The sequence below is a fragment of the Exiguobacterium sp. J17977 genome (assembly GCF_018616375.1).
Classification (GTDB): domain Bacteria; phylum Bacillota; class Bacilli; order Exiguobacteriales; family Exiguobacteriaceae; genus Exiguobacterium; species Exiguobacterium mexicanum.
Genome location: NZ_JAEQBB010000004.1, coordinates 1 through 56835, shown reverse-complemented (window position 1 = coordinate 56835; position 56835 = coordinate 1). Strand labels below are relative to the sequence as shown.

The 56835-nt window shown below is 53.5% G+C and carries 58 protein-coding genes, 1 tRNA gene and 2 riboswitches (1 of these 61 only partly in view); of the genes, 39 read left to right on the top strand and 20 right to left on the bottom strand.

Going from position 1 to position 56835, the window contains the following annotated elements; all coding sequences use genetic code 11:
• Both KNO58_RS08285 and KNO58_RS08280 read left to right on the top strand, forming a co-directional pair.
• Positions 1–548 carry the 3' portion of a cytochrome c biogenesis CcdA family protein gene (locus tag KNO58_RS08285; protein ID WP_021067580.1) on the top strand. 151 nt of this gene lie to the left of the window's left edge, so 548 of the gene's 699 nt are visible here — the last part of the coding sequence; the start codon falls outside the window, past its left edge; the stop codon is at positions 546–548.
• A gap of 19 nt (positions 549–567) precedes the next feature.
• Positions 568–1020, top strand: coding sequence for a CcdC family protein (locus KNO58_RS08280; RefSeq protein WP_214753482.1), 453 nt, complete (start codon positions 568–570; stop codon positions 1018–1020).
• A 35-nt stretch (positions 1021–1055) separates the two neighbouring features.
• Here KNO58_RS08280 and KNO58_RS08275 read toward each other — a convergent pair whose 3' ends face one another.
• The 3 genes from KNO58_RS08275 to KNO58_RS08265 all read right to left on the bottom strand — a co-directional run bounded on the left by KNO58_RS08275 (position 1056) and on the right by KNO58_RS08265 (position 3689).
• Entirely contained in the window at positions 1056–2618 is a 1563-nt protein-coding gene (locus KNO58_RS08275) for a solute symporter family protein (protein WP_214753009.1), read from the bottom strand.
• Complete coding sequence (locus tag KNO58_RS08270) at positions 2615–2947, bottom strand: DUF485 domain-containing protein (RefSeq protein WP_214753007.1); 333 nt, start codon at positions 2945–2947, stop codon at positions 2615–2617. The genes KNO58_RS08275 and KNO58_RS08270 overlap by 4 nt, the downstream gene beginning before the upstream one ends.
• A 310-nt stretch (positions 2948–3257) precedes the next feature.
• A complete protein-coding gene (locus KNO58_RS08265; RefSeq protein ID WP_214753005.1) occupies positions 3258–3689 on the bottom strand; it encodes a DUF2621 family protein in 432 nt (143 codons plus the stop codon).
• A gap of 193 nt (positions 3690–3882) precedes the next feature.
• Here KNO58_RS08265 and KNO58_RS08260 point away from each other — a divergent pair, with 193 nt between their 5' ends.
• The 13 genes from KNO58_RS08260 (at position 3883) to KNO58_RS08200 (ending at position 19040) form a co-directional block, all read left to right on the top strand.
• On the top strand, positions 3883–5478 hold the full coding sequence (locus KNO58_RS08260) for a peptide chain release factor 3 (protein ID WP_214753003.1): 1596 nt from the start codon (positions 3883–3885) through the stop codon (positions 5476–5478).
• Between the two features lie 197 nt (positions 5479–5675).
• Complete coding sequence (gene acnA, locus KNO58_RS08255; protein WP_214753001.1) at positions 5676–8390, top strand: aconitate hydratase AcnA; 2715 nt, start codon at positions 5676–5678, stop codon at positions 8388–8390.
• A 106-nt stretch (positions 8391–8496) separates the two neighbouring features.
• A complete protein-coding gene (locus KNO58_RS08250; RefSeq protein WP_214752999.1) occupies positions 8497–8985 on the top strand; it encodes a DUF3939 domain-containing protein in 489 nt (162 codons plus the stop codon).
• A 126-nt stretch (positions 8986–9111) separates the two neighbouring features.
• Positions 9112–10680 (top strand): BCCT family transporter, encoded by a 1569-nt coding sequence (locus KNO58_RS08245; RefSeq protein ID WP_214752997.1) that lies wholly within the window; start codon positions 9112–9114, stop codon positions 10678–10680.
• Positions 10681–10782: 102 nt separating this feature from the next.
• Positions 10783–11466, top strand: coding sequence for a hypothetical protein (locus KNO58_RS08240; protein ID WP_214752995.1), 684 nt, complete (start codon positions 10783–10785; stop codon positions 11464–11466).
• Positions 11467–11523: 57 nt separating this feature from the next.
• Positions 11524–13785, top strand: a complete 2262-nt coding sequence (locus tag KNO58_RS08235) for an AAA family ATPase (protein WP_214752993.1) — start codon at positions 11524–11526, stop codon at positions 13783–13785.
• A 30-nt stretch (positions 13786–13815) separates the two neighbouring features.
• Positions 13816–14235 (top strand): acyl-CoA thioesterase, encoded by a 420-nt coding sequence (locus KNO58_RS08230; protein WP_021067569.1) that lies wholly within the window; start codon positions 13816–13818, stop codon positions 14233–14235.
• 75 nt (positions 14236–14310) lie between these two features.
• A complete protein-coding gene (locus KNO58_RS08225; RefSeq protein WP_214752991.1) occupies positions 14311–15225 on the top strand; it encodes a M15 family metallopeptidase in 915 nt (304 codons plus the stop codon).
• An 11-nt stretch (positions 15226–15236) separates the two neighbouring features.
• On the top strand, positions 15237–15854 hold the full coding sequence (gene plsY, locus KNO58_RS08220; protein ID WP_214752989.1) for a glycerol-3-phosphate 1-O-acyltransferase PlsY: 618 nt from the start codon (positions 15237–15239) through the stop codon (positions 15852–15854).
• Positions 15855–15923: 69 nt separating this feature from the next.
• Positions 15924–16721 (top strand): leucine-rich repeat domain-containing protein, encoded by a 798-nt coding sequence (locus tag KNO58_RS08215; protein WP_214752987.1) that lies wholly within the window; start codon positions 15924–15926, stop codon positions 16719–16721.
• 161 nt (positions 16722–16882) lie between these two features.
• Positions 16883–17653 carry a DeoR/GlpR family DNA-binding transcription regulator gene (locus tag KNO58_RS08210; protein WP_214752985.1) on the top strand — a complete coding sequence of 257 codons (771 nt, stop codon included), beginning with the start codon at positions 16883–16885 and terminating at the stop codon, positions 17651–17653.
• Positions 17654–17667: 14 nt separating this feature from the next.
• Positions 17668–18330, top strand: coding sequence for a copper homeostasis protein CutC (locus KNO58_RS08205; RefSeq protein WP_214752983.1), 663 nt, complete (start codon positions 17668–17670; stop codon positions 18328–18330).
• A 59-nt stretch (positions 18331–18389) separates the two neighbouring features.
• Positions 18390–19040 (top strand): DUF975 family protein, encoded by a 651-nt coding sequence (locus KNO58_RS08200; RefSeq protein WP_214752981.1) that lies wholly within the window; start codon positions 18390–18392, stop codon positions 19038–19040.
• Positions 19041–19055: 15 nt separating this feature from the next.
• Here KNO58_RS08200 and KNO58_RS08195 read toward each other — a convergent pair whose 3' ends face one another.
• The 3 genes from KNO58_RS08195 to KNO58_RS08185 are packed head-to-tail and all read right to left on the bottom strand — an operon-like array spanning position 19056 to position 21938.
• Positions 19056–19289, bottom strand: a complete 234-nt coding sequence (locus KNO58_RS08195) for a DUF2188 domain-containing protein (RefSeq protein WP_214752979.1) — start codon at positions 19287–19289, stop codon at positions 19056–19058.
• A 46-nt stretch (positions 19290–19335) separates the two neighbouring features.
• Complete coding sequence (locus tag KNO58_RS08190; protein WP_214752977.1) at positions 19336–20208, bottom strand: NAD(P)-dependent oxidoreductase; 873 nt, start codon at positions 20206–20208, stop codon at positions 19336–19338.
• Positions 20205–21938, bottom strand: coding sequence for an ABC transporter ATP-binding protein (locus tag KNO58_RS08185; RefSeq protein WP_214752975.1), 1734 nt, complete (start codon positions 21936–21938; stop codon positions 20205–20207). Before KNO58_RS08185 ends, KNO58_RS08190 begins: the two co-directional genes overlap by 4 nt.
• A 105-nt stretch (positions 21939–22043) precedes the next feature.
• Here KNO58_RS08185 and KNO58_RS08180 point away from each other — a divergent pair, with 105 nt between their 5' ends.
• The 8 genes from KNO58_RS08180 (at position 22044) to KNO58_RS08145 (ending at position 30528) form a co-directional block, all read left to right on the top strand.
• Positions 22044–23150: an exonuclease SbcCD subunit D gene (locus tag KNO58_RS08180; protein ID WP_214752972.1), complete on the top strand. Its 1107-nt coding sequence runs from the start codon at positions 22044–22046 to the stop codon at positions 23148–23150.
• Positions 23147–26158, top strand: a complete 3012-nt coding sequence (locus tag KNO58_RS08175; protein WP_214752970.1) for an AAA family ATPase — start codon at positions 23147–23149, stop codon at positions 26156–26158. The genes KNO58_RS08180 and KNO58_RS08175 overlap by 4 nt, the downstream gene beginning before the upstream one ends.
• A gap of 5 nt (positions 26159–26163) precedes the next feature.
• Positions 26164–26946 carry an AAC(3) family N-acetyltransferase gene (locus KNO58_RS08170; protein ID WP_214752968.1) on the top strand — a complete coding sequence of 261 codons (783 nt, stop codon included), beginning with the start codon at positions 26164–26166 and terminating at the stop codon, positions 26944–26946.
• Positions 26947–26986: 40 nt separating this feature from the next.
• Positions 26987–27874: an alpha/beta hydrolase gene (locus KNO58_RS08165; protein WP_214752965.1), complete on the top strand. Its 888-nt coding sequence runs from the start codon at positions 26987–26989 to the stop codon at positions 27872–27874.
• A 91-nt stretch (positions 27875–27965) separates the two neighbouring features.
• Positions 27966–28376: a WapI family immunity protein gene (locus tag KNO58_RS08160; protein ID WP_214752963.1), complete on the top strand. Its 411-nt coding sequence runs from the start codon at positions 27966–27968 to the stop codon at positions 28374–28376.
• Positions 28377–28460: 84 nt separating this feature from the next.
• The gene (locus KNO58_RS08155; protein ID WP_214752961.1) at positions 28461–29216 is read left to right on the top strand and encodes a hypothetical protein; all 756 of its coding nucleotides are present in this window, start codon (positions 28461–28463) and stop codon (positions 29214–29216) included.
• Between the two features lie 19 nt (positions 29217–29235).
• On the top strand, positions 29236–29592 hold the full coding sequence (locus KNO58_RS08150) for a transposase (protein WP_214752959.1): 357 nt from the start codon (positions 29236–29238) through the stop codon (positions 29590–29592).
• Positions 29593–29679: 87 nt separating this feature from the next.
• Entirely contained in the window at positions 29680–30528 is an 849-nt protein-coding gene (locus KNO58_RS08145; protein ID WP_128122401.1) for a sulfite exporter TauE/SafE family protein, read from the top strand.
• A gap of 133 nt (positions 30529–30661) precedes the next feature.
• Here the strand turns inward: KNO58_RS08145 and KNO58_RS08140 are convergent, their stop codons facing one another.
• The 7 genes from KNO58_RS08140 to KNO58_RS08110 all read right to left on the bottom strand — a co-directional run bounded on the left by KNO58_RS08140 (position 30662) and on the right by KNO58_RS08110 (position 37718).
• Entirely contained in the window at positions 30662–30856 is a 195-nt protein-coding gene (locus tag KNO58_RS08140; RefSeq protein WP_214752957.1) for a hypothetical protein, read from the bottom strand.
• Between the two features lie 63 nt (positions 30857–30919).
• Complete coding sequence (locus KNO58_RS08135; RefSeq protein WP_214752955.1) at positions 30920–31450, bottom strand: biotin transporter BioY; 531 nt, start codon at positions 31448–31450, stop codon at positions 30920–30922.
• A gap of 111 nt (positions 31451–31561) precedes the next feature.
• Complete coding sequence (gene argH / locus KNO58_RS08130; protein WP_214752953.1) at positions 31562–32944, bottom strand: argininosuccinate lyase; 1383 nt, start codon at positions 32942–32944, stop codon at positions 31562–31564.
• Entirely contained in the window at positions 32937–34148 is a 1212-nt protein-coding gene (locus KNO58_RS08125; RefSeq protein WP_214752951.1) for an argininosuccinate synthase, read from the bottom strand. The genes argH and KNO58_RS08125 overlap by 8 nt, the downstream gene beginning before the upstream one ends.
• 126 nt (positions 34149–34274) lie before the next feature.
• Complete coding sequence (locus KNO58_RS08120; protein ID WP_251026157.1) at positions 34275–35423, bottom strand: CapA family protein; 1149 nt, start codon at positions 35421–35423, stop codon at positions 34275–34277.
• 126 nt (positions 35424–35549) lie between these two features.
• Entirely contained in the window at positions 35550–37037 is a 1488-nt protein-coding gene (gene putP, locus KNO58_RS08115; protein ID WP_214752949.1) for a sodium/proline symporter PutP, read from the bottom strand.
• Positions 37038–37160: 123 nt separating this feature from the next.
• Positions 37161–37718: a DNA-3-methyladenine glycosylase I gene (locus KNO58_RS08110; protein ID WP_214752947.1), complete on the bottom strand. Its 558-nt coding sequence runs from the start codon at positions 37716–37718 to the stop codon at positions 37161–37163.
• Positions 37719–37819: 101 nt separating this feature from the next.
• Between KNO58_RS08110 and KNO58_RS08105 the strand changes: the two genes are divergently transcribed.
• Positions 37820–38449: a DedA family protein gene (locus tag KNO58_RS08105; RefSeq protein ID WP_214752945.1), complete on the top strand. Its 630-nt coding sequence runs from the start codon at positions 37820–37822 to the stop codon at positions 38447–38449.
• 43 nt (positions 38450–38492) lie between these two features.
• On the opposite strand, the gene KNO58_RS08100 is transcribed toward KNO58_RS08105, so the two are convergent.
• Both KNO58_RS08100 and KNO58_RS08095 read right to left on the bottom strand, forming a co-directional pair.
• Positions 38493–39668: a cation:proton antiporter gene (locus KNO58_RS08100; RefSeq protein WP_214752943.1), complete on the bottom strand. Its 1176-nt coding sequence runs from the start codon at positions 39666–39668 to the stop codon at positions 38493–38495.
• A 40-nt stretch (positions 39669–39708) separates the two neighbouring features.
• Positions 39709–40128: a GNAT family N-acetyltransferase gene (locus KNO58_RS08095; protein WP_214752941.1), complete on the bottom strand. Its 420-nt coding sequence runs from the start codon at positions 40126–40128 to the stop codon at positions 39709–39711.
• Positions 40129–40254: 126 nt separating this feature from the next.
• Between KNO58_RS08095 and KNO58_RS08090 the strand changes: the two genes are divergently transcribed.
• The 5 genes from KNO58_RS08090 (at position 40255) to KNO58_RS08070 (ending at position 44897) form a co-directional block, all read left to right on the top strand.
• The gene (locus KNO58_RS08090; protein WP_214752939.1) at positions 40255–40803 is read left to right on the top strand and encodes a glycerol-3-phosphate responsive antiterminator; all 549 of its coding nucleotides are present in this window, start codon (positions 40255–40257) and stop codon (positions 40801–40803) included.
• A gap of 49 nt (positions 40804–40852) precedes the next feature.
• The gene (locus KNO58_RS08085) at positions 40853–41557 is read left to right on the top strand and encodes an SDR family NAD(P)-dependent oxidoreductase (protein WP_214752936.1); all 705 of its coding nucleotides are present in this window, start codon (positions 40853–40855) and stop codon (positions 41555–41557) included.
• 112 nt (positions 41558–41669) lie between these two features.
• Complete coding sequence (locus KNO58_RS08080) at positions 41670–42524, top strand: HD domain-containing protein (RefSeq protein WP_260570807.1); 855 nt, start codon at positions 41670–41672, stop codon at positions 42522–42524.
• A 207-nt stretch (positions 42525–42731) separates the two neighbouring features.
• Positions 42732–43733 (top strand): sodium:calcium antiporter, encoded by a 1002-nt coding sequence (locus KNO58_RS08075; protein ID WP_214752932.1) that lies wholly within the window; start codon positions 42732–42734, stop codon positions 43731–43733.
• 102 nt (positions 43734–43835) lie between these two features.
• Positions 43836–44897, top strand: a complete 1062-nt coding sequence (locus KNO58_RS08070; RefSeq protein WP_214752930.1) for a bifunctional glycosyltransferase family 2/GtrA family protein — start codon at positions 43836–43838, stop codon at positions 44895–44897.
• A gap of 43 nt (positions 44898–44940) precedes the next feature.
• Here the strand turns inward: KNO58_RS08070 and KNO58_RS08065 are convergent, their stop codons facing one another.
• From KNO58_RS08065 to KNO58_RS08055, 3 genes are all read right to left on the bottom strand, one after another.
• Positions 44941–45507 carry a 3'-5' exonuclease gene (locus KNO58_RS08065; RefSeq protein WP_214752928.1) on the bottom strand — a complete coding sequence of 189 codons (567 nt, stop codon included), beginning with the start codon at positions 45505–45507 and terminating at the stop codon, positions 44941–44943.
• A 65-nt stretch (positions 45508–45572) separates the two neighbouring features.
• A complete protein-coding gene (locus KNO58_RS08060; RefSeq protein WP_214752925.1) occupies positions 45573–45905 on the bottom strand; it encodes a four-helix bundle copper-binding protein in 333 nt (110 codons plus the stop codon).
• Positions 45906–46019: 114 nt separating this feature from the next.
• Positions 46020–46092, bottom strand: a tRNA-Ala gene (locus KNO58_RS08055).
• 134 nt (positions 46093–46226) lie between these two features.
• Between KNO58_RS08055 and KNO58_RS08050 the strand changes: the two genes are divergently transcribed.
• A complete protein-coding gene (locus KNO58_RS08050; protein WP_214752923.1) occupies positions 46227–47090 on the top strand; it encodes a GRP family sugar transporter in 864 nt (287 codons plus the stop codon).
• Between the two features lie 28 nt (positions 47091–47118).
• On the opposite strand, the gene msrA is transcribed toward KNO58_RS08050, so the two are convergent.
• Positions 47119–47631: a peptide-methionine (S)-S-oxide reductase MsrA gene (gene msrA, locus KNO58_RS08045; RefSeq protein WP_214752921.1), complete on the bottom strand. Its 513-nt coding sequence runs from the start codon at positions 47629–47631 to the stop codon at positions 47119–47121.
• 63 nt (positions 47632–47694) lie between these two features.
• Positions 47695–47796: riboswitch (SAM riboswitch) on the bottom strand.
• A gap of 44 nt (positions 47797–47840) precedes the next feature.
• The gene (locus tag KNO58_RS08040; RefSeq protein ID WP_214752919.1) at positions 47841–48002 is read right to left on the bottom strand and encodes a hypothetical protein; all 162 of its coding nucleotides are present in this window, start codon (positions 48000–48002) and stop codon (positions 47841–47843) included.
• 111 nt (positions 48003–48113) lie between these two features.
• Here KNO58_RS08040 and KNO58_RS08035 point away from each other — a divergent pair, with 111 nt between their 5' ends.
• The 9 genes from KNO58_RS08035 to KNO58_RS07995 all read left to right on the top strand — a co-directional run bounded on the left by KNO58_RS08035 (position 48114) and on the right by KNO58_RS07995 (position 56727).
• Complete coding sequence (locus KNO58_RS08035) at positions 48114–49517, top strand: amidase family protein (protein WP_214752916.1); 1404 nt, start codon at positions 48114–48116, stop codon at positions 49515–49517.
• A 69-nt stretch (positions 49518–49586) separates the two neighbouring features.
• On the top strand, positions 49587–50648 hold the full coding sequence (rlmN, locus tag KNO58_RS08030) for a dual-specificity RNA methyltransferase RlmN (RefSeq protein ID WP_214752914.1): 1062 nt from the start codon (positions 49587–49589) through the stop codon (positions 50646–50648).
• Positions 50649–50811: 163 nt separating this feature from the next.
• The gene (locus tag KNO58_RS08025; protein ID WP_214752912.1) at positions 50812–51693 is read left to right on the top strand and encodes an SMP-30/gluconolactonase/LRE family protein; all 882 of its coding nucleotides are present in this window, start codon (positions 50812–50814) and stop codon (positions 51691–51693) included.
• A 12-nt stretch (positions 51694–51705) separates the two neighbouring features.
• Positions 51706–51969 (top strand): hypothetical protein, encoded by a 264-nt coding sequence (locus tag KNO58_RS08020; protein ID WP_214752910.1) that lies wholly within the window; start codon positions 51706–51708, stop codon positions 51967–51969.
• Between the two features lie 104 nt (positions 51970–52073).
• Entirely contained in the window at positions 52074–53267 is a 1194-nt protein-coding gene (locus tag KNO58_RS08015; protein ID WP_214752908.1) for a GTP-binding protein, read from the top strand.
• 61 nt (positions 53268–53328) lie between these two features.
• A riboswitch (TPP riboswitch) is annotated at positions 53329–53429 on the top strand.
• A gap of 81 nt (positions 53430–53510) precedes the next feature.
• Entirely contained in the window at positions 53511–54104 is a 594-nt protein-coding gene (locus KNO58_RS08010; RefSeq protein ID WP_214752906.1) for a Ykof family thiamine-binding protein, read from the top strand.
• Positions 54097–54672 carry an ECF transporter S component gene (locus KNO58_RS08005; protein ID WP_214752905.1) on the top strand — a complete coding sequence of 192 codons (576 nt, stop codon included), beginning with the start codon at positions 54097–54099 and terminating at the stop codon, positions 54670–54672. The genes KNO58_RS08010 and KNO58_RS08005 overlap by 8 nt, the downstream gene beginning before the upstream one ends.
• Positions 54665–55993 carry an ABC transporter ATP-binding protein gene (locus tag KNO58_RS08000; RefSeq protein WP_214752904.1) on the top strand — a complete coding sequence of 443 codons (1329 nt, stop codon included), beginning with the start codon at positions 54665–54667 and terminating at the stop codon, positions 55991–55993. Before KNO58_RS08005 ends, KNO58_RS08000 begins: the two co-directional genes overlap by 8 nt.
• Positions 55993–56727: an energy-coupling factor transporter transmembrane component T family protein gene (locus KNO58_RS07995; RefSeq protein ID WP_128122424.1), complete on the top strand. Its 735-nt coding sequence runs from the start codon at positions 55993–55995 to the stop codon at positions 56725–56727. Before KNO58_RS08000 ends, KNO58_RS07995 begins: the two co-directional genes overlap by 1 nt.
• The last annotated feature ends 108 nt before the right edge of the window (positions 56728–56835 follow it).

Genomic DNA, 56835 nt, shown 5'->3' with positions numbered 1-56835 from the left:
GGTTTCATACGTTCTCATTCCTCTTCGGTTTCTCCATTGTCTTTCTCGTGCTTGGTTTGTCGACCTCGCTGATCGCCGACGTATTCATTCAATACAAAGATAGCTTGCGCATGTTCGGTGCCATCCTTATCTTCGTATTCGGTGTCTTCTTGGCAGGTCTCTGGCAACCACGCTTCATGATGCGCGAGAAAAAACTCGCATTAGGAGAACGCAAGAGCGGCTATTTTGGGACGGCCCTCATCGGAATTGGGTTCGCTGCAGGGTGGACCCCTTGCACGGGACCGATTCTTGCTGGCGTCATCGCCCTTGCTGCCTCAAACCCGAGTCAGGGCATGGGTTATATGTTGGCATACGTTATCGGTTTTGCCATCCCGTTCCTCGTCATGGCCGGATTTGTTGGCAAAATCAAGTATTTGGCACGTAACAGTGCCAAGGTAGCAAGATTCGGAGGCTATTTGATGATGGCTTTCGGCGTCGTATTATATTTTGATGGCATGAACCGCTTCGCTGCTTGGATGAGCGAATTAGTAGGATTCACCGGATTTTAAAGGGGTTGACCGAATGTCGATATTTTGGGGATCGACCCTCGTCGCACTGATGATGGGCTTGATTGCGAGCTTTGTTCGCGTCAAAGCGTCAGCACGTCCGACGAATGCGAAAAAGATTTTGATTCCGCCGCTCGCGATGTCGACGGGCATGTTACAATTTCTCGTCCCGGCGTTTCGGTTGACTTGGCTCGAGGTCGGAGAGGCGCTGCTTGTCGGATTGATTTTCAGCGTGTTTTTAATCAAGACGTCGAATTTCGAGAAACGTGACGGAGAGGTGTACTTGTCCCGTTCGAAAGCGTTCTTTATCGTCGTGTTTGTCTTATTGGCCATCCGGACGGTCATGAAGGCGTTCCTCGGGGACGAGGTCAACATATTCGCGACAGGCGGCCTGTTCTACTTGATTGCCTGGGGTATGATTGTCCCGTGGCGCATCGCCATGTATCAAAAGTACAAACAAATCGTGGCATCATAAACGGCGTCCCTCGCAAGGGACGCCGTTTTTGTCGATCAAGAAGATTTTTTGGTCAGGGCTGCCTCGGTCTCGGCATCGATTCCGGTGTTCGCCTTGACGAGAATCCGTTCGAAGTTTCCGGCGACTTCATCCGACTTCGTCAAGTACGTGCCGACGATGGCAGCGAGGAAACCGAGCGGGATTGACACGATGCCCGGGTTCGTGAGCGGGAACAGCGCCTCGCCGATAAAGATGGCAGAACCATCCGGCGCCCATACGTTCGGACTGATAGCGACGAGGAAGAGCGACGAGAACAAGCCGACGATCATGCCGAATACGGCTCCTCCGGTGTTGAACCGTCTCCAGTAAATCGTGAACAAGATGACCGGCAAGTTCGCACTGGCGGCCACGGCAAACGCGAGCGAGACGAGGAAAGCGACGTTCATCGATTGGGCGAAAAACGCGAGTCCCATCGAGACGAGGGCGACAGCAATCGAAGCGATGCGGGCCGCCGTGACTTGCTCTTTCTCTGTCGCTTCCCCTTTACGGACGATATGTCCATAGAAATCGTGGGCGAATGCCGAGGCGGCCGAAAGGACGAGTCCGGCGACGACGGCAAGGATCGTGGCAAAGGCGATCGCCGCGACAAAGGCGAACAACAAGTCGCCGCCGAGCACTTGGGCCAGAAGCGGTGCGGCCATGTTGCCGGCCGGGTTGGCTGCGATGATGGCATCCGAGCCGACGAATGCGGCCGCCCCGAATCCGAGGAAAATCGTCAATATGTAGAACGCACCGATGACCCATGTCGCATAGACGACGGATTGGCGTGCCGTCGGCGCATCCTTGACCGTGAAGAAACGGATGAGGATGTGGGGCAGACCGGCCGTCCCGAGGACGAGCGCCAAGTTTAGCGAGATCGTGTCGAGCGGAAGCTTGAACTTGTTGCCCGGGTCCAAGAAACTGTCGCCGAGCGGTGTCGCCTTGCTCACTTCCGAGAACATGGTGAAGACAGAGAAGTCAAAGCGAGCGAACACAAGAAACGAGATAATGGCGGTCCCGATCATCAATAGGACAGCTTTCGTGATCTGGACCCATGACGTCGCGGTCATTCCCCCGAAGACGACGTATACGGTCATCAAGATGCCGACGACGACGACACTCGTCGTGTACGGAATGCCGAGCAACAGCTCGATGAGCGCGCCGGCACCGACGAGCTGGGCGATCATATAGAAAATCGAGATGACGATGGCGTTCATGGCGGCGACGCCACGGACGCGTGGTTTGTTGAATCGAGCCGCAATCATATCGGCCATCGTATACTTCCCGAGGTTACGGAGCGGCTCGGCGACGAGATAGAGCACGACGAGATAAGCCACCAAGAAACCGATTGAATAGAAGAAACCGTCAAATCCGGCGAGAGCAATCATCCCGGCAATCCCGAGGAATGAAGCGGCCGACATGTAGTCCCCTGCGATGGCGAGCCCGTTTTGGAACCCGGTCAACCCTCCATCGGCCGTATAAAAGTCACTTGCAGTCTTCGTCTTCCGGGCAGCAAAGAACGTGATGACGAGCGTGAGCCCGACAATCGCGAGGAATAATAGAATCGCGGTCCAGTTCATCGGTCGTCCTCCTCTTGTTTGATGGCGGTGACGAGTTCGTCAAACCGACGGGCCCGGCGGCTATACATGACACAGAACGTCCAAGTCATGAAGAATTGGGCGAAGGCGAGCACCCAAGCCCATGTGATGTCCCCGGCGACGGGGATATTCAAAAAGCTGAAGTAACTAGTCGAAATCGGTAACGTGAAATAAAAGATGAGGGAGAAGATGATGGACGGAATAATGAACCGATTCTTTTCTCGCATCAGTTTGTGGAACGTCTGGCTCTCGACAATCGCTTCAGCGGAGCGGGTGCTGTCGGTTTGCGTGACGTGCGTGACATCATGCATATAAAACCCTCCTTCGGTATCAAGATACGTACATTATAGAAATGTAAATAAAGGAAAAGCTATCCATTTTTTATTGTGCAAAATGAATTTGTTATACTGATATTGGTCATACCACTTTAATGTAAGCGTTTTCAATATTGTCTATATCATGAACGTTATTTTTGAATAGTTATTCCACTTGAAAAAGGTACTTTTGACCTACTAGTCGTATGGCACATTTTCGAGAGCAGGACACATAATGAGTCGGCTAATTAAGTCGGCATCAAGAAATTAATAAAAAGACGCCAGGCCACTGTCCTGACGTCTCGTCTCATTGTTGGAAGTAACGTTGATACACTTTCCAGTCGATTTTCTCTTCTTCAAGCGCCTTCTTTAAAAACTTATGATCCCGCTTCGGTGTCGCGGCGATATAGCCTTTGACGACGAGCTCGGTCGTCATTTCACGGGCTCGTGTCTCAAGGGCGAACTGTCCGATCTTACCGGCAATCTTTCGTATGGCGACGTCGCGGAACAGCTCAGGCACCGGTGTGACGAGGCGGTCGAGCAGCGTTCGCGTCTCCGGCGTCCATAAGTGGCGTGTCTTGTCGATGTAGTCATCCTCAATGTCGAGAAGTGAGCGTCCATCTTCTTTTGGCATTCGTTTCAAAAATTTACGGAACATAAAGTAACCGCCGATCGACATTAACCCGATCATCACGAATCCCCAGAAGACAATGAAATACATCATCAAGTTTTCTGGCATCGTCTTTCCCCCGTTCTGTCATTTCACGATCATTCAAGCTAAGTATACAAAAAAGGGACGCGATACAAAAGCTACAGCTATCCGTTCACTACTATAAAGATGGACGAAACGGGCCGGTTTCGTTAGAATAGATAGCGTTGCAATGAGCAAGACATCGTATAAATCGTATTGTCCAGAAAGGAAAGAACCATACATGAATCAATTAAAACAAGAAGTTGAGAAGCGTCGTATTTTCGGCATCATCTCGCACCCGGATGCCGGTAAGACGACGCTGACGGAGAAGTTGCTCCTTCACGGGGGCGCCATCCGTGAGGCGGGGACGGTCAAAGCCCGCAAAAATTCCAAGCATGCCAAGTCGGACTGGATGGAAATCGAGAAACAACGTGGAATCTCGGTCACCTCGTCGGTCATGCAGTTCGTCTATCAAGACAAAGTCGTCTCGATTATGGACACGCCTGGACACAATGATTTTGGAGAAGATACGTACCGCGTGTTGACATCGGTCGATAGCGCCGTCATGGTCATCGATGCGGCCAAAGGGATTGAGACGCAGACGAAGAAACTGTTCCAAGTCTGTCGGATGCGGGGGATTCCAATCTTCACGTTCATGAACAAATTGGACCGCCAAGCGAGAGACCCGCTCGAACTCATGGAAGAGCTCGAAGAAGTGCTCGGCATGCCTTCGGTCGCCGTCACGTGGCCAATTGGGAGCGGGATGCAGTTCGAAGGGGTGTACGACCGCTTGAAGAATGAAGTCCACTTGTTCCGCGGCGAGAAAGGGACGCTCACGTTGAACGAGGACGGTGTCAATGACCCGATTCTCGCCGATTATTTGACGGAAGAGAACTTGACGAACCTTCGGGATGAAATCGATTTGCTCGACGGTGCCGGCAATGAAATCGAAGTCGATGCGATTCAGCACGGGAAACTGACTCCGGTCTTTTTCGGGACGGCCCTCGTCGACTTCGGCGTGACATCGTTCTTGAACCACTATCTCGCCATGTCACCGGCCCCTGAGGCTCGTAAGTCGAATGTCGGTCCAATCGACCCGACATCAGAAGAGTTCAGCGGCTTCGTCTTCAAGATTCAAGCGAACATGAACCCGGCCCACCGTGACCGCATCGCTTTCGTCCGCATCTGTTCGGGCGTGTTCGAGCGTGGCATGGACGTCACGCTCACGCGGACAGGGAAGAAAATCAAGTTGAGTCAATCGACGCAACTCATGGCCAACGACCGAGAAACAGTCGATCAGGCATTCGCTGGGGACGTGATTGGGATTTACGATTCGGGGACGTACCAAATCGGCGACACGATCACGACGTCAAAACAGAAAATCGCATTCGAGGCGTTGCCGACGTTCCCGCCTGAATTGTTCATGCGCGTCTCGCCAATCAACTCCCTTAAGTCGAAGCATTTCCACAAAGGTGTGGAGCAGCTCGCCCAAGAAGGAGCGATTCAAGTGTATCGCAACGAATATAACGAGATTTATCTCGGTGCGGTCGGTCAACTCCAATTCGAAGTGTTCGAGTATCGCTTGAACAACGAATACGGCGTCGACATCCGCATGGAGCCGGTCTCGTACAGCGTTGCGCGTTGGGTGAAGGACAAGGAATTGAAGGCGCTCAAGCCGTTCCAGGACTCACGCAACATGCTCGTGACGGATCGTTGGGAGCGTCCCGTGTTCTTGTTCGCCAACGAGTTCACGTTCGACCGCTTCAAAGAACGGTATGAAGATGAGCTCACGCTCGTCGACGCCCTCGACGTCAACGTCGAGATTGGCGCAGAATAATGATGGATGACGGCCCTTGTCCGAGGGCCGTCTTTTCTTGTTTCAGTGAGTCTGGCGCCGTTGATAAGTTTTACTTATGACTAATTTGTGACGGAATGTATTTTACGTCACGCTATAGTTGTATTATGATAAACATGTGATAAGTAAGCGATTACGGCACGTGCCGGCATCGCCGCTTTCAAAAAGGGGGATATCGTATGGAACAGACGAACGTATTAGACGCTTTCAAGTCTCGGACACAGTTCGAGGTCAATGGACAAGCGTACGATTTTTACCGGCTCAAAAAGCTTGAAGAAGAAGGGGTGACGGAACTTAGTCGACTCCCGTACTCGATTCGCGTATTGCTCGAATCTGTACTTCGTCAACAAGATGGCCGCGCCATCACGAAAGAACATGTCGAGAACTTGGCTAAATGGGGTACTGCCGAAGTTTCGAAAGATATCGATGTTCCGTTTAAACCGGCTCGTGTCGTCCTTCAAGACTTTACGGGTGTGCCGACGGTCGTTGACCTCGCTTCACTTCGTAAGGCGATGGCTGACCTTGGTGGAGACCCGAACAAAATCAATCCTGAAATCCCGGTCGACCTCGTCGTCGACCACTCGGTCCAAGTCGATGCGTATGGTTTTGCCGGCGCACTCATGAAAAACATGGACATCGAGTTCGAACGTAACGAAGAGCGTTACAAATTCTTGCGTTGGGCTCAAACGGCGTTCGACAACTATCGTGCCGTCCCACCTGCGACAGGAATCGTTCACCAAGTCAACTTGGAGTACTTGGCGTCGGTCGTCCTCGAGAAGAATGACGGAACGGGCAACGTCGCCTATCCAGACTCGCTCGTCGGAACGGACTCGCACACGACGATGATCAACGGTCTCGGCGTCCTCGGATGGGGTGTCGGTGGAATCGAAGCCGAGGCGAGCATGCTCGGTCAACCGTCTTACTTCCCGGTACCAGACGTCGTCGGCGTCAAAATCATTGGTGAAGTCAATCCGGGTGTCACGGCGACAGACGTCGCGCTCGTCGTAACTGAGATGCTCCGTAACGAGAAAGTCGTCGGCAAGTTCGTCGAGTTCTTCGGTCCATCGCTTCACACGATGCCACTCTCAGACCGGGCCACGATTGCAAACATGGCGCCTGAATATGGTGCGACTTGTGGCTTCTTCCCAGTCGATACAGAGACGCTCAACTACATGCGCACGACAGGTCGCCCAGAAGAGTTGATTGACCTCGTCGAAGCCTACTCGAAAGCGAACGACTTGTTCTATACACCAGATCAAGCGGACCCATCGTTCACGAAGACGCTCACGCTCGACTTGTCGAAAGTGCAACCGTCGCTTGCGGGACCAAAACGTCCGCAAGACCGCATCAACTTATCAGACCTTCAGTCGGCATTCGTCGACAGTGTGACGGCACCAGCCGGACACAGCGGTTTCGGTCTTGAAAAAGCTGAGCTTGAGAAGACGGCGGCGGTCAACTATACAGACGGTGCTGTCGACATGCGCACGGGTGACGTCGCGATCGCAGCCATCACAAGCTGTACGAACACGTCTAACCCATACGTCATGGTGGGGGCAGGACTTGTCGCGAAGAAAGCCGTCGAACGCGGTCTCACGGTTCCAAAATTCGTGAAAACGTCGCTCGCACCAGGCTCGAAAGTCGTTACTGACTACCTCGACAAAGCCGGTCTCACGACGTACCTCGACCAACTCGGTTTCAACACCGTCGGTTACGGATGTACGACATGTATCGGAAACTCGGGTCCACTCGACCGCGAAGTCGAAGAAGCAATCACATCGAACGATCTGCTCGTCTCGTCGGTCCTCTCGGGGAACCGTAACTTCGAAGGTCGCGTCCACCCGCTCGTCAAAGCGAACTTCTTGGCGTCACCGCCACTCGTCGTCGCTTACGCGCTCGCTGGATCGGTCAACTTCGACATCATGAACGAGTCGTTCGGAACGGACAAAGATGGCAATGAAGTCTTCTTCAAAGACATCTGGCCATCGAACGATGAAATCAAGATGGTCGTTCAAGACGTCGTCTCACCGGAAGCGTTCCGCAAAGAGTACGACACGGTGTTCACGGGCAATGAACGTTGGAACGCGCTTGACGTCCCAGAAGGCAACTTGTATGACTTCTCAGACGACTCGACGTATATCCAAAACCCACCGTTCTTCGAAAACCTCGAGCCAGAGGCTGGAGAAGTCCATGCGTTGAACGGCCTCCGCGTCATCGGGAAGTTTGCCGACTCGGTCACGACCGACCACATCTCACCAGCCGGTGCGTTCTCGAAGACGACACCAGCTGGACAGTACCTTCAGTCGAAGGGCGTCGCACCGCTCGACTTCAACTCGTACGGCTCACGTCGTGGGAACCACGAAGTCATGATGCGCGGTACGTTCGCGAACATTCGCATCCGTAACCAAGTCGCACCAGGCACTGAAGGCGGCTTTACAACGTACTGGCCGACTGGCGAAATCATGCCGATGTATGATGCAGCCATGAAGTACAAAGAGCAAGGCACAGGCCTCGTCGTCTTCGCAGGAAACGACTACGGTATGGGCTCGTCGCGTGACTGGGCAGCCAAAGGAACGAATCTTCTCGGCATCCGTGCCGTCATCGCGCAGAGCTTCGAACGCATTCACCGCTCGAACCTCGTCATGATGGGCGTGTTGCCACTCCAGTTCATGGACGGGGAGTCAGCTGACTCACTCGGACTCACAGGCGAAGAAGCGATCGACATCCAAGTCGACGAATCAGTCCGCCCACGTGATATCCTGAACGTCAAAGCAACACATGAGAACGGTACTGTGACCGAGTTCAAAGTCGTCGCTCGCTTCGATTCTGAAGTCGAAATCGATTACTACCGTCACGGCGGCATCTTGCAGATGGTTCTCCGCAACAAATTGAAGTAAGCCAATGACCTTCCTTTGCAAAAAGGAAGGTTTTTTTTGTGAATGTGCGAATATGAGGTGAGAGGATGACTCATATCGGGAACAGAATGAGGAGAGGGGGGAGTGTATGGAACGACAGACGAAATCAGGTAAAAACTGGTGGCAACGGCTGACGCAAAAAGAGGAAGTGACGGAGGAAGAAATCGACCTCACGCTTCCGCAGTTGCGCGAAGCCATCCATGAATATGAGCAGACGTTGCCGAAAGGCGTCAATCGCACGGTCTTGCTCGACGAGGCGCAAGAAATCGATTTGGCTCGACTGAAGAAACACTTGCCCGGAAAACCGAGACAGCGGTTTTATATGTCGAAAGAGACGTTTCATATCGTCCCCGAGGACGAGCGGGAATTGGTGTATGAGATGGATCAAGTGCAGCGGGCGCTCGATTTATACTTTGAACAAGAAAAAAAAATACCGTTTCGAAAATTTCAACAGACACTGCAATTGGATTTGACTCGATTACGCGAGGGCGGCTACTTGAAAGTGTTGCCAAAACGGCCCTATTACGTCGTTGACGAGACGTTAATCGTGTCATTGGAACCGAAACCGCCGGAGTGACGACATGCCATCGTCACTTTTTTTGACATGGCCGGTCAAACATGTCGCAAGCTTGAGTCGTGTTTACAAACTATGTTACGGTGGAAAACGTATATGAAAATAAGAAAATTGAATAGGAGTGAGATTATGGAAAGGAAAAGCAAAGTGACGACCGTTTTTCTCGTTTCAGCCATCATTACGGTCTTATTCACGATTTGGGGTGTCATCCCAGAGAGCGTCCTCGGTAACGCCAGTCTCTTGAACGTGACGACTTTACTGCAAGGCTGGCTCTCCAACGGCTTTGGCTGGTTTTATTTACTCAGTGCGACCGGGATTCTACTCGTCGCCATCTTTTTGATCTTTTCACGGTTCGGTTCGATTCGGCTCGGAAAAGATACCGATCGCCCGGAGTTCGGCTATCTGTCATGGTTCGCCATGTTGTTCAGCGCCGGGATGGGAATCGGGCTCGTGTTCTGGGGGGCAGCGGAGCCGTTGTCTCATTTTCACGCGCCGCCATTCGAGTCGGGCTCACCTGAAGGCGATGCGCGTACCGCGATGCGCTATTCGTTCTTTCACTGGGGCTTGCATCCTTGGGCCATCTATGCGATAATCGCGCTCGCCATCGCTTACTCGACGTTCCGGAAAGGTCGCCCGGCGACGATTGGCGAGACGATCGGCTCGCTCGTCAATGACCGCTATGAACGACCGGTCAAGCGGACGGTCGACGTGTTGGCCATCATCGCGACCGCGTTCGGTGTGGCGACTTCGCTCGGCTTCGGGGCCCAGCAAATTGCCGGAGGGATTCACTTCTTGATTCCGAACGTACCGAACGCATTCTCGACCCAATTGATTATTATCGCCGTCGTGACCGTACTCTATATGATCAGTGCCTCGACAGGACTCGAGAAAGGAATTCGAATCTTAAGTAATACGAATATCTTTCTCGCCATCGTCCTCTTATTCGCGACACTCATTGCCGGACCGAGCGCGTTCATCCTTGATCTGTTCACGCAGACGATTGGGACGTATTTGCAACAGTTACCGTCAATGAGTTTCCGGACGGCCGCGTTTGAGCCGGCGGAACGCGAATGGATTAACGGATGGACAATCTTCTATTGGGCTTGGTGGATTTCATGGTCACCGTTCGTCGGGACGTTCATCGCCCGTGTCTCGAAAGGACGTACGATTCGTGAATTTATTATCGGCATCTTGCTTGTTCCGACCTCGTTTGGTCTGCTCTGGTTCTCCGTCTTCGGCGGTGCGGCCATCTGGGCCGACTTGAACGGTGGGGCAAACTTGATTGCCACGGTCAACGAGATCGGCACTGAAGTCGGCCTGTTCGCCTTGTTCGAGACGTTTGGTGGGTTTGGGACAATCCTTAGTATCGTCGCCATCTTCTTGGTCTCTGTCTTCTTCATTACGTCAGCGGACTCGGCGACATACGTGCTCGGCATGTTGTCGACGAACGGGAAACTTGTTCCGCCGATGCGAATCAAGCTCGTCTGGGGCTTCATTCAGTCTTCCATCGCCGCCGTGCTCTTATACGTCGGTGGACTCGGGGCGCTACAAGCGGTCGCAATCCTGGTCGCGTTCCCGTTCATCTTCGTGTTAATCCTGATGATTGTCGCCTTGTTCAAAGATTTGTCCGATGAACCGGACGAACGGGACAAGTATATTGAAGCGTATAAGCAGGAAGAAGAAGATAAGCTTGGATAAACGGAAAGGGTCTCGGTTGAGGCCCTTTTTTGGTTGTAAATGTTTTGCAGGACCCTCTCGCTAGTGTAGGATAGTAAGTGAAGAAGATTGGGAGGGCATTCTATGAAACAACATGTTAAAAAGCGATTGAGTTGGGTGATTTTTGTCGGAATCCTCATTGTCGGCGCCCTGCTCGCCTATAACTTTTACTCAATCATGAACTTGAATGACGACGAGGGCCGCGTCAACCGGGCCGAACCGTTCTATACATCCGTCGTGATTGGTTACGAAGAGCAAAAATTGCCGGAAAACGGTGAGACGTTGGAAGTTCGTGAATATGAAGTGACATACGATGAGGACGGTCACTTCGTGTCCGAGGTCGTAGAGGGCCCTAACGTTGGTGCCCGAGCCGAATGGGATGGTACCGTTTATCGCGAGTTTAACCCTGAGGGCGAGGAGACGAACAGTCAAGAGACGAGCTCAGGCGCAGTGGCTCCACACCCATTCTTGTCGCGCGCGACGAATGAACAGATTCGCAAATGGCTCGACGATGGGACGCTCGGTTCAAGCGAAGGTGACGTCGATATCATCGGGCGGACCGCGCAAGCGTTCGTCAAGAAAGAGTCCCCCGAGGCCGTGCCGGCAGAGTGGGTCGAAAAGTATCCATCGATTTTCAGTGAAGATGAGAATGAAGAGGCCGTCACGTATTACGTTGATGTGAACGAGCGCATTTTGCTCGCTGCCGAATCACGCAACAACGGGAAGTTGTTCCATTCGATTCGGATGACTTCTTTTGAATCACGATAATCCGGCGAGGAGCAGACTGAAACGTCGGCTCCTTTGTCGTCTAAAAAGGAGAATACTATGAAACAGATCACCTTGGATCAAGTGCAATCGGACTTGACGGCGTGGGAAGCGGGCGGACGAATCGAGGAAGCTGCGTTATTGTCTTACGCCCATTGGTCCCGCGCGACCGGACACCGTCAAGAGTTGATTCGCACCTTGACACTCCTCGCGACGAGACGGTTCGAAGCACGCCAGTCCATCGACCCATTGTTACATCGTTGGGTCAAGGAATTGGAGTCGCTCAATGCATTGCCGCCAGCGCTCCGCGTCAGTCAATTATACGAAGTGTTGCGACGCCATAAACAACATTTGCACGTCGAATGGCCGAAATTACGGGAGACGGATTACGCGTCGATGAAAGTTCAAATTTTGACCGAATACGAAGCGAAGACGTCGGAACTGCTCGAGCAACTTGAGCAGCTTCACGACGAGATTGACCGTGCCAAATCCGACCTTCGCGACTCGGAGTTCAAAGGACAGCTCGAGCGCTTATTCCTCGTCGTGATTGACGCGATGCAAGAAGTGGCCGCACTCGAAGATGACACGGCCTCGCTCTTGGCTTCGATGCAAGGCAATTACTTCAGCCGTGAGGCGTTTCACCGTTTCGGTGAGCAAGTCGGGCTCGTCAAACAGCGACTCGCCACGATTGTCGAACACTTGCCGGAACAGACGGAACAGGTGCGGTCGAGCGCGATTGAATCACTCGAGGCGATGATCGGGCTCACCGACGTGAAGCAACGCGTCAAAGCGTGGTATCGCTTCCTGTTATTCCAAAAAGAACGGGAAAAGGCAGGTTTCTCGTCCAAACATCAACCTTCGCTCCATCTCGTGTTTACGGGAAACCCAGGCACTGGCAAGACGACGCTCGCGCGTCTCATGGCCGAGATTTATTTTGAGCTTGGTCTGCTCGCCCGTCCAGACGTCGTCGAGGCGGATCGTTCAAGTCTCGTCGGCGCGTTCGTCGGACAGACGGAAGAGCAAGTCATGAACAAAGTGAAAGAAGCCGAAGGCGGCGTCCTGTTCATCGATGAGGCATATGCGCTCAAACGGCAGGACGCGAGCGGAAGCGACTACGGACAGGCAGCCATCGATACGCTCGTCGCCGCGATGACGAGTGGTGAGTACGCTGGAAAATTTGTCGTCATCCTCGCCGGTTATCCGGAAGAGATGCGTCATTTCCTGTTGGCCAATCCGGGACTTCGTTCGCGCTTCCCCGAATCAAACCATTACGAGTTGCCGAACTACAGTGATGACGAACTCGTCGCCATCGGCGAAAAAGTGGCCGCGGAGAACAATTACGTCCTGACGGTCGAGGCGAAGCGCGCCTTGATTGCGCGCATCGACCGGGAACGGGTCGACGCCACGTTCGGGAACGCGCGCACGGTGCATAACATTTTGCTCGACGCCATGTTCAAAAAAGGGTCCCGCTTCGGTGCCGATGCCCCGCTCGACGAGATGGCCTTATTGACGGAAGTCGATTTCGAGATGGATGCGGCCGAGGACACGTCAGCCCCGACGCTCGACGACTTGGTCGGGATGGACGAGGCGAAACGGCAACTGCGTGAAATCGAGGCGCTCGTCACGATTCAAAGACGACGCCGCGAACTTGGATTAAAGACGGCACCGGTTCAACTCCATGCCGCACTCGTCGGCAACAGCGGGACAGGGAAGACGACGTTCGCTCACCTGTATGCCCAGCTGTTGAAGAAAACCGGCTACTTGAAACGCGGACACTTGAAAGTCGTCAGCCGGGCCGATCTCGTCAGCGGTTATGTCGGCCAGACGGCACAGAAGACGAAGGCGGCTATCCGCGATGCGCTCGGCGGCGTGCTGTTGATTGACGAGGCATACAGTTTGAACGGTGGACCGAACGACTACGGGCGCGAAGCCATCGATACGCTCGTCGACGAGATGCCGAAGCACGGGGACAACCTCGTCGTCGTCATGGCGGGATACGAGGCGCCGATGCGACGATTGATCGAGTCTAACCCGGGACTGAACAGTCGAATCAAGCGCACCATTCAGTTCGAGGATTATTCGACCGACCAACTCGTCGAGATCGCCAAGACGTATGCCGCGAAATTTGGCTATACGTATGACGAGACGGTAGAGCAAGCGCTCAAAGAGCGACTGTCCGGCATCGAGCGACCGAATGCACGGACGGCGCTGTCGTTGATTGACGAAGCCATCGCGAGACAGTCATACCGTTTGATTGAAGAACAGGCTGAGACTGACGACCTGAATCATATTTTAGTAGTAGATATTAAGACCAAGTTATAATATAATGACCTTGAAAGCGAGGACGATTCAATGCATACGATTCAGATTCCGGTCCGCTACCAAGAGACCGACATGATGGGCATCGTCTATCATGCGAACTATTTAGTCTATCTCGAAATCGCTCGCACTGAGTTATTGCGCGAGCTTGGAGTTGAGTATAAAGACATGGAACAGGCGGGCTTCGTCTCTCCGGTGACGAACGTCTCGGTCGACTATAAAAAGAGCGTCACGTTCGGCGACACGGTCCACGTCCGGGTATGGGTCGACAGCTATTCGAAGATTCGGACGGTCTATGGCTATGAGTTGACTGATCAAGACGGACATCTCGTCGGTTCGGCAAAGACGACCCACGTCGTCGTCAAACAGGGCGATTTCAAGCCGGTCCGTCTCGACCGCGAGTTTCCAGAGTGGCATGACATGTATATGCGTGTCATGAGTCCCGTCACATAACAGTGGTTCTTTTGTACCGTCAGTATGGTATCATATCTTGACGGTATTTTTTGTACAACGAAAGGGGAAGATCGCATGCGAAAACCATCTCTGTTGATGGTATGCTGCGCCTTGACGCTCACGTTGGTGGGCTGTAACACGAGCAACCAAAACGAAACGGAAGAAGCCGATAACAAACCGGCTGAAACCGAACAACAAACAGAAACTCCGGCCGCTGCGCCGACGGATACAGAAGACGAAGTGGTTGAAGAAGCTCCGGCGACTGAAGCCGAGCCACCGGCTGAAGACAAGCCTGCGGAAGAACCGGCGGCAGACGAGCCTGAGGCCGAAGAAGCACCTGTCGTGGAGGCACCGCCTGCAGAAGAACCGGCCCAAACGCCGAGCGAGCCGCTCGAGCAGAACGGGACCGCGAACGTGAACCTCGACACGCTCATCCTTGTGAACAAACAAATCGCCTTGCCGGCCGGTTACAAACCGAACGACCTCGTGACGGCGAACGTCGACTTTGTCGACACGGCGACCGGGGAGCGGAGAATGCTCCGTAAAGAAGCGGCACAAGCGATTGAGAAGTTGATGGCCGGTGCGAAAACGGCCGGAATCGATTTGAAAGGGACGAGCGCATTCCGCTCATACGACTATCAAGTACAATTGTTCAACGCCTACGTCGCCAAAGACGGGAAAGAACAAGCAATGAAGTATTCGGCGCCACCGGGCCATTCTGAACATCAGACGGGACTCGCCATCGATGTCTCGAGCGCCTCGGTCGGGTATCAATTGACGCAGAGCCTTGAGCAGACTAAAGAAGGCAAGTGGTTGGCTGACAACGCCCATAAATATGGGTTCATCGTTCGCTATCAACGCGCCTACGAGGGGCAGACGGGTTATATGTTTGAACCGTGGCACTTACGCTATATCGGGGTGGAGCATGCGACGACCGTTCATAAGACGAACGTCCCGTTCGAACGCTACCTCGAGCAATTAATGAATTAAGGGGAATCGCGATGCCTTATTTGACAGAAATCATCATTATCATCATCAGCTATCTGCTCGGTTCAATCCCATTCGCCCTCCTCGTCGGAAAGCTCGGCTATAAAGTCGATGTCCGCGAGCACGGGAGCGGGAACTTGGGCACGACGAACACGTTTCGCGTGCTCGGGAAGAAAGCCGGTACGATCGTCCTATTAGGCGATATGGGGAAAGGTTTGGTCGCGGCGTTATTGCCGCTCCTATTCGGGAGCGAGATGAGCCTGCTCCTCGCCGGAATTCCGGCCATCATCGGCCACTCCTATCCCATTTTCGCCAAATTTAAGGGCGGAAAATCGGTGGCGACGAGCGCGGGAGTTCTGCTTGCGGCGTTCCCGTGGTTTTTCGTCGTCGTCGTCGGCACGTTCATCGTGACGTTGCTCGTCTCAAAGATGGTGTCGCTCTCGTCGATGGCCGCCTCGGTCGTCGGACTCGTGACCGTCGTCGCTTATGGCATCATCGCCAAAGACTGGTTGCCGCTCATCGTCATCGTCCCGCTCGCCTTGTTCATCATCATCAAGCACCGCTCGAACTGGCAACGAATTCGTGCGGGCACGGAACCGAAAGTGCCGCTGTTTCAAAAGCGAAAAGGCTAATGATTCGGACCACCTCATCACCCTCTGAACGTGGGTAAGGAGGTGGTCTTTATTTGAGGAGGAACAGACATGTTAGATTGGTTAGATGCTATAAGTGAGTTAAACTATATCGAGGATTTACGTGACGTGAAGTCAGATATAAAGACGTTGTACATCAGTGGAGAAACAAAAAACCTGGAGTTGTTAACGAATTTTAATCAAGTTGATCATTTGTATGCACGTGTCGTAAACCAGAAACAATTTGATTTGTTGATGACCGAGTTCAAGTTTAAGTCTTTATGGGTGTATGGTCTCCGGGTGGCGGATTTATCTGCGCTCGAGTCACAAACGGAGCTTGAGACACTCGTCCTTCAATGGAATACGAAAGCCACTGAGCTTTGGGATTTGTCTAACCAGTCACAACTAAAGCAAGTTGTACTCCATGATTTTTCGAAGTTGCGTTCGATTGCGAATCTGGCGAGTTGTACGTCGCTCGAGTATTTGGATCTTTCAGGCGGGATATGGAACACATTAAAAATCGAGACATTGGAACCGATTCGTTCTTTGAAGAACCTACAAGAATTATATATGTCGAACATCCGAGTCTTAGACGAATCACTTGAACCGTTGACTGACCTTGAGTCGCTACGGACACTAAGTATCTCAAATCAATTCAAAACAGAAGAATTCGCCATGTTGTCAGTCAAGTTGCCGAACGTGACATGCGACTTGTTCGTCCCGTTCGTTCGGCTCGAGCAACCATTTGATGGAAAAGATGTAATGGTGGTCGGTAAACGAAAACCATTCCTGAACAGCGTGTCAGATCAAGCGCGCTTGCGAAAAGTGGAACAACAGTTTCGTGAGTTACAGAAACAATTTGAGCAATAACACATCCGCAATTAGATGATTGTTGTGGATTTCCGTTGATTTTTGCCGAAAAGTCCAAAAAAATTGTTGGATTTGCCCGTTCTTTACTTTCTGTTTACGTTAAATTTACATCCGTTCGCTACACTGAAAAAGGAAGCGATATTTGCGGAGGAGGCAGGGAAGTGTCTTTAATTGGAGAAGAACGTAAACAAAAGATTGTTGAATGGATTGAGCGGGAAGGCAAAGTGAAAACAAGTGAGTTGATTGAACGGTTGAACGTCTCGGGGGAGTCGATTCGCCGCTACTTAGAAGAGCTTGAGAAAGAGCATCGCATCAAGCGGGTGTATGGCGGGGCGGTGCTCCATCAGAGCGTCTCGTTCCAACCGATGATGATTTCGAACATGGACGGGATACGTCGCATCGCCTATACGGCGTTTCAGCTCGTCGAGGACGACATGTTGCTCTATATCGGACACGGTGTCGCCCCGGAGCAAGTCGCGGCCAGACTGCGCGGACGGAATTTGACCGTCGTCACTCCGTCGCTCATGGTCGCCAAGGCGCTCTTTGAGCAACGGGCCAAGGGCGTATTTACTGGCGATATTCAATTGCTCGGCGGGACGATCGACCCGAAACATCTCGTCACCGTCGGCGAGCACGTCCTGCAGCAACTGAAGGCGTACGTGTTTGATATGGCCATTCTGTCTGTCGAGGGCGTCGATGCCTCGCTCGGTTTGACGTGTGATGCCCATGGTCTCTCGACTGTGACGCAGGCGGTACTCGATCAAACGCGTCAATGTTACTTGCTCGCCGACCATACGCAGTTCAATCAACAAAAACGCTATCGGGTCTCCGACTTTTCAAAGGTGACGACCATCATCTCTGATTTTCCGGAACCGACGGATTGGAAGCGCGCCTTGGCGGAACATGAGGTCGAGTGGCGCTTCGCACCATAACGAGGAGGGATTTCATGATTGAAGTGATTGTGACAACGTTGACCGAAGCCAAGACGGCTGAACGGTTCGGGGCGGATCGGCTCGAATTGATTGCCGACATTCCGGCCGGCGGGACGACCCCGAGTTTCGGGACGATTCGGAACGTGCTCGAACAGGCGACGATTCCCGTTCACGTCATGATTCGCCCCCATGCGGATTCATTCGTCTATAACGAGGAAGATGCGGAGACGATTTTGGCAGATATCGGACTGTGCCGTGAGCTCGGGGCCGATGGCATCGTCTTCGGGGCGTTGACGAGCGAGGGTCGCATCGATGAGGCGCTGCTCGGAGAAGTGATTAAACATAAGGGCGAGATGGCACTCACGTTCCATCGCGCCATCGACGACGCGGCCGATTTGATGGACGCGATCACGGTGTTGAACGACTTTCCGGAAGTCGACCACGTCCTGACGTCCGGCGGGCAAGCGACGGCACTTGAAGGCATAGACCGATTAAGTGCGATGCATGAGGTGGCGGAGATCAACATCCTCCCGGGTGCCGGCATCACGGCCGACAATGTGGCGCAGCTGATTGACCGGCTCGGCGTTGATTTCGTCCATGTCGGGAGCGGTGTGCGCACTGACGGCCGCTTGGATGAGCACAAGTTCAAGGCGATCAAACAACAGATGGTACGCTAAAAACAGTCGTCTGACTGTTTTTTTGCTATAATGAAGAAAACGATACTGTAGGTGAAGTCATGCAATCATCAGTCTATAAACAATTTGCGCTCCGAATGTTGTCCGGTAACTGGGGCATCTCGCTCCTCGCGGTCGTTGCGACGATGCTCGTTCAGGCGGTCATCACGACGCAGCTCGATTTGGAATCGACCGACCCGAGCGTCCTGTTCGTGTCAATCGGCCTGCTGTACGCGGCGACCGTCTTGCTCGCGCCGCTCGAACTGGGACGCAACTGGGTGTTCCTCGATATCGCCAAAGCCGAGAAGCCATCGTTCGGGCTCTTGTTCGATGCGTTCGGTTCGCTTAAAGATTACGTTCGGTCCGTCACGTATTATGCCGTCTTTTATCTCGGGTTGAACGTGCTCATGCTGTTCTTGATCGTCCCTGGTGTCTGGTTCTATTTGACGTATCGCATGGTCCCGTTCGTGTTACGGGACCAACCGGAACTGTCTGCGTTTCAAGCGATGCGGGAAAGCCAGCGTCTCATGCGCGGCCATAAACGGACGATGTTGCGCTTGTATGCGAGTTTCATCGGCTGGTACGTCCTCGTCATGTTCACGGGCGGATTGGCCTATATCTTCGTACAGCCTTATATCAGTACGGCGCTCGCCGGGTTATATCTCGAAATCAAGGCACAGACAGATGCAAACGAACAACCGGTCGGCTCATGAGCCGACCGGTTGTTTTTATGTGCCGTGCCGATCCGACTTTTGTGGGTCGGGGGCGGCGCGGAACTCAGATTTTTCTTCTTTTGAGGCATGTTCATGCCATTTCTTCGCTTGTTCCGTGGCGATCGGAATCGCCTTTTGATCGGAGTATCCTTGGGCGAGCAAGGCGTTGGCGATATCGATGGCTTTCTTTTTGACGAGTGGGTCGAAATTTTTCAGTGATTCCGGATAGTCTTTCATATTCCATGGCATCTGTCATCGCTCCCTTCTGTACTACTAATTCCACGAGCGGGACGATTCAAACGTCTTGATGCATGTAGTATTCGATGAGCGCCTGGGTCCCATTCTCGCCGTAGCCGTTCTCTTCGAGGATGGAGTACAGTTTATACGCCAACTCGAGGCTCGGCAGTTTGATGTTCAATTGTTCGGCGCTCTCGAGGGCGAGTTTCATGTCCTTCAGGAAATGCTTGATGAAGAACCCAGGGGCATAGTCCTCGACAATCATCCGGGGAACCAAATTCTCGAGCGTCCAGCTACCGGCGGCACCGCCCCGAATCGTCTGGCGCAGTTGATCGGGGTTGAGCCCGGCCCGTTTCGTGAAGGCGAGCATCTCGGCGTTGCCCATCATGATACCGGCGATGGCAATCTGATTGGCAAGTTTCCCGTATTGGCCGCTGCCGGCATAGCCCATCCGTTCAATCGATTGGCCCATCGCCTCGAACAGCGGTCGTGCCTTCGTGAAGGCGTATTCGCCGCCGCCGACGAGAATCGACAACGTCCCGTTCTTGGCACCGACGTCACCGCCCGTGACCGGTGCGTCGAGCGGGAGCAAGCTGCGATCGATTGCGGCCTCGGCGATCCGTTCGGCCAAGAGCGGCGAAGACGTCGTCATATCGATGACGAGCGTTCCCGGTTCGGCCGATTGCAAAATCATCCCGTCGCCGAAATAAAGGCTCTCGACATCAGACGGGTAACCGACGATGGTGATGACAGCATCGGCGTTATGACAGACGGCTTCGACCGAATCACACCAACGGACACCTTCCGCCAATAAATCAGCCGCTTTCTCTTTCGTCCGCGTATATGCTTGGACTTCGAATCCTGCCTTCATTAAGTTTCTGACCATCGATTGACCCATCACACCGAGTCCGATAAATCCGACTGTCTTCATAGTTGATTGCCTCCTAAAAGTTGTTGTTTCACGAGTCGTTCATAGAGCGCGTTGTCTCGAAGCAACTCTTGATGCGTTCCAAGCCCGCTGATGCCGCCGTCCTCGAGCACGACGATTTGGTCGGCATGTTGGACGGTCGAGAGCCGGTGAGCGATGACGAGTGTCGTCCGTCCTGTCATGAGCCGGTCGAGCGCCTCTTGGACGACGCGCTCGGATTCCGAGTCCAGGCTAGACGTCGCCTCGTCGAGCAGTAAGATTTGCGGGTCACGTAACAGCGCCCTGGCGATGGCGAGCCGTTGACGTTGTCCGCCCGATAGGCGGACGCCGCGCTCGCCGATTTCCGTGTCGAGTCCGTCCGGCATCGCCTCGATGAACGACCAGGCGTTGGCCATATCACAGGCGTGACGAATCTCATCCTCGGTCGCGGTCCGGGTCAAGCCGTATAGGATATTTTGCCGCACCGTCCCGGATAGGACGGGTGAATCTTGGGCGACGTAGCCGATGACTTGTCGCCATTCATTTCGGCCATATGTGGCGATGTCCCGGTCCCCATAACGGATGAGACCGCTCGACGGGAGGTAGAACTGCTCGACGAGGGCGAACAGTGTCGTTTTTCCGGCACCGCTGCGCCCGACGATGGCCGTCGTGGCACCGAACGGGACGGTGAGCGACACGTCGTCAATGACAGGTTGGTCACCATAACGGAACGTGAGGTCCTCGAATGAGAGCGACGACTGTCGAATCGTCGACGGTTCATCGGTATACGGTTCCGGCTCGACGGCGAGCAGCTCCGAGATTCGTTCCGTTGCCCCACGTGCTTTCTGGAGCCGAGTGATAAACTCCGTCATCGTGATGAGCGGCGTGATGATTTGGAACAAGTACAGCATGAACGCGAGCAACGAGCCGGTCGACAAGGCGCCGGTCGAGACCCGGTAAGCCCCGAAGCCGAGAATGGCGATCAGCATCGCCGTCAACGTGACGTTCAAGAGCGGAATCAGAATCGCTTGAATCCGTCCCTCGCGCACACCGAGACCGAAAAGACGTTCAATCCGGCGTTTTCCTTCTGCTACCTCGACGGATTCGGTCGCCTGTGATTTGACGAGCCGGATCTCGCCGAGCAGTTCAGCGAAGAACCCTGACAAATCGCCGAGTTCATGTTGCGTCGCCTTGGCGATTTTCCGAAGTTTACGTCCGAGCGGGATGACGATGAGGAGCGTCGTTGGCACCGAGAACAAGATGACGAGCGTCATCTGCCAATCGAGCGTGAACAAGATGCCGACGGCGCCGATGACCGAGACGAACGACGTCAAGAGACGAACGCTCTGTTCGGACAAGAGCTGCTGCAACGTCGTCGTATCGTTGTTTAACCGCGAGACGAGATCCCCTGATTTGACGCCATCGTAGAACGGGATCGGCAGGGCGACAAGATGCTCCCATAACGTCGTCCGCAAATTAGCGACGACCCGTTGTCCAACGATATGTAACCAGTAAATCGAAATCGCGCTCGAGACGACTTGAATGAGAAACGCCGCAATAAAAATGGCGACGAGGCGGGCGTCGAGCGCGGCCTCGCTCCAATTGTCGACGACGCGTTGCAAGATGAGCGGGATGGCGAGTGACGCCATCGCTTGAAGCAATGAAATCAATACGGCACCGATAAATAGACCTTTCGGTGGTCGAGCGACACGGAACAAGCTCAAAAACGCTTGCCATGTGGATGTGGACTCCATGATACGTCCCCCTTTCCTATTAACTTTCGCTGTTTCGAAAACAAGTGTCAAGACGTCGAATCGTACACCGGAATAATGCTAGAATGGAAACAGAGGTGAAGTCGCATGAAATGGATTCATACGGCCGATTGGCATTTAGGTAAAATCGTCCACGGCCGCCATATGACAGAAGAACAACAAATTATTTTATTTGAATCATTCTTACAGATTGTCGATGAGGAGAAACCTGATGCCATCGTCGTCGCCGGTGATTTATATGACCGGGCCGTGCCGCCCGTCGAGGCCGTCGACTTGCTCGATGAGATGTGGCGTGCGCTCGTCCTCGAGCGAGGCATCCCGGTACTCGCCATCGCCGGCAATCACGATTCGGCCGAGCGGCTCCAATACAGCTCCAAGCTGTTGACGAAAGTCGGTCTCCATATCGTCGGAAAATATGATCCGAGTGCTGGACCAATCGTCGTGAACGAAATCCCATTCTATTTGATGCCGTTCCTCGAGCCGGCACGTATCCGTTACGCGTTCGGCGACGAGTCGATTCGGACCCATCATGACGCGCTCGCCGCAGTCGTTGACGCTTATGGGGTAATCGATGCACGAGCGGTCGCAGTCGGTCACAGTTTCGTCGCCGGCGGACTCGAGACCGATTCCGAGCGACAACTGTCCGTCGGGACGGCCGGGCAAGTCGCGAAAGGACTATACGCCCCGTTCGGATATACGGCGCTCGGACACTTGCATAACCGCGACGCCATCTGCGACGACCGGATCGCATACAGCGGGTCGCTCATGAAATATTCATTCTCCGAGGCGGCCCATGTGAAATCGGTCGACATCATCGAGTGGGACGGGACATGGACACGACGTCGGCGTCCGCTCACAGCACGCCGTGACTTGCGCATCTTGACCGGTACGCTGAACGAGCTGCTCGACCCGTCGTTTTATCAAGACGAGGCTGTAGACGACTATTTGAAAATCGTCTTGACCGATGACCGTGCGTTATTCGACCCGATGGCGAAGTTACGGACCGTCTATCCGAACATCTTACACCTCGAACTCGAGTTGTTGCGTCGCCAAGACCAGACGTCCCGTTTCGAACGTGAGAAGCTCGAACGGCAATCGGTCGAGGATGTATACATGGACTTCTTTAAAGCCGTCCACGGCCGCGATGCCGATGTGACGGTGCAACGTTTCTTAGAAGGGGAGGAATCGATTTGAGACCGGAACACTTGACCATCACCGCCTTCGGTCCTTATGCCGAGACGGAACAAATCGATTTCACGCAGCTCGAGGGCCGTTCGATGTTCGTCATCAGCGGCCGGACCGGTGCCGGCAAGACGACGATTTTTGACGCGATGACGTTCGCACTCTATGGTCGGGCCAGCGGGGCGCTCCGGAACGCCAGCGACTTTCGAAGCCAATATGCGGACCCGGAACGGAAGACCGAAATCGACTTCTCGTTCACGATTCGTGATGAACGGTATCGCATCGTCCGTCAGCCGCAACAACCGCATCCGAAAAACAAGACACCGATTCCGCACGAAGCGGTGCTCTATGAATGGAAGGACGCCTGGAAGCCGCTCGCGACGAAAGTGAACGACGTCGAGCAGACGATTGAATCATTGTTGCAGCTGAGCTATGAGCAGTTCAGTCAAATCTTGCTGTTGCCACAGAACCAGTTCCGTCAGCTCCTCGATTCCGATTCGACGAAGAAGCAACAGATTTTGCAATCGATTTTCAAGACGGAGGCGTACCGCGCCTTTCAGGAAGATTGGATCGAACGTTACGGCAAGTACCGAAAACGGGTCGAATGGGCGGTCGAGACGACGCGTTTGAAACTGTTAGAACTCGAAGACGAGGCCGTCGAGGACATGTCGACCCGCAACTTGCCTGACATCGTGACGTGGCTCAACGCCCGGGAAGAGCGGCTCTTGGCGGCGCGGGACACGCTACAGGCACAGCGCCGGACGGGTGAGGAACGGCTCGAGGCGCTGCGCCGAGACGTGAATCAGGCGACCGCGCTCGCCGAGTTGATGGAAGAGCGGGACGTGCGCGCGACCGCGCTCGAGACGTTCCGCCAAGCGGCAGAGGTACGCGAACAACGCCAGGCGCTCATCTTGCGACTTGAACAAGTGGCGAGCGTCAGCCCGCTCTATCAACGTACTGAAACGGTGCGTCACGATATCGAACGGTTGACCCGTGAACGAAATGTATCCCGTCAACGCGATGAGGTCTACACGAAACAGTTGGAGGAGTTGCAGGCAGAAGCAGAAGCCATCACGACCATGCGCCAAGAAGCGGAACGGGCCACAAGTCGCGTCCATGCGATTGACGAGATGTTGCCATACGTCGATGAATGGCACCGCATGACGAGACGTCGAGATGACTTGAAACGCCAGTTGGAGCCGCTCGGTCTGTTTTCAGATGAAGCGCGTCTCAAGGAGCTTCAAGCGACCGAGGGCAATCTTACGGCCAAGCTCGAGAACGCACCGGCACCAGACCAGCTCGTCGAGGCCGAACGACTGTATAGTCAACTCCAACAGCAAGCTCGACTCGAGGCGAAAGTGGCAGAGGTCATGGAACGACTCACCGCCTGTGAACGGAACGGGAAGGACGTCCAACGGCAATTCGCGGCCCAGACGGAACGGGTCGACCAATTCGTCGAGGCCGAGCATGCGCGCATGGCCGACACGCTGCGCGAGCGACTCGAAGCGGGGGAACCTTGCCCAGTCTGCGGTTCATTGACCCACGGACATGTCGAGCGAACCGAGACGTCCATCGACCAAGCGGGTCATCGCTCAGCGGTCGAGACGCTGAAGCGGATCGAGGCCGACCTGCATGAAGCTCGGGCGGATTATCGGGCGCTCAAACGCCAACTCGATGAGCTGATTCGTGAACGCGATCTCGCTCGGCTCGAGTTGAAGCTCGACGGTGCAGTCGACACTGCGATGCAACACCAAGACGCCCGCGTCCGACAGTTGCGGCAACAGACTGAAGAACGACTACGGATGGAGCGTCACTTGCGCGCGACCACGACCGAATTGAAACAACTTGAGACTGCCAAGCGTGAGCAGGCGGAGAAACGGCAACAGCTGTTTGAACAGCTCCAAACCGTCCAAGAGAAGCTCCAGTCGATGCGTCAACCTGATGGGACGACGTTAGAGATGTTACAGACCGAGCGGAATCAGCTCGCGACACGACTCGCCCACATTGAACGAGATGTGACGGCGTATGAACGTCGGCTTGAAGAATTGAATCGATTGAAGTGGGGGGAAGCGGAGCGACTCCGTCTCCTCGGGGAACAACTCGAGTTCGAGCACGTGCGCTTATCCGAAGCGACGGCTGAACTGGAAGCCGCTCTCGAGAAGGTCGAGTTGACTGAAGACGTGTTCAAAGAGTATCGCGCGCGCGTCGAGCAACTGCCCGAACTACGCGAGCGCCAAGCGACCGAGCTTGAGGAAGGTGTCCGACTCGAACACGCCGTCAAGGCGCTGAACGAGAAAATCGGGGACCGTCCGCGGCCAAATCTAGAACAGCTCCAAGAGCGATTGAACGAAGCGATTCGTTCGTTCGAAGCGCTGTCCGAACAACTCGTCACAGCGGACGGGCAATTGAAACGCCATCGCCATATCGTCACCGAATGGAATATGCTCCGGGAGAAGACGGATGAGGATCAACGGAATCTGGAGACTGTCAAATTGATTGCCGACACCGGACGCGGACTGAATCCGCAAAAGTTGACGTTCGAGACGTACGTGCAGACGGCGTTCTTCGATCAAATTCTCCATGCGGCCAACGTCCATCTTGATCAAATGACGAGCGGACAGTTCCAATTGGAACGAAAAATCGAGACGGCGAAAGGAAATGCCAAGTCCGGTCTCGAATTATTAGTCTTTGACGCCTATACCGGACAGTCACGCCGGGTGCAAAACTTATCGGGTGGCGAAGGGTTCAAGGCATCGCTTTCGCTCGCCCTCGGATTGGCCGAGGTCGTCCAGCAGTTGAGTGGCGGGGTCAGTCTCGAGACGATGCTAATCGATGAAGGCTTCGGGACGCTCGACGCCGAATCGCTCGATCAAGCGATTGAACTGCTCATGTCGCTACAATCGAGCGGCCGGCTCGTCGGGGTCATCAGCCACGTCCAAGAATTGAAAGACCGGGTCGATGCCCGGATCGAAGTCAAGAAATCAAGGAGCGGGTCAACGATCCAGCTCATCGTGGAGTGAGACCGATGAAACATATGGAAACGAAAACAACGCTAGTGACCCACCTGCAAGAGGCGGGTATCCGACGAGGGGACGCACTGTTCGTCCACACGTCGTTATCAAAACTCGGTTGGGTGTGCGGCGGTCCCCAAACGGTCATCGAAGCGCTCCAAGAAGCGGTCGGACCGGACGGGCTCATCATGATGGCGACCCAGAGCGGGGACAATTCAAATCCAGCTGAATGGGAAGCCCCGCCGGTCCCCGTCGAATGGTGGCAGACCATCCGTGACGAGATGCCAGCGTATGACCCGGCGAAGACAGCGACCCGAGGGATGGGTCGAGTCCCAGAGCTGTTCCGCTCATATCCTGATGTGTTCCGAAGCGACCATCCGATGTGGTCGGTCGCCGCATGGGGACGGGACGCCGAACAAATCGTGGCCGGACATACGCTCGACGTCGGTTTCGGTCCAGGTTCGCCGCTCGAACGGATGATTGAGCGCGATGCAAAGATCGTCCATCTCGGTTCGCCGCTTGATGCGACGACGCTGTGGCATTATGCCGAATACGGGATTGATGGGCCTGTGAAGCCGTTCGAATGTGCATTAATGGAGAACGGTCAACGGGTGTGGAAGTCGTTCGAGCATACTGACGTCAACAGTGACCCGTTCGGTCCCATCGGCGAAAATATCGTCAAGCGGGCGGACGTCAAGACGTTCACGATTCACGAGGCGACGTGTTACATCATTCCGTCGGACACGTGGGAGCCGGTACAACATGCGCTTGTCGCCTTGCGGAGCTGGCTCCGGTGAGACGGCTGATGCGAACTATACTTAGGAGAGGGGCACTGCGATGAATCGCTGGGTCAAATATGTGGGAATCGCTGTCGGGGTGTTGGTTCTCGTCGCGTTTCTTGCCGTTGTGGGCATCTCGGCCCATATCGGGGATCAATTGACGTCACCTGAACGAGAGACGTTGACGTTCACCCCGAAGACGTTAGGCGTCAAGTATGAGAACATCACGATTGAATCAGAAGATCAACAAGATTTATACGGCTGGTGGATTCCACACCCGACGCCGCGCGCGACTATTGTCTTCGCGCATGGCTACGGGAAGAACCGGGAACAAACTGATTTGCCGCTCAAAGAATTGATTCCGGAATTCCATGAGCAAGGGTATCAGTTTTTGACGTTCGATTTTCGTGGCTCCGGTATTTCAGAAGGGGACCGCGTGACGGTCGGGGCGAAGGAACAATCCGACCTCGCTGCCGCCATCGCCTATGCGAAAGAGCGCTCGGACGGGCCGATCGTCCTGTTCGGCGTCTCGATGGGTGCCGCCACGGCGCTCGCGACAGCTGACGACACGGATGTGGCCGCCGTCATCGCCGATAGCCCGTTCAGTGACCTCCGTGGTTATCTCGAGACGAATCTTCCGGTGTGGAGCGATTTGCCGAATTTCCCGTTCACGCCGGTCATCATGACGGTGACGCCTTGGTTCACGGGGCTCGATGCGGATTTAGTGAAGCCGATTGACGATATGGCTCAAATCGAGGCACCGGTGTTATTGATTCATAGTCAAGGTGATGATGCAATTCCCGTAAGCGAGAGCGAGCAATTGGCCGCGGCCGGCGAGGATGTCGAGCTGTGGGTGACCGAGAATGACGGGCACGTGCAGTCGCATCGCTCGTTCCAAACCGAATATCGACAGACGGTATTCGAGTTTTTAGAGCGTGTGTTGTGAACGAGGAGTCTGGGGAAACCTGGACTCTTTTCGTGAGAAGCGTCATCGGTTCGGCGTCAATCAGTAAAGTGAAACCGATTGGAGTGGGCATATGGCGAAGATTCAACATAAGGACGTAACGATTGAACTGTTCCCAAGAAAATATTCAGAAACAGGGGAAGACGTGTTCATCGCTTCTTTGTTCACAATCGAAGTAGAACAGCTATTCATCTTCAAGTTTTACGGGTCGTTGCTCCTTGAATCGGAGTTCCAAGATCTTTTGTTTCATATGAGAACGCTGCTAGATGGCACCTCGGACAAGTATCTACTCGATCCGATCGAACCGTATTTCGTCTTGAGGATTGAGCGGAAGGCGGATGAATCATATAAGTGGACGTTTTGGGCGAGGACTGGACCGAAGCGGGTGGATGCATTCTTCTTCCCGAAAGAGGAGATGGAGCGGTTCTGTAAACATTTGGAGCAAGAGATGACTGAAATCTTGCCGCCACCGTTTCTACCTTGACTCACGTTGAGACAAGTAAACAATTAGGAACCAGTCACATATTCGATAAATTTGCTGGAACTAATGAATATTGGAGTGAAAGGTATGGAGACGATTTCGTTAAGGTTCTGTTTTGAAGAGGACATTGGGACAAGAAGTCACGCAGAGAACTTTTTGGAATTGTTGAATCAGTTCGAGGTACAACTATCAAGAGTTGGATTTTTCGAGCCGGTCAAGCAATCGTTCACTAAAGAAATATTTAAGGAAATGTGGATTGAAGGACTCGAGGATACTTATAGTTTTATCGGCAGATTAGAGAAGCGGAAGAGCTACATGAATATTTACCCTCGAGGCGGATTGCCAGGCAGTGCAGGCTTTCACTTTGCAATCAGTAAACAGCAATTTCAGTTAGAACAAACCAAATGGACAGACTTGTTTCGTTTTGTATGTGAGACGTGGAGACCTTATCGGGCATCGATTGAACTAGATTTGGATCGGGACGTTTTTGTCGATACAGACCAACTTTTAAACGAGACGATGTTCTGGACGCATGAACGGGATGATTTCTGGTTCTTAAAAGTGCGTGAGGTGAGTTGGATTAACTATTGGAGTCACGCCTTACTAGAGCATGGACACATCGAAACGGTTGAAGCGTTTGATTGGGTAGCGGTTGATTTTGGAGCGGATGGAGCGTACTTTCAATTGACCGAAGCTTTCGACGACCTATACTTCGTGGCAAGACGCGAAGCGGCCAGGACGCATATCGGACCCGGCGTATTATTGAAAAAAGTGATAGATGAGGACTTGATGCTAGAAGCGGAGCGGCTACGTTCTACTGACTTCTCGCTCGATGACATTTGAGGTAGAAGGAGCGACTGAAATGGAAGAAAAAATAGAACAATTTGTAAAAGATGTATACGCGACTGTCGTACAAGATGCCCTTTCAGGCTATAAGGATATGTATGTAGAAGAAGTATCGCTATCAGATACCGACCTGTACAGTCATGCGATTCACATGTATCAACAGATGAATCCAGAACAACAAAAGTTGATGATGCATATCATTGAAGTCGTGATGGTGGATACGGTCTCTCACGTCTTCGGATTGATCGACGGTAGCTCGGGACTAATTGATTCAGACATTGAAGCGACATTATTGCTCGATGATGTGGACACAGAAGGGGAACTGCAAGATTCCTTCATTGGCTACTTGCAAGAGGAAGACTTGTACCCGTGACGGATACAAAATTGATTTTAAGGGGCGCAACATGCGCTCCTTTTTTGTTATGATTAGTTATGAAAAGGAAAGAAAGAAGGTTTTTCCATGGACGTCACAGCATTACTATCGTTTCTGTTGCTCGGAACGCTCATCGGGATATTGAGCGGATTCTTCGGCATCGGCGGCGGAATTTTACTCACGCCTCTCCTGCTCGTCTTCGGATACGAGGCGAGTGCGGCCATCGCGCTCAGTCTCATGCTCACGCTCGGATCGACGACGGCCGGCACAATCTCCCACATCAAATTAAAAAACGTCAACCCGAAACATGCCCTCTTGATCGGTGCGTTTGGGGTCGCCGGCACGTGGGTGGCGACTCCGCTCGTGTTATATCTCGAGACGCTCGACGGGGCGAAACCGGTCATCTCGCTGGCCTATATCGCGCTGTTGACGTATTTCGCCGTCTCGTTCTTCCGTTCGAAACAGCATGAGGAGGGCAGCGTCGGTTCGGAGTCGGTCCCGCGCCTTGGCTTCATTGGATTGTTCGGCGGATTCATCTCATCACTCATGGGTGTCAGTGGTGGCTTCGTGTTGACACCGCTTCAAGTCAAATTGCTCAACACCGAGATGAAACGGGCCGTCGGGACGAGCATCGCCGCGGCGTTCCTCATCGTCGTCTCGGGTGTGATCAACTATGCTGTCGCCGGCGCTGATGTGAATTATTGGCATGGTATCGCCTTAATCGCCGGGGCGATGATTGGTTCGCCGATTGGGGCGAAGCAGTTGCAGCGGTTCAGTTCGCAACTCGTCAAAAAGGCGCTCGGTGGCTTCTATGTCGCCGTCGCCATCAGTGTTGCTCTCAATTTGCTCGGCTATAATGACATTTCACTCGGACTGCTCGTCGTGCTCGCGCTCTCATTCATCGTCGCGCTGTTCATCCGACCGCGGTCGAAGTAAAGGTAAACCCTCGTCTATGGACGGGGGTTTGTTTGTGGAGACGAGGCTACGATATCCCAATCAGACTGAAGCAACATACCGGGCCTTAGTTATTCGTTCAGTACAATAAAAAACCCCGTCCGAGGACGAGGTTCTAACGTCTAGCAATATGGTCAATGTTTTCCTGAATCTCTCCGACTTTGCTCTTCGCTTCACGGAGACGTTCTTCGAACGCCTCGATGTCGCGTTTTTCACGCCGCGGTTTGTCTTCCCCGTGGCGTTGTCCTTTCGGCGAGCGATGGAGATGGGTCGCTTTGACCAATCGCTTGCGAAACGTTGAATCGCTCATAAGGACACCCCCTTCCATACTATATACGTTCCACCTCTACTTTCCGATGAAACGTTTGAACCTTCAAGAAGCGAGGGTTCGACGTATTTGCGGGTTGGTCGAGACTTTATAGGCGATGGCTGCCGCTAAAATCGCTTTGATCAAATCACCGACGATGAACGGAATATTCACTTTGAGCGCATCGATGAACGTCATGCCGAACACGGCTTGAAGGCCGAGACTGCCGAGCAAATAGACGAGTCCGAGTCCGACTAAGACGTTATAAACGACGAGGGCAGGGAACGAACGATGACGTTTCGATAACCATCCAATCAAAAAGGCCGCAATCGGGAAGGAAAGCAGATAGCCGACCGTCGGACCGACGAACGGCGCAAGTCCGCCCGAACCGCTCAACACCGGTAATCCGATTAAACCGAGCAAGAGATAGACGACGACAGCGAGTCCACCTTTTTTGGCCCCAAGGATCGAAGCGACGGTCATGATGCCGAGCATTTGCAGTGTGATTGGCACAGGGCCGATTGGGATAGCGATTGAACCGATGCTCGCGAGCAGGGCGGCGCCGATAGCGATTTGCGTTAAATCATGAATCTTCATTATGTAAACCCCTTTTCCGTTAACGTTAACTAAAATAAGGTTAACATCATTGGGTAAGGTTGACAAGCATAAAATGAGCACCTGGTCTTAAGTGACCAAGTGCTCATTTATTCAAGCGCGCTGTGGCAGTTTTCCTGCCGCCTCGTTTAGTTGGGTCCGAACCGAGTCGAAGCCCGTCCCGCCGTAGCTGTTGCGGCGTTTGACGGCCGTCACCGGTGAGAGTGCCTCGTAGACGTCCTGTTCAATCAATCCAGAGTGGGCTTGATACGTCTCAAGCGGGAGCTCCGCCAAATACAGCCGATGGTCGATACAGTAACGGACGAGTGTCCCCGTCACTTCGTGCGCCTCCCGGAACGGCATCCCTTTCGCCGTCAAATAGTCGGCGAGCTCGGTCGCGTTCGAGAAATCGCGCTCGGTCGCTTGTTTCATCGTATCGGTATGGAACGTCATGTCTTGAATCATGCCAGCCATGATACTGAGGCTGCCTTGGACCGTCTTGACGGTGTCAAACATGCCCTCTTTGTCTTCTTGTAAATCTTTGTTATAGGCGAGCGGCAAGCCTTTCATGATAGTGAGCAGTCCCATCAGATTGCCGACGACCCGTCCCGACTTCCCGCGGACGAGTTCGGCCATGTCCGGATTTTTCTTCTGCGGCATCATGCTCGACCCGGTCGAGAACACGTCAGAGATCGTGATGAATCGATACTCTTCGCTGCTCCAAAGAATCAACTCCTCACAAAACCGGGACAAGTGCATCATGAGGAGCGATGCGTTCGATAAAAATTCCAAGATGAAATCACGGTCGCTGACGGCGTCCAAGCTGTTCGGATACACGTTGGCGAAGCCGAGCAGTTCGGCCGAACGGTGGCGGTCGATCGGGAACGTCGTCCCCGCGAGTGCCCCGGCACCGAGCGGGCTCATGTCAATTCGTTTCAAGCTGTCACTGAAGCGCTCCTTGTCACGCTCGAGCATCCAGAAGTAGGCGAGCAAGTGATGGGCGAGCGAGACCGGCTGGGCCCGTTGCAAATGCGTATAGCCTGGCATGATCGATTCGACGTTCTTAGCGGCGTGGTCATAGAGCGCCGTCTGCACGGCCTCAATCCCTTCAATCGTTTCAAGGACACGGCGTTTCAAATAGAGGTGCATATCGGTCGCGACCTGATCGTTCCGGCTACGGGCCGTGTGCATCTTGCCAGCGACCGGACCAATCTCTTCATGCAACAACGCCTCGAGGTTCATATGGATATCTTCATGGAAGACGTTGAACGTCAATTCGTTCGCTTGCGCCTTCTTGGCTAGCGTCTTCAAACCCGCGACGATTTGCGCGACTTCGTCCGTCGTCAAAATGTGTTGCTCCCCGAGCATCGTCACGTGGGCGATGCTCCCTTCGATATCTTCTAACACGAGCTGGGCGTCGAAATGAATCGAGGCGCCGAACTCATCGACCCATTCACTGGCCGTCTGTTCGAACCGGCCGCCCCATAGTTTACTCATGCACCATCGTTCCTTTCTCGGCGATCACTTCCGCCTGGACTTTCGTCGGCAGTCCCCAAAGTTTGATGAAGCCGACGGCCGCTTGTTGGTCGAACGTGTCGGCTGACGTATATGTCGCAAGATGCTCGTCATAGAGCGAGATCGGTGATTTCCGCCCGTCGACGATGGCCTGTCCTTTGAACAGCTTCATCCGGACCGTACCCGTCACCGTCTGTTGTGTCTCGTCGATGAAGGCGAGGAGTGCCTTCGTGAGCGGTGAGTACCAGAGACCGTTATAAATCGTCTCTGTCAACTTTTGTTCGACAATCGGTTTGAAATGGGCGACTTCCCGAACGAGCGTGAGCGCCTCGAGTGCTTGGTGTGCCGTGATGAGCGTCATCGCACCAGGTGCCTCATACACTTCCCGCGATTTGATGCCGACGACCCGGTTCTCGATGTGGTCTATTTTCCCGATACCGTGCGCCCCGGCAACGATATTCAACTGCTCGAGAATCGATGTGAACGTCGCCGCTTGTCCATTCATGGCGACCGGGATTCCAGCGTTAAATTCGATTTCGACATACGTCGGTTCGTTCGGTGTGTCTTCGAGTTGCGCCGTCAATTCATAGGCGCTCGCAGGTGGAGCGGCCCAAGGATCCTCAAGGATGCCACATTCGACGGCCCGGCCCCAGATGTTTTGATCGATCGAGAACGGTTCTTCTTGGACGATCGGGATTGGAATACCGTGTTCGGCCGCATAGGCGATTTCTTCTTCCCGTGACCATTTCCACTCCCGGACCGGCGCGATGATTTCAAGCGACGGGTCGAGCGCATGAATCGACACTTCGAACCGGACTTGGTCGTTCCCTTTCCCCGTGCATCCGTGGGCGACGGCGATGGCGCCTTCGGCTTGAGCGACCTCGACTAGCTTTTTCGAGATGAGCGGGCGCGATAGGGCTGAGACGAGCGGGTAGACGCCCTCATACATCGTATGGGCCTGCATCGAGTAACGGGCGAAATCGTTGACGAACTCATCGACCGCATCGATGACGACCGATTTGATGGCCCCGACTTTGAGTGCCTTCTGTTGGATGCGCTCCAAGTCTTTTCCTTCGCCGACGTTCAAACAGCAGGCGATGACGTCATACCCTTGTTCATCCAACCATTTGATTGCGACCGATGTATCAAGTCCACCTGAATAAGCTAATACGAGTTTTTGTTTCATTTCCTTACACCCCTTATACATAATTATTCATCTGTATTTATAAATATACGAATTACTCTAACGTATGCTTCTCCGTAAAGCAACCTTTTTGGCAAAAAAAAAGAATCACTTGTGAAAAGTGATCCTTCATTGGACGATTTCGAGCTCGGGCATCCATTGGGACATGTGTTGGCTCGTGGCCTCGAACAGCTCCGGCTTGCCGGTCTGGAGCGGTACGACCTCGAACGGACCTTCCACGCTAGAGCGACGAGTGAACGTCGGATAAAACATCGGGTTGGCGAGTTCAATCGTCTCCTTATCGTCCTCGACCGTCTTGACGACGTCGATGCCGACGATGCCACCCGTATTCCGGTCGTCCCCTTGTTGGCCGGACAGGAAGTTGCCGAGCGAGTAGGCAACGAACGTCCGATTCCCTTCAGCGCCATTCACCCAGGCCACCGGTTGGAGGACGTGCGGATGATGGCCGATGATGAGGTCGACCCCGAGGTCGGACAGTTGTTGGACGAGCGTCTGTTGCGCCTCGTTCGGGAGCGTCTCATATTCGTTCCCGAAATGAAGCGAGACGACCGTGATATCGGCCGCTTGTTCGGCCGCTTCGATTTCAGGGGTCATCGCCTCGAGATCGATATAATTGACGTGATAGGGTTGCTTCGGGACGACACCGTTCGTGCCGTACGTATAGGCAAGGAAGGCAAATGAGATGTCATTCTCAGTCAACGTCCGCAACTCGGCCTTATCCGCCTCCGATAAGAAGGAGCCAGTGTACGGCATGCCAATCTCGTTCCAGTGCGCGATCGAGTTCTCGATGGCCGTGACTCCTCGGTCGAGCGTATGGTTGTTTGCCGTCGTCACCAAGTCGACTCCAGCGTCTTGGAGCGCGTCGCCGACTTCATACGGACTGTTGAAGGCGGGATAACTCGATAACCCGATCCCACTGCCGCCGATCATGCTCTCCTGGTTGGCGATGGCGATATCGGCCTCGGTCAAAATCGGGGCGATCGGTTCGAAGGCGGCGGTGAAATCATAGCCGTCTCCGCTCTTGGCGGCGTTATACACGCTGTCATGTAACAAGATGTCGCCGATTGCATAGAGCGACGTCGTCGTCACGACGGGTTCTGGTTCTTCCGGAACGGGTGCCGGGGCTTCCGCCTCGGTCTCTGGAGCCGGGGTCTCCGTTTGCTCTGGAGACGTCTCGACGTCGGCGGTCGCGCAGCCGAACAGAAGGAGGAGGGGCAAGGTCAACATCGCTTGTTTATACGGGATTACTTGTTTCAACGGACGAGTCACTTCCTTTCGTGTCATTCAAACTGGACTACTCCATTCATTCGCCATGGGTGAAGAATATCCTTGTCAGGGCACAAGAAAAAAGTGCCAGGCTATAGTAGCATGGCACTCTGAGTCTTAAATTCGTTCTGTCTTCAAGATGTGTTCCATCTCCTCGAACTCGTTCGTGATGGTCGTGCTCGGCGGTGGTGTCATCAAACTGACGACATAGATGGCGAGGCTCGACAATAAGAATGCTGGAATCATCTCATATAGCTCACCGAAGGTCCCGAACCAATCGGCAGCAAAGTTTTTCCAGACGATGACGATGAACGCACCGGTCAACATGCCGGCCAGTGCGCCTTGACGCGTCGTCCGTTTCCAGAACAGGCTGAACAAGATGAGTGGCCCGAATGACGAGCCGAACCCGGCCCAAGCATAGCCGACCAAGTTCAAAATCGTGTCATCCGCCCCGAACGCGAGCCAAATCGAAATCAACGAGACGAGGATGACCGTGATTCGGCCAACCATGACGAGTTCGCGGTCGCCGGCGTCTTTTCGGAAGAACTTCTGATAGAAATCGGTCGTCGCGGCACTCGATGAGACGAGGAGCTGTGACGAGATCGTCGACATGATGGCAGCGAGCAAGGCTGCGAGTAACACGCCGGTGATGAGATCGACAAACAACAAATCAGATAAATTGATGAAAACATTTTCCGGGTTATCGATTTCAAGCCCGCGCTGGGTATAGTAGGCGAGGCCGAACAGTCCGGTCGCCATCGCCCCGACGACGGTGAACAACATCCACGAGATGCCGATTCGTCGTGCCTTCTTGATATCCTGCAACTTTTCGATGGCCATAAAACGGACAATGATATGCGGTTGTCCGAAATAACCGAGTCCCCAAGCGAATAGCGAGACGATGCCGATGAGCGATTGACCCGTCAATGGATCAAGTAGCGCCTCATCGATATCACCGATCGTCTGGAACGCGGCACTCACGCCATCGGTCGCCGTGATGGCGATGGCCGGTACGAGGATGAGCGCGAACAACATGATGAGTCCTTGGACGAAGTCGGTCCAACTGACGGCCAAAAAGCCGCCGATGAACGTATACAAAATGATAATCGAAGCCAAAATGACGACACCAGTCCCGAAATTGATGTCAAAGACGGCTTCGAACAAGCGGCCGCCGGCCACGAACCCGCTCGTGGCATAAAGCGTGAAGAATACGAGTGTCACGGCCGCTGAGAACGTCCGGAGCGTCCCACGTGAGTCTTTAAATCGTTTCTCAAAGAAATCTGGAATCGTGATGGCATCCTCGGACAAATACGAATATGTCCGCAAGCGAGGTGCGACGAGCAACCAGTTCAAGTAAGCACCGATCGTCAACCCGATGACGATCCATCCGCTCGAGAGTCCGGTCGCGAACATCGCCCCCGGCAATCCCATCAATAGCCAACCACTCATATCGGAAGCACCGGCTGATAAGGCAGCCACGGCCGGACCAAGGCCGCGTCCTCCTAGCATATAGTCGCCGATGCTCTCAGTCCGCCGATAGGCGATGACACCGAGTAACACCATGAGCGCCATATACACTGTAATCGAAATCAATACACCGTTCATACAACATCCCCCTCATTCATTATGAAAACGCTTTCAAACCTTATGGATTGCACCATGACAAAATTTTGTCACAAAAATGAATGAAGTGCACGATTTTGTTTGACGATTGACCAAATAATCAAATTATTTAGCGAAGCAAGATGTGAGATGGTCGTTGATGAGACCCGTCGCTTGCAGATGGGCATAGACGGTCGTCGGGCCTAAAAATTTGAACCCGCGACGCTTCAAGTCTTTGCTCACTTGCTGAGACAATTCGGTCGAGGCAGGGATGTCGTCGGTCGATTCCCACTCGTTGCGAATCACCGTGTTGTCGACGAACGACCAAATGTAGGCATCGAACGTCCCGAACTCTTGTTGAATCTCGATGAAACGCTTGGCGTTATTGATGGACGCCTCGATTTTACGACGGTTTCGGACCAGACCTGGATTGGTCATCAATCGTTCCACATCCGACTCATCGAACGAGGCGACGGTCACGACATCAAAATTGGCATAGGCGTCTCGGTAATGCTCGCGTTTACGTAAGATGGTGATCCAGCTGAGACCGGCCTGAGCGCTCTCGAGCGTCAAACATTCGAAATGCTTTAAATCATCATGGACGGGCTTGCCCCATTCTTCGTCGTGATAACGAACGTACAACGGGTCAGTGCCGCACCATGGGCAACGTGTAACTTCAGTCATATCATGTCCTCGCTTTCCTTCAAGTACTTCATTTTAACATGTTGCAGCGGTTTTTGACCGGGCGTGACGGGTATAGTAGGAACTATTGGAGGGTGAAGCAAATGAGAGACTGGATGATCCAGGTCATTGAACAGTTCGGTTACTTTGGCATCGCGTTCATGATTTTCATTGAGAACGTATTCCCACCGATTCCTTCGGAGGTCGTGCTCTTATTCGGCGGTTTTTTCGCCGTGAAGACCGATTTGATCGTCCCGCTCGTCATCTTCGCAGCGACGGCAGGCGCCATCCTAGGTGCGGTCCTATTGTACGGCATCGGTCTATATTTGGACGTCGAGCAGATTGAGAAGTGGACGAAACGGTATGGCAAATGGATTCGGCTCGACATCGCCGACGTGCATCGTGCCGACGCCTGGTTCGATAAATACGGAGGATGGATGGTGTTCTTTGGACGCTTGATGCCTGTCGTGCGGAGTTTGATTTCAATCCCGGCCGGTATGTCGAATATGCCGTTCTTGAAATTTTTAGTGCTCAGTACGGCGGGGACGGTGATTTGGAATACGATTCTCATCTATATCGGGATTCGCGTCGGTGAGAATTGGGAATCGATTTTAAGTTATTTGGATGTCTACTCGTATGCCATTTACGGCCTTTTGGCAGTCGGGCTGATCGTGTTTTTCATTTGGCGCAAAAAGCGGAAGAAGAAACAGGCCAAGCAGGCCTCTTCATTCTAAACGACAAGGACCGATCCTCATACGAAGATCGGTCCTTGTCGTTTCATCGATTTGAATCATCCTTGTTTTCGTCGGGCAAGACTCTTTCAAGTTTTTCTTCCGTTTTGGCGGCTAAAATCTCAGAGAAGCGGAACAAGACGATGCCGATGATAGCCGAGACGAAAATATATAGTCCGACGAACAGGTTGATCGCCCCGTTCGATAGGGCCGTGAAAAGAATCGAGAACTCCCCGCGCGGAGCGAGCGAGAAACCCGCCTCGTTGGCTTGAACACGTGTCAAGCCATACAGACGTCCCCCAACGCGGCCGACGATCCATTTCGATAACACACCCCAGACGATTAAGACGAAGAAGAGCGTGTTGACGATGACGCCTTGTTCCAGGTTGATTGAAATTCCGAACGAGATGAAGAAAATCGGTAAAAACAAATCGCGCACGGGGACGGTCAACCGTTTCAACGGGCGGACGTCGTGGATGCCCGCTAGCATGATCCCGGCGATGAACGCACCGAGAATCTCGGACAGTCCGAACACCATTCCGATTCCGGCGAAAAATAGAATCAAGCCGATCAAACCGATGCTCGCGTCATCTTGCCGCAGCAGATGTTTGGCGATTTTCGGTTGCTTTTTGACGAAACGTGATCCGATAAAGAGCAACACGCCAAAGATGAGAAACCCGGCTAAGACTTTCCCGATATCGGACACTTCAATCGGTTCATCTTGGATAATGAACGGTGCGACGGTCAGGATGAGCGGGGCGAAGATGTCCTCGAAAATGAGTAACGCCAAGACGAACTCCTTCACATCTTCATGTTTATCGGCATGACGTTCGAGCATGCGTGCCGAAATCGACGAGCTCGTCGCAAACAAGACGGCACCGATTAAAAAAGATTGTGAAAAATCAAGTCCGAACAGCATGGCAATCCCGATCGTGACGCCAAAGGCGAGCAAGATATCCAAAACGCCTGCCTTCCACACCTTTTTGAGGCGCTTCATCAACTCGCCGAGCGGAAACTTTAAACCGAGTAAAAAGAATAACAGGATAATCCCGATTTCGCCGGCGATTTTAAAGACCTCGTTTCCGTCCCAAAAGAAGCCAACGGCGACACCGATGGCGATAAAGGCAAGAATACTTGGAAAGAATAATCGCTCGATGATGAGACTGAGCACGGAGATGACGGCTAGCGCCAGACCGAGCAGGACGATCATGTTCAGTTCCATACGACACCCCCTCGATCAGATAGGTGTACGGGGCAACGAATCAGTCTCGGTTCCATTGATATTCCATCCCGACTGATTCCGGGCGCGAATAATCAAAGCCGAATTGACGATACAGCCCGTCGGCTGGGATGTCCGCAATCAGACTGATGATGGCCGTCTCGTCGGCTTCTTGTAAAATCCAATCCATCAATTGCTCCACAATCAATTTTCCGAGCCCGAGCCCCTGACACTCCGGGTCGACGACGATATCGACGAGGTGGAACACCATCCCGCCGTCGCCGACGACACGGCCCATCCCGACCATCTGGTCGTCTTTATACAGACAGACGCCATATAGCGTATTGGCCAGTCCTTTCACCGTCCCCGAGTCGGAACGTTTCGGCATCCCGGCGATGACCCGAAGACGCTGATGTTCCTCCGGTGTCGGTGTCTCGATTCGTACTTCCACTTCATTGACCATATCGCTACTTCCTCTCTGTGCATAAGTTAAAATTATTTTCCCGCTATATTGAATCGGTAAACCTTGATTTCCGGTCCGCGTTATTCAAATAATGAAAGTAGGATATGAGAAAAAGGACGTGTTCATATGATAGAAGGTCAAACGATTTTACCCGCCTTGCGTGATATGCGTGACCTCGAGAAGTTTGTGACGGGCCCGTTCAACATCGGTGTCCTGCTCGAAGTGCACGTCGCCCGGCTCGATGCCGTGTTTCAATTATTGGCGGCCCACGACAAACACGTCTTCGTTCATCTCGATTTGATTCAAGGATTGAAGGCAGACGAGTATGCGACCGAGTATATTTGTCAGACGTATCGTCCGTACGGCATCATCTCGACGAAAGGAAGCGTCATTTTAAAAGCGAAGCAAAAACAGGTCAAAACGGTCCAACGTTTGTTTTTAATCGATTCGAGCTCGCTCGAGCGAAGCTATCGTCTCATCAAGCGGACGCAACCGGACTATATTGAAGTGTTACCGGGTCTCGTCCCGAAATATATCCGAGCCGTGAAGGCGGAAACCGGAATCCCGGTCTTCGCCGGCGGACTGATTTCGTCGACCGAGGAAGTCGAGGCCGCCCTCGAGGCCGGTGCGACGGTCGTGACGACGTCCGACCAGCGGCTTTGGACGAACGGCTAGGACTCAAATTCATCGAATCCGGGTATGTGAGTGTGCAGGAGGGATGTATATGAAACAAGTTATGATTATCACAGGTGTCAGCCAAGGCATCGGACATGAATTGGCACGTCATTTCCGCGAGACGTATCACGTCATCGGACTTGATAAAGGCGACGACCCGCAACTGGACGGAGTGACGTTCCACGAGCTGGATTTGGGCGACCATGAGGCGATTGCTCGCGTATTCACTGACATTCAGCGCCAAGTCGGTATCGCTCACGTGCTCATCAATAATGGCGGCGTCTCGTCACTCGTCAAACCGATGGCTGAACTTGACGTCGAGACGTTCAAGCAGGTGATTGACGTCAACCTCGTCGGGACGTTCGCTTGTGCCAAGGCGTTCTTAACGTTGAACGAGGGAGCGGAATATGGCCGCATCATCAACCTGGCCTCGACGCGCTCCCTTCAAAACGAACCAGATTGGGAAGCGTACGGCGCGTCAAAAGGCGGCATCGTATCATTGACCCACTCGATGGCGGTCTCGCTCGTGGATCGCCCGATCACGGTGAATGCGATCAGTCCCGGTTGGATCCACACGTCGGACGAGCCGCTCCGTGACATCGATCATGCGCAACATCCGTCGGGCCGGGTCGGGAAACCGGATGATATCGTCCGTGCGGTCGCCTATTTGATTGATGAACAGAACGATTTCGTCAACGGGCATAACCTCGTCGTTGACGGCGGGATGACGAAGAAGATGATTTATGAGCCGTAATTCGTCTAACCGGGACCATTACCCTATGTTTTAACAACAGATGTGAGTAGATAGGACTAGGCACGGGTAAAGGATGGGGACGCTTTATCAACCCATTGAAGGAGGAATCGCCGTGCACCAGTTGATTGAAGAGGCACTCCGATTCGCGGCCGTCCGACACGACGGACAGTTTCGAAAAGGAACGAATATTCCCTACTTGACCCATCCCGTCGCCGTGTCGATGTTGCTCGTTGAAGACCGGCAACCGGTCCCGGTCGTGGCGGCCGGCCTGCTCCACGATTTGCTTGAAGACACGTTGACGACACCTGAAGAGATCGAGGAACGATTCGGAAGCGTAGTGAGACGACTCGTCGAAGCAGTGTCCGAACCCGGGAAGCACCTGTCATGGGAAGAGCGGAAACGGATGACGGTTCAACACGTCCAGACGATGCAGTATGATGAAGTGGCGCTCTTGGCGGCGGACAAGTTACATAACCTTCGTTCGATTCGACTCGACGTCGAGTCTGCCGGGAGACAAGTGTGGGACCGGTTCAGACGACCGCTCCGCGACCAGTCATGGTATTATCACGAACTGCTCCAAGCGTTCCGACCGTTTAGACAGACGACGACGCTCATCGAGTCATTCGAGACCGAGCTGAACTTATTGTTTTACGGCGTCGCCGACGAGCGGTTCGAGAAACTCGGGAAATTGTTTGATGTCATACAGCACGGATTTCACGAAGAGGACTGGCTTCAAGAGACGACGACGCTCTGTCAGACCGCCTATGAGTTACACGAGGCAATGCGCGAAGGCTATCGCCACGGCACGGACGTCAATCAACCGGAGCTCGACGGCTTGTCCGCACAATTGAAAGAAGCGGGGCTTTGGAAACCGTTGCCGCTCCCGATACTCCAAGCGATTGATGAACTGTCTTACCGGACGGCGATGCCAGTCGATGACGTCGTCGCCCATTTAAGGGTCAATTGATTGTCAAATGAATTGTAACGTGATATATTCGTCGTGAACATAAGAGGGGGAGTAGCGACCACAGCTGTGGTCGATGGGTCGTCATTACGGTGCAACGCACTCGGTCCATCGAGCTTCTTACCAAGTCCGCAAGACCTTTTTATGGATGCTTTTTCGGCGTCCATAAAAAGGTCTTTTTGAATTCACGAAAAGGGGAGATTTATTCAAATGGTATTTATTTATTTCATCTTGGCCGCTGCCATCACCGTGTATGCCGCCATGAAACTCTCGACTTACGCTGACGTCATCAGTGAGAAGTCGACGATGAGCGGGATGCTCGTCGGGACCGTGTTACTAGCCGGTGCAACCTCGCTTCCGGAAGTGACGACAAGCGTCTCGGCCGTCATGATCAACAACCCGGACATCGCCATCGGGAACATGCTCGGGTCGAACTTGTTCAACATCTTCATCTTGGCGATGTTCGATCTCTTCTATCGTCAGAAACGCTTGTTCAATGAGGCAAACCGAGATCATCTCTATACGGCCGGTCTCGGTCTCATGTTGACGCTCGTCACGATGATTGCACTGATCGTCCGCATCGATTTCACGATTCTCGGCATCGGGATTGATGCCCTATTGATTGCGGCATTGTACGGAATCGGGATTTACTATATCGGGAAACGACCGCAACAACCCGCCGTTGAGCGCGAAGCTGCCCATGAGGCCGTACAAGAAGTCGGCGCTAGTGCGACGAGTTCGATTACGGTCAAACGTGCGGTCATCGGCTTCATCATCGCCGCAATCGTCATCATGGCGGCCGGGACAGCGCTCTCGGTGCTAGGTGATCAAATCGCCGTCGTCACGGGCCTCGGTTCGAGCTTCGTCGGTAGCTTCTTGATTGCCGCGACGACCTCGCTCCCGGAAGCGGTCGCCGTCTTCGTCGCCTTGAAGCTTGGAAACGTCAACTTGGCGTTCGGTTCGATTTTAGGAAGCAACATCTTTAACATGCTCATCATCGCCATGTCGGACGTGTTTTACCGCAACGGTTCGATTCTGGCCGACGTGTCGGCGTCTCACTTGGTGACAGCGATTGGGATTACCATCTTGTCGGTGCTCGTCATGTATACGCTCCTTCGTAAAGACGTGACGTCGAAACTGCGTTACATCTTGCCGTCAGTGCTCGTCGTGCTCGTCTACTTCGCTTCGTCTTACTTCATCTTCATCGGTTAATCTGACACGGTGTCCTCCGAGACACCGTGTTTTTCGTTTACCTTGATTCGAGGAATCACTTTTCATCGTCTTGGGTATAGAAGGAGGGAAGGAGGGGTGGCGATGCAAATGCACTCTGTGGAACGTCTAGATGAGTATGTCGTCGTGATTCCGGCCTATAATCCGGATCAAGCGCTCGTCACACTTGTCCGCGAGCTGAAAGCGACCGGGTTTGTCCATGTCATTGTCGTCAACGATGGAAGTGTTGAGACGTCCCGGCCTGTATTTGAGGAGGTCGGGAAGTGGGTGACGTCCGTCCTCGTCCATGAGCGGAATCAAGGCAAGGGCGCAGCATTGAAGACGGGGATTCGTCACGTCGTCGAACAGTTCCCGGGCACGCACGGGGTCATCACCGTCGATGCCGATGGACAACACCTGCCGGAAGATGTCCGCCATGTATATGAGGCGGGGCTTCATCGGCCACATCATCTGGTCATGGGTTGCCGTGATTTCTCGGGGGCGCACATCCCGTTTCGGAGCCGATTCGGGAATCAAATGACACGAGGAGTCATGCTCGTCGGCAGCGGACTCCGGTTGAAAGACACCCAGACCGGTCTGCGGGCGGTCCCGCTGCGTTATGCGGAACAGTTGCTCGACGTACCTGGGAACCGCTATGAGTTCGAGATGAACATGTTGACGTTCACGAAACGTTGGCAAGTTCCGATTCAACAGATTCCGATTCAAACCGTGTATGTGGCTGAGAACGCCTCATCTCATTTTCGTCCGGTCATCGACTCGATTCTGATTTATCGCATGTTTTTGGCATATTCATTATCCTCGGTCGCCTCATTTTTATTAGACATCGGTGCCTATGCCTTATTCATCTTTTTATTGAATCCGTGGTTCGAGACGACCCATGTCTTGATTGCGACGGTATTGGCCCGCATCATCTCGTCCTTATTCAATTACTTGGTGAACCGAAAGGTCGTGTTCCACTCGAAAGCGAGACGGGCGATGCCGAAGTATTTCGGGCTCGTCGGCGTACAGATGGCATTGTCGGCCGGTCTCGTCTATGTATTGTTCCTGGTGATTCGGGACGGGGAAGTATGGATCAAAGTGCTCGTCGACAGTCTCTTGTTCGTCCTCAGTTATTACGTCCAAAAAAGATGGATCTTTAAACGGTGACAGGCCAAGACGATCGTCTTGGCCTGTCTGACGTACATGTAGTTTAATAGGCGAGCTTCCCGAGCTTGACCGACGTATACCGGTGCAACTCACGTGGGTCATCAATGCCGGTCTTCTGCATCATGTCACGCATGAGCAGGGCGCAGACGCGGGCATCCTCAGCCGCATCGTGGTGGATGAACGGGACGTTCAAATATTCCGCCATCGTGTTCAGCTTGTGATTCGGAAGTCCAGGGTATAGTTTTCGCGACAGCTTGACGGTACAACCGTACTCGATTGTCGGGAACGTATATAAATCATATTTGGCGATCGCTTTTTTGAAAGCGCCCATATCGAATGAAGCGTTGTGCGCCATGACGAGGTCGACGTCACGTAGCGTTGGATAGAGCTGTTCGAGCACCTCAGGTAACGCCGGCGCATCCCAGACGTCACTCGGCCGGATGCCGTGGACGCGGATATTACCAGCGTCGAAGTCTTCTTCTGGATTGACGAGCAATTGGTTCGTCTCGATGATTTCACCGTCGACGAGCAGGCTCCAGCCGACAGAGCAGATGCTGCGACTATCGCGGTTGGCCGTCTCGACATCGATGGCAAGGATGGAATGTGACATAATCGGTCCCTTTCTCATAAAACAAGTATAAAAAAAGTCTAACATATCGTTAGACTAAAAAGCGATTATGCGGCCACGAGGTTGCGACACGCCTCGGCACAGCGCAGGCACGCCTCGGCGCAGCGTTGGCAATGGTCATGCAAGTGCCGGCCACATTCGACGGCACACGTGTCACACACCTGGGCGCACAGCGCACCGATCGGTTTCATGAAAGCCGAATCCGTCTCGAGCGCGTTCAAGGCGAGGGCGCATACCTCCGAGCATTCTTTCGTGAGCCGGATGCATTCGGCGACCATCAATAAATCCTCTTCTTGTAAACATTTTGAGAAACAGTGATTGCTTGCCCGCATGCAGTCGATGACGGCTAAAACGGTCTCTTCGACAGAGACACGATCCATAGTAAGTCCCCCTTAGAATAATGATGTCTTACAATCATTACCCGCTACCAGGTGACTTAAACCGGGCAGAGACGCAAAAAAAGTCACCCCTCAAATGAGTGGTGACTTCCATAATGGAGCATAGCGGGCTCGAACCGCTGACCTCCACGCTGCCAGCGTGGCGCTCTCCCAGCTGAGCTAATGCCCCGTTCGAAAATTATTATATCATCCTAGTAAAACATTTGGCAATGGGTATTTTTAAATTTTTTTGAACAAAGTTTAATCGGGCGTAAACGTGGGAAAATCATAGGTAATATTATTCTACGAAAGCAGGTGTCATCCATGGAAATGATTTTACTCGCACTCTTACCTGCCTTGATGTGGGGGAGTATCCCGCTCATCGTCTCAAAAGTCGGTGGTAAGCCGATTCAGCAGTTAATCGGGACGACGATTGGGGCGATGGTGATGGCGGTCATCATCGCGCTCGTCTTCAGTCCGGAGTTCACGACGCTCGCGCTCGTGACCGGTTTCATCTCCGGTGTGTTCTGGGCACTCGGACAATATTTACAGTTCCAGTCGTTCCAAATTTTAAGTGTATCGAAAGCGATGCCGATCAGCACCGGCATGCAACTCGTCGGGACGTCCTTGTTCGGCGTCATCGTGCTCGGTGATTGGCAGACGTCGACCGAGTTATGGCTCGGGTTTTCCGCGCTCGTGTTAATTATCATCGGGGCGGCGCTGACGTCGTATCAACAGAAAAAAGACAGCGACAGCAGCGGCGCCTTGAAAAAAGGGTTGCTCGTCTTGCTCGTGTCGAGTATCGGTTACGTGACGTATGCCGTCCTGACGAACTATTTCGAGGTCGACGGCATCACGGCCATCTTGCCACAGTCGGTCGGGATGTTCATCGCGGCGCTCTTGTTCAGCTTGCGTGAGAAAGATGTGAAGAAGTTCGATCCGAAGACGTTCAAAAACATCTTGGCCGGTCTTGCCTGGGGGATCGGGAACTTCGGGCTGTTCGTCTCGAGCGGTGAGGTCGGCATCGCGACGTCATTTGCCTTATCCCAATTGAACGTCGTCGTGGCGACGCTTGGCGGGATTTATCTATTGAAAGAAGAGAAGACGACGAAAGAACGGGTCTTCGTCTTTATGGGCATCGGGCTCATCGTCGTGGCCGGGTTCATGCTCGGGATTGCAAAAAGCTAAAAGACGGGTCAGGCGACCCGTCTTTCGTTTACCAGGCTTGCTCGATGAATGCGTCGCGCCCAGATTTCTTCCGGTCCTCTTTATAGTGGGCCGGATTTTTTTTATGGAAGTCTTGATGATACTCTTCGGCCGGATAGAACGTGTCAGCCGGCAAGATTTTCGTGACGATCGGCTGTTTGAAGCGTCCGCTCGCCGCGAGGTCGTCCCGGCTCTTTTCGGCCGCGATGCGCTGCTCCTCCGTATGATAGAAGATGGCCGGCGCATATTGGCTACCGCGGTCTTGGAACTGGCCGCCGTCATCGGTCGGATCGGTCTGAATCCAATACAGTTCGAGCAGTCGCTCATACGTGAATAGCGTCGGGTCGAACGTGATCTCGACGACCTCATAATGTCCCGTCGTCCCGGTCTTCACTTGTTCATACGTCGGGTCGTCGACGTGACCTCCCGTATAACCGGATACGATCGACTCGATGCCAGGTTGTTCCTCGAACGGCGTCACCATGCACCAAAAACAGCCGCCTGCGAATGTTGCTTTTTCCATTAATAAGTCCCCCTCAATCAATTTCCAAAAAAAAGCGCCCATGTCATCGACATGAGCGCTCTGTCATATCGGCCAAGGCAAACTGCCTTGCTGGAAGTAGCACCTTGCCGAAGCAGGTTGCTGTGAAGTCATAGAGCCAGGTCTCTCGTTCACTCAAGATATCGATATGTAGTTGGTGACAGCATCATACCATCAGATTTGAAGCGGCGTCAACGATTTGATTTTCGTCGCAATTGCAGCAGCGTGGCACCGAGAATCAAGACGACGAGGACGATGGAGAGCGGTAGCGTATACGGGGCGTCCCCGGCATAGAGCTGTAAGAAGAACAGTACAAAGACGGACAGTAAGACGAGTACGTATGAACGGTTCATAGAATCCTCCCTTTTCTTTCAGTGTACCAAGTTACACATTCGTTGGCGAACGAAAACAGGAAATCACGTAGCGATAGCGAATACGAACGAGTGACCAAAGGAGGAATCGACATGACTGATCCACATACACTTTTCGAACTTGATATCGAGACCGCCCAGCGCGGATATAAAGAAGGAACGTTCACGGCACGCGACGTGACGGTCTATTATTTGACCCGAATCGCCGAGTTGAACGACAAGCTGAGAGCGGTCATCCAAGTGAACCCGGACGCCTTGTTCGAGGCGGAAGCGGCGGACCGCGCCTATCAACGAGGTGAACGATTACCGTTGCTAGGCATCCCGGTGCTGATTAAAGACAATGTCGAGACGGCCGGACTGATGAAGACGACGGCCGGGGCCGTCGCCCTGGCGCATCATTTCGCCGGCCGAGATGCCCACCTCGTCCAAAGTCTGCGCGCGAGCGGTGCCGTCATCCTCGGGAAAGCGAATTTATCCGAATGGGCCAACTTTTTGACCGAGGGCATGCCAAACGGTTGGAGCGGGGTCGGCGGCCAGACGCTCAATCCGTATGGGGACAAACTTGATGTCGGCGGGTCGAGCTCAGGGTCGGCGTCAGCGGTCGCGGCCAACTTGACGTTGCTCGCCGTCGGCAGCGAGACGAGCGGCTCGATTATCCATCCGAGCGTCCATAACGGAATCGTCGGCATCAAACCGACCGTCGGGTTGATTAGCCGTAGCGGCATCATCCCGATCTCCCGGTCGCAGGACACGGCCGGACCGATGGCTCGGACGCTCCGGGATGCGGTGCTCGCCCTTGAGGCGATGGTCGGGGAAGACCTGGCAGACCCGGCGACGACGCACCTTCCGGTCGGACCGCCGTATCGCACGTGTCTCGATGAACGCCAAGCGGTCGGGATGCGGGTCGGGATCGTCAAGACCGATCTGTCGGAAGAAGAACAGATGCTCTACGACGAAGCGATCGCCTTGCTGAAACAGAGCGGCATCGAGGTCGTCACCGTCGAACTGCCGTCGAAAGCAGGACTCGACCAAGGCGATATTCTGTATCATGAGTTCAAACTCGGAATCGAGGCGTACCTTGCCTCGACGACGCTCCCATACGAGACGTTGTCGGATTTGATTGACTGGAACAACAGCCATCCGGAGACGATTCCACACGGACAGAAGACGTTCGAGAAAGCGGACGAACAATCGGGGCGCTTGATTGAGGCCGCCTATTTGACGCGCCGCCTCGACGACGTCTACCATGCCAAGACGGACGGCATCGACCGATTGTTGGCCGAGCAGGAACTCCATGCCCTCGTCTTGCCGCATGACCACAATTATGACATGGCGGCAAAAGCCGGGCATCCGACCGTCACGATCCCGTATCGCTTGAAAGCGAGCGGGGCACCGTTCGGTCTATCGTTCACCGGGACGAGCTATGCCGAACGTGACTTGATTCGTCTCGCCTATGCGTTCGAGCGTCACGTGACACGTCCCGTCCCACCGTTATAAGAACGTTGCACCCGTCGTCCACGTCCGCTACAATGGTACGTATGCGGATTGAAGAAAGGACAGATAGCAATGAAACCATCTATATACGGGCTGACGTTCGATCAGCTGACGGAAGCATGTGTCGCTTGGGGATACAGCGCCTTCCACGCGAGACAAATCTGGGACTCACTCTATATCGACCGAGTCAAGCACATCGAGGACATCTCGGTTCGCGCTGAAGTGCGTGAGGCGCTCGCCGCCGAATACGTCATCTCGACGCAAGACCTGTTCGTCAAACAAGAGGCGGGCGACGGGACGGTCAAATTTTTACTTAAATTACACGACGGGCACTATATCGAGACGGTGCTCATGCGTCACAAATACGGACGTTCGGTCTGTGTGACGACACAGGTCGGCTGCAATATCGGCTGTAGTTTCTGTGCGAGTGGTCTGTTGAAGAAGACACGCGATTTGACGGCCGGTGAAGTCGTCGAACAAATCATGACCGTGCAACACTACTTGGACGAGGTCGGGGAAGGTGCCCGCGTCAGCCATATCGTTGTCATGGGAATCGGGGAACCGTTCGATAACTTCGACAACTTGGTCGACTTCCTTCGTGTCGTCAAGGACGAGCGCGGCCTCGCAATCGCACCGCGTAAAATCAACGTGTCGACGAGCGGACTCGCCGACAAGATTTACAAGTTCGCGGACCTCGATTTGCGCATTAATTTGGCGCTGTCGCTCCACGCGCCGAACGACGCGCTTCGGACGCAAATCATGAAAATCAACCGGGCGTTCCCGCTCGACAAGCTCATGCCGGCCATCCGTTATTACGTCGAAACGACGAACAAACGGATCACGTTCGAATATATTCTCTTATCGAAAGTGAACGATTTGCCTGAGCACGCCGAGGAACTTGCCGACTTGATTGACGATATTAAAGATAAGTCATACGTCAACTTGATTCCGTACAACCCGGTCAACGAGCATATCCAGTATGAGCGGAGCACGTCCGAGGACATCATGGCGTTTTATGACGTCTTGAAGAAACGGGGCATCAATACCGGGGTCCGCCTCGAGCACGGGACCGATATCGACGCGGCCTGTGGCCAGTTGCGCAGCAAACATATGAATGTCGAAGGCGCTAAATGACAGAACCTCCTTGAATCTCGTGATTCAAGGAGGTTTTTTGTCTTTTATCCGGGTCGGGCAACTTTTTTCGTCCGAGCGGTTGCTATTTTGGTAAATGTTGAATAGAGAGTGCCCCCTCAGGGAATAGTCACTTGAAATCAATGTAGAGAGTGGAGGCAATTCAATGGAGACAGTAAACGCTGCGTTATGGATTCGAGTTCGAAATACGCTTGGGGAAGGCCCGTGTTGGGATGCGGAACTGAAACGTTTCTATTGGGTCGATATCGAGGGACATACACTTTGGTGGTACGATGAGAAAGAAGATGAGCTGTCGTCGTTCGATATGGGACAACAGATCGGGTTTGCGGTGCCGAAAGTGACGGACGGCGTCGTCGTCGGCTTGAAAGACGGGATTTATGAGTGGGACGAGACGTCAAAAGAGCTCGATAAAATCGTCGAACTTGATGACCCGGAAGGAAAACTCCGCTTCAATGACGGGAAAGCCGACCCGTACGGCCGCATCTTCGCCGGCACGCTCCATCTTGAAGATGAAGCGGATCAAGCGACGTTATACCGCCTGAATCGCGACGGCACGACCGAGGTCATGTTGAGCGAATTGACATTATCGAACGGACTGACATGGTCACCCGACCATTCGACGTTCTATCATATCGATACACCGACCGAGACGGTCCGTAAGTACGCCTTTGACTTGAAGACGGGAACGCTCGGCGAAGGAGAGGCAATCATCGATTTTTCAGTCGAGGAAGGATTCCCGGACGGCATGACGTCCGACGAGGAAGGGTTTTTATGGATTGCGCACTTTGCTGGCGGCCGCGTCTCGCGCTGGGACCCGAAGACGGGTGAAAAAGTGCTCGAGGTGCTCGTGCCGGCCCCGAACGTCACGTCGTGCTGTTTTGTCGGCGACGATTTGAACCAACTCGCCATCACGACGGCTCGTGAGGGGATGGATGACGAGGCGCTCGAAGCCCATCCGGACGCAGGGTCGGTCTTCAAAATCGAGACAGACGTGAAAGGAATGCCGCTCTATCGGTTTGGACGATAAGGAGGTAAGGAGATGGTGAAGCGATTGCTCGTTCGTGCAGGCATCGGTTTGGCACTCGCGGCCGTGGCCAGGGTCGGAATCCAAAAACTATTGGATGCGAACCGGGAAGACGACCACACGTATTTGAATCCGCGCTGGGATGAGGCCCCGAGTGTCGATGCCGATAAGGATGAGGATGAGGTCGGTTTGACACAGCTCGATTCGATATATCGGGCCGAATGGCAGGCGAACGCATACCCCCGCTCCGAGGCGGAACGCAAGGCGTTAGAAGAATAGGGGAAGTAAGCACGTCCGGAAACGGGCGTGTTTTTTTCTTGACAAGAAAGACGCGAGCCGTCATCATCTAAAAAGTAACGATTACGATTTAGGAGTGGGGATATATGAAACGAATTCCAATCACGGTGCTGTCCGGTTATTTAGGGAGCGGCAAGACGACGTTGATGAATCATCTGTTGAACAATCGGTCAGGCAAGAAATATGCGGTCATCGTCAACGACATGAGCGAGTTGAATATCGACGAACGATTGATCGAGCAGAATGGCTTCTCGCGGACGGACGAAAAATTGGTCGAGCTATCGAACGGCTGCATCTGTTGCACGCTCCGTGAGGATCTGCTCGAAGCGGTGCAGGAAATCACGAACGACCGTGAGCTCGACGGGATCATCATCGAGTCATCCGGCATCTCAGAACCGATTCCGGTCGCCCAAACGTTTACATACGCCGATGACGCCCTCGGTATCGATTTGACGAGCCGCGTCTATATCGATGCGATGGTGACCGTCGTCGATGCGTATCGGTTTTTGAAAGACTTCAACTCGGGCGAGTCGCTCCATGAGCGCAAGCAGGCCATCGATGAGACGGACGTCCGCGAAGTCGTCGACCTGCTCGTCGACCAAATCGAGTTCGCGGACATCATCGTCTTGAACAAGGCGGACCGCGTGACCGAGACGGAACTCGACGAGATGGCCGGGCTGTTAAAGGCGCTCAACCCAACCGCCAAACTGTTGACGTCGGTCCACGCGAACGTAGAATTGACCGAGCTGCTCGACGTCAATCTGTTCGATTTCGAGCAGGCGATGCACGCCGCCGGCTGGATTCAAGAGCTTGAGGCGGAAGAACATACACCGGAGACAGAGGAGTACGGCATCAGCTCGTTCGTCTATCGTCGGCGCCGGCCATTCCATCCGGAACGGCTCCATGCCTGGATTGAGGCGTTCCCGGAACAAGTCGTCCGCGCCAAAGGGTTCTTATGGATCGCCTCCCGGAACGACCTTGCTTGCCTCTTCTCGCAAGCTGGGTACGCCTCGACGCTCGAACACGCGGGACGTTGGCTCGCGACGCTGCCGGAAGAGGAACGTCGTCTCATGTTCACAGCAGAACCGGAGCTCGCCGCCGATTACGTCGAACCGTACGGGGATCGTCAGACGGAGCTCGTCTTGATCGGTCAGCGGATGGAGCGTGCGGTCATCGAGGCCGGACTTGACGCGTGTCTGTTGACGGATGCGGAGATGGCGTCGGACTGGACGACGTTGCAGGATACGCTTCCGGGGAACGGTATCGTAACTTTCACATAAACCGTTTACAAATCCGGAGTGGTCGTCTATACTTTTCGTTGCATAGACAACCGCATACATTGGACTACACTAGGGGTGCTTCGGCTGAGATGTGAGCATGGCTCCAATCCCTTATGACTCGATCCGGGTAATACCGGCGTGAGGAAGTGTGGCACTTTTTCTAATGGATTTTTAAATTGGACGAGTGGCCGCATTCTCATGGATGCGGCTTTTTTGTGTACATACAATAAGGGGGAACAGAACATGAACAATCAATGTGGAACGAGTCCGTTCGTCGGATTCCGCTTTACGCTGAGCCCAATGACGTCTGATTTTGTGAGTGTCATCAAAGGGGCATTGAAGGAGACGAACTTGCAAAACGTCTGGCGACATACCGACGACGTCTCGACGGTCATTCGTGGACGAAGTGAGCATGTGTTCGATGTGGCCAAAGCCGTCCTGTCACATGCGACGAAGACAGGAGAACATGTGTCGATGAGCGGGACGTTCTCGGTCGGCTGCCCAGGCGACACGGCAGGAGACAATTTGCTCGACGTGACGACTGAGCCGGTGAATGGCACGGCGGACTCGCAGTACGTATCTTCACAATTTGCACTCTATCCGCTCGGGGACGCAAAGTATATGGACATCATCTACGAAGAAATTGCGTTTGCGAAAGAGCGTGGCGTTTTCAATGACTCGATGCATTATGCCTCGGGTATTCACGGCGACATCGAACCGGTGTTTTCATTTTACGAGGAGACGTTCGACCGCGTCCGTGCGAAGACGAGCCATGTCGTCATGACGGTCACGTTCAGCGTGAACAGCCCGTCACACGAGGGACAGCAGCATGCTTAAGTCGTGGAAGTTAAAAGAAATCATCTTGTTGGCCATTTTATCGGTCGTATTCGCTGTCGTCTATTTGGCGTTCGTCCATGTTGGGAATCTATGGGCAGGCTTGATTGGACCAATCGCGTACGAATGGATTTTTGGGATTTGGTTCATCGTCTCGATTATTGCGGCTTATATCATTCGCCGACCTGGCGCTGCATTTTTGTCAGAAGTGCTTGCGGCGACGATTGAGATGATGATTGGTAACGCGATTGGACCTCGGATTATTTTAGTCGGGATCATTCAAGGACTTGGTGCTGAAGCGGCGTTTGCGGTCACGGGCTACAAGCGATATGACCTTTGGGTGCTCATGCTGGCCGGATTTGGTGCAGCTGCGACAAGTTTCGCGTATACGTATGTCATGGGTGGACTCGCTGCCCTCAGTCCGACATACGTGGCGACGATGTTCGCGTTACGTGCGACAAGCGGGATGCTCATTGCCGGTCTGGGAGGTAAAATTTTGAGCGACTTGTTGCTTCGGACGGGTGCGCTCGAAGGGTATGCCCTCGCGCGTAAGGGACGAGTACATGGTTGAGGCAGAACAGCTGGCGTTCCGTTATCCGGACAAACAGCGCAAAGTATTGACAGACATCACGCTTCAATTAACGGCTGGGAGGACGCTCATCACAGGGGCGAGCGGATCGGGAAAGTCGACATTGTTCTCTTTGATGAATCGTCTGTACCCGGATAACTGCGATGGCATCGTGACAGGCAGATTACATTTGTTTGACCGCTCTTACGACACGTATGCAGCTGGTGAGGTGAATCGTCGTGTTGGAACAGTGTTTCAAGATCCTGACAGTCAATTCGTCATGCAGACGGTCGAGGAGGAATTGATTTTCACACTTGAAAATTTTGCCGTGGCGAGGGACGAGATGATGGCGCGTGTGGCCACGATTTTAGCGGAACTGCAGTTGACCGATTATCGTGACCGAGTCATTCATGACCTGTCAGGTGGTGAAAAGCAGCAAATCGCTGTCGCCTGTGCTTTGATCGGGAAGCCGGAATGGCTACTACTCGATGAGCCGCTCGCGCACCTTGATCCCGAGACCTCAACCCGTTTCGTTCAGTGGCTCGACAACGTCGCACAGACGGTAAATGTTGTCGTCATCGAACATCGACCCTTCCTATGGCGCGGGTTCTTCGATAGAGAAGTGGAGCTCGTGAACGGACGCATCAACTATGACGGACCGTTCGTTGCCCGCCCGGATTATACGTTCTCTCCGGTTAAGGTGACACAAGGAAACACTATTTTATTTCACGTACCGCAATTGAAACGAAAAACATTCAACCTAGCAGCGAGCGAACTGACCGTCGCCGACGGTAATCTCATTGCCGTACTTGGTCGAAACGGCAGTGGCAAATCGAGTTGGCTCAAGAGCCTTGCCCGCGAACATCAAGAAGTCGGACTCGTCCCACAATCTCCGGCTCATCTATTTATCACGAGTGATGTGACACGTGAACTCGCATATGGCCATGATCGTCCGATTGAGGACATCATGAACCGGCTCGGGCTTGGACCGTTTCGTAACGACCATCCACTCTCGCTAAGTCACGGTCAAAAACGAAGGCTCGCCATCGGGGTGATGATGCTCTCGAATAAACGGCTCATCGCTTTCGATGAACCAACTGCTGGACAGGATGAGATATCGCTTCGTGCGCTCTATGAATTGATGGTTGAACGAACCCGCGCCGGCCAGACGGTTCTGTTTGTGACGCACGACCTTAGTTTCGCCAGAATCGCGAACACATATTACTTGATGCGTGAAGGTAACTTGAGTGGGCCATATGATGCATCGCTCTGGGATGAGACAGAATTACTAGAAGCTCATGGTCTATTGCTGGAGGAATCGTGATGACGTTTCAAGAGATGAACCCGACGATTAAATTTCTGACCGTCACGTTGCTCATGTTCGGACTCGCTTTTATGTACAATCCATGGACGCCGCTTGCTGTATTCATCGGAACGCTTATACTTCAAATTCTTTTTTCTAACGTGAACTGGAAACGATGGGCGCTGTTGATGATTCCATTTTTATTCACCGCGCTCGGGACATTGTGGACGACGCTCGTCTTTGGAAAAGAGACGAGCGGGGAGGTCATGTTCACCCTGTTAGGCAACGACGTCACCGCCGAGAATGTGTCGCTCGCAGCGACGCTCTCCTTACGGGTATTGGCATTCACCGGCTTGTCACTCTTATTCACACTAACGACGGAACCCAAACGGTTCGTCTACAGCTTGATGCAACAAGGGAAGTTGTCACCAAAAATCGCTTACAGTGTCTTCGTCGGTTTTCGTTTCTTCCCGATTTTGAAGCATGAACTGATGCAGTTGTACGAAACGCATGCGTTACGAGGCGTTCGTTTAGAGACGCGACTCGATCACATTCGGCACGTACCGAAAGTAATCATCCCACTACTTGCCGGATCGATTCGGCAAGCGGAACGCATCGCCTTCTCGATGGAGGCACGCGGGTTCACGGGCGAACCGCGAGCTACGTATGAAGTTGTCCCCATCACGCGGAGTGACTTTCTGTTGGCGTCGCTCTTGCTTCTATTGTTCGGAGCGAGCGTATGGATTGGCATATAAAAGAAAACAAGACGACTCACTCGGAGTCGTCTCAGCTTGTTGACTAACATCAATAGAATCGCTCGTCCTTCCGGCGCCCACGCTTTCCGCAGGCAATCCCGGAGCCGC

What these genes read in the sequence shown, in the direction of transcription:
- KNO58_RS08275 (WP_214753009.1), bottom strand. Translation starts at nt 2,618, where the DNA reads ATGAACTGGACCGCGATTCTATTATTCCTCGCGATTGTCGGGCTCACG.
- KNO58_RS08270 (WP_214753007.1), bottom strand. Translation starts at nt 2,947, where the DNA reads ATGCATGATGTCACGCACGTCACGCAAACCGACAGCACCCGCTCCGCT.
- KNO58_RS08265 (WP_214753005.1), bottom strand. Translation starts at nt 3,689, where the DNA reads ATGCCAGAAAACTTGATGATGTATTTCATTGTCTTCTGGGGATTCGTG.
- KNO58_RS08260 (WP_214753003.1), top strand. Translation starts at nt 3,883, where the DNA reads ATGAATCAATTAAAACAAGAAGTTGAGAAGCGTCGTATTTTCGGCATC.
- acnA (WP_214753001.1), top strand. Translation starts at nt 5,676, where the DNA reads ATGGAACAGACGAACGTATTAGACGCTTTCAAGTCTCGGACACAGTTC.
- KNO58_RS08250 (WP_214752999.1), top strand. Translation starts at nt 8,497, where the DNA reads ATGGAACGACAGACGAAATCAGGTAAAAACTGGTGGCAACGGCTGACG.
- KNO58_RS08245 (WP_214752997.1), top strand. Translation starts at nt 9,112, where the DNA reads ATGGAAAGGAAAAGCAAAGTGACGACCGTTTTTCTCGTTTCAGCCATC.
- KNO58_RS08240 (WP_214752995.1), top strand. Translation starts at nt 10,783, where the DNA reads ATGAAACAACATGTTAAAAAGCGATTGAGTTGGGTGATTTTTGTCGGA.
- KNO58_RS08235 (WP_214752993.1), top strand. Translation starts at nt 11,524, where the DNA reads ATGAAACAGATCACCTTGGATCAAGTGCAATCGGACTTGACGGCGTGG.
- KNO58_RS08230 (WP_021067569.1), top strand. Translation starts at nt 13,816, where the DNA reads ATGCATACGATTCAGATTCCGGTCCGCTACCAAGAGACCGACATGATG.
- KNO58_RS08225 (WP_214752991.1), top strand. Translation starts at nt 14,311, where the DNA reads ATGCGAAAACCATCTCTGTTGATGGTATGCTGCGCCTTGACGCTCACG.
- plsY (WP_214752989.1), top strand. Translation starts at nt 15,237, where the DNA reads ATGCCTTATTTGACAGAAATCATCATTATCATCATCAGCTATCTGCTC.
- KNO58_RS08215 (WP_214752987.1), top strand. Translation starts at nt 15,924, where the DNA reads ATGTTAGATTGGTTAGATGCTATAAGTGAGTTAAACTATATCGAGGAT.
- KNO58_RS08205 (WP_214752983.1), top strand. Translation starts at nt 17,668, where the DNA reads ATGATTGAAGTGATTGTGACAACGTTGACCGAAGCCAAGACGGCTGAA.
- KNO58_RS08200 (WP_214752981.1), top strand. Translation starts at nt 18,390, where the DNA reads ATGCAATCATCAGTCTATAAACAATTTGCGCTCCGAATGTTGTCCGGT.
- KNO58_RS08195 (WP_214752979.1), bottom strand. Translation starts at nt 19,289, where the DNA reads ATGCCATGGAATATGAAAGACTATCCGGAATCACTGAAAAATTTCGAC.
- KNO58_RS08190 (WP_214752977.1), bottom strand. Translation starts at nt 20,208, where the DNA reads ATGAAGACAGTCGGATTTATCGGACTCGGTGTGATGGGTCAATCGATG.
- KNO58_RS08185 (WP_214752975.1), bottom strand. Translation starts at nt 21,938, where the DNA reads ATGGAGTCCACATCCACATGGCAAGCGTTTTTGAGCTTGTTCCGTGTC.
- KNO58_RS08180 (WP_214752972.1), top strand. Translation starts at nt 22,044, where the DNA reads ATGAAATGGATTCATACGGCCGATTGGCATTTAGGTAAAATCGTCCAC.
- KNO58_RS08170 (WP_214752968.1), top strand. Translation starts at nt 26,164, where the DNA reads ATGAAACATATGGAAACGAAAACAACGCTAGTGACCCACCTGCAAGAG.
- KNO58_RS08165 (WP_214752965.1), top strand. Translation starts at nt 26,987, where the DNA reads ATGAATCGCTGGGTCAAATATGTGGGAATCGCTGTCGGGGTGTTGGTT.
- KNO58_RS08160 (WP_214752963.1), top strand. Translation starts at nt 27,966, where the DNA reads ATGGCGAAGATTCAACATAAGGACGTAACGATTGAACTGTTCCCAAGA.
- KNO58_RS08155 (WP_214752961.1), top strand. Translation starts at nt 28,461, where the DNA reads ATGGAGACGATTTCGTTAAGGTTCTGTTTTGAAGAGGACATTGGGACA.
- KNO58_RS08150 (WP_214752959.1), top strand. Translation starts at nt 29,236, where the DNA reads ATGGAAGAAAAAATAGAACAATTTGTAAAAGATGTATACGCGACTGTC.
- KNO58_RS08145 (WP_128122401.1), top strand. Translation starts at nt 29,680, where the DNA reads ATGGACGTCACAGCATTACTATCGTTTCTGTTGCTCGGAACGCTCATC.
- KNO58_RS08140 (WP_214752957.1), bottom strand. Translation starts at nt 30,856, where the DNA reads ATGAGCGATTCAACGTTTCGCAAGCGATTGGTCAAAGCGACCCATCTC.
- KNO58_RS08135 (WP_214752955.1), bottom strand. Translation starts at nt 31,450, where the DNA reads ATGAAGATTCATGATTTAACGCAAATCGCTATCGGCGCCGCCCTGCTC.
- argH (WP_214752953.1), bottom strand. Translation starts at nt 32,944, where the DNA reads ATGAGTAAACTATGGGGCGGCCGGTTCGAACAGACGGCCAGTGAATGG.
- KNO58_RS08125 (WP_214752951.1), bottom strand. Translation starts at nt 34,148, where the DNA reads ATGAAACAAAAACTCGTATTAGCTTATTCAGGTGGACTTGATACATCG.
- putP (WP_214752949.1), bottom strand. Translation starts at nt 37,037, where the DNA reads ATGAACGGTGTATTGATTTCGATTACAGTGTATATGGCGCTCATGGTG.
- KNO58_RS08110 (WP_214752947.1), bottom strand. Translation starts at nt 37,718, where the DNA reads ATGACTGAAGTTACACGTTGCCCATGGTGCGGCACTGACCCGTTGTAC.
- KNO58_RS08105 (WP_214752945.1), top strand. Translation starts at nt 37,820, where the DNA reads ATGAGAGACTGGATGATCCAGGTCATTGAACAGTTCGGTTACTTTGGC.
- KNO58_RS08100 (WP_214752943.1), bottom strand. Translation starts at nt 39,668, where the DNA reads ATGGAACTGAACATGATCGTCCTGCTCGGTCTGGCGCTAGCCGTCATC.
- KNO58_RS08095 (WP_214752941.1), bottom strand. Translation starts at nt 40,128, where the DNA reads ATGGTCAATGAAGTGGAAGTACGAATCGAGACACCGACACCGGAGGAA.
- KNO58_RS08090 (WP_214752939.1), top strand. Translation starts at nt 40,255, where the DNA reads ATGATAGAAGGTCAAACGATTTTACCCGCCTTGCGTGATATGCGTGAC.
- KNO58_RS08085 (WP_214752936.1), top strand. Translation starts at nt 40,853, where the DNA reads ATGAAACAAGTTATGATTATCACAGGTGTCAGCCAAGGCATCGGACAT.
- KNO58_RS08075 (WP_214752932.1), top strand. Translation starts at nt 42,732, where the DNA reads ATGGTATTTATTTATTTCATCTTGGCCGCTGCCATCACCGTGTATGCC.
- KNO58_RS08070 (WP_214752930.1), top strand. Translation starts at nt 43,836, where the DNA reads ATGCAAATGCACTCTGTGGAACGTCTAGATGAGTATGTCGTCGTGATT.
- KNO58_RS08065 (WP_214752928.1), bottom strand. Translation starts at nt 45,507, where the DNA reads ATGTCACATTCCATCCTTGCCATCGATGTCGAGACGGCCAACCGCGAT.
- KNO58_RS08060 (WP_214752925.1), bottom strand. Translation starts at nt 45,905, where the DNA reads ATGGATCGTGTCTCTGTCGAAGAGACCGTTTTAGCCGTCATCGACTGC.
- KNO58_RS08050 (WP_214752923.1), top strand. Translation starts at nt 46,227, where the DNA reads ATGGAAATGATTTTACTCGCACTCTTACCTGCCTTGATGTGGGGGAGT.
- msrA (WP_214752921.1), bottom strand. Translation starts at nt 47,631, where the DNA reads ATGGAAAAAGCAACATTCGCAGGCGGCTGTTTTTGGTGCATGGTGACG.
- KNO58_RS08040 (WP_214752919.1), bottom strand. Translation starts at nt 48,002, where the DNA reads ATGAACCGTTCATACGTACTCGTCTTACTGTCCGTCTTTGTACTGTTC.
- KNO58_RS08035 (WP_214752916.1), top strand. Translation starts at nt 48,114, where the DNA reads ATGACTGATCCACATACACTTTTCGAACTTGATATCGAGACCGCCCAG.
- rlmN (WP_214752914.1), top strand. Translation starts at nt 49,587, where the DNA reads ATGAAACCATCTATATACGGGCTGACGTTCGATCAGCTGACGGAAGCA.
- KNO58_RS08025 (WP_214752912.1), top strand. Translation starts at nt 50,812, where the DNA reads ATGGAGACAGTAAACGCTGCGTTATGGATTCGAGTTCGAAATACGCTT.
- KNO58_RS08020 (WP_214752910.1), top strand. Translation starts at nt 51,706, where the DNA reads ATGGTGAAGCGATTGCTCGTTCGTGCAGGCATCGGTTTGGCACTCGCG.
- KNO58_RS08015 (WP_214752908.1), top strand. Translation starts at nt 52,074, where the DNA reads ATGAAACGAATTCCAATCACGGTGCTGTCCGGTTATTTAGGGAGCGGC.
- KNO58_RS08010 (WP_214752906.1), top strand. Translation starts at nt 53,511, where the DNA reads ATGAACAATCAATGTGGAACGAGTCCGTTCGTCGGATTCCGCTTTACG.
- KNO58_RS08005 (WP_214752905.1), top strand. Translation starts at nt 54,097, where the DNA reads ATGCTTAAGTCGTGGAAGTTAAAAGAAATCATCTTGTTGGCCATTTTA.
- KNO58_RS08000 (WP_214752904.1), top strand. Translation starts at nt 54,665, where the DNA reads ATGGTTGAGGCAGAACAGCTGGCGTTCCGTTATCCGGACAAACAGCGC.
- KNO58_RS07995 (WP_128122424.1), top strand. Translation starts at nt 55,993, where the DNA reads ATGACGTTTCAAGAGATGAACCCGACGATTAAATTTCTGACCGTCACG.